This window comes from Streptomyces sp. NPDC031474, assembly GCF_055581185.1.
This window is the reverse complement of sequence record NZ_JBVIJX010000015.1, coordinates 167,113-222,974: the sequence shown is the minus strand read 5'-3', so window position 1 is coordinate 222,974 and position 55,862 is coordinate 167,113. Positions and strand designations below refer to the sequence as shown.

The window sequence follows — 55,862 nt, the reverse complement described above, 5'->3', positions numbered from 1 at the left end:
CGCGTCGGGGCCGAGCTCCGACGTCGCGATCAGCTTCGGCGCGTTGGCGCCGGCCGCGATGGCCGCGTAGGCGAGCAGCGCCTCCTGCTCCAGCGCCTGGCGCAGCGACTGCAGGCTGCTGCGGGTGGCGAAGCCGCGCAGGGTCAGATTGCGCCACGCCCGGTAGAAGAACCCCTGGGCCTGCTGTTCCCGGTCGACGACCGTGACGTCCAGCGGCGGACCGTCCTCCAGGGTGACGAAATAGCGGCGGCCGCGGTCGCCCTCCGCCGCGTCCGGGCTGTCCTCGCGGGCCGCGCTCACCGGGCGGAAGCCGACATGCCGCAGACCCGCCATCAGCGTCCGCCCTGTGGGGCGCACGTTCGGCGAGCCGACCGCGTACAGCGTGCCGTAGGCCACGGTCCAGCCGATCAGCACGGTGAGGATGATCGAGAACGGTGTCGTGTAGCCGGTGACGAGCATCGAGAAGGCGTCGAGGAGCAGCACGATCCACAGCACCGAGCGCCAGCGCGGCCGACGGGACATGCCGACGGCCGTCATGTACGCGATAACGGGCGCGAGGTAGCCGTGCACCGGGTCGGTGAGGGCGTGGATGTCACCGGGGGAGGGCTGGGTGAGCGCTTCCTGGATCGAGTCCGGCGCGGCCTTCGCGACCCATAGATCGGTGGCGAGGGTCACACCGTGGGCGAGGACCGCGGCGAGCACACCGTCGGCGATGCGCAGTCCGTCCCGTTTGATCAGCCGTTCGATCGCGAACGCGACCGGCACCAGCAGGATCGCGATGCTGGACGCCAGACCGGCGATCTTGATGAGGAGGTCGGGGGCCTGCCCGGTGCCCTTGTTGATGTCCTGTTCGAGCCCGGAGGTGGTTCCGTGTGCGAACGCGGCGATGGCCAGGAGCAGGATGACGGCGAGCACGCCGACCAGCAGCCGCATCAGGTCGGAAGGGCGGTGCACGCGCGCGGGGAGCAGCGGTTCGTCGCCCTCGACCTCGTCGATGTGCACCTCTTCCGGTGTCTGTTCTTCCCGTGCTTCCGGGCCTTGCGGTTGTTCGGCGATGCCAGGGCGCGACGCGGCCTCGGAGGCGTCCTCCGCGCCCTCAGGCTGCACACCCTGCTGCTTCATCGTCTCTTCTTGATCTCGTATCACCGGTCACCGCTCGCACGATGGTGGCATGCCCCACCGACACACGGGGGCATCAGGGTGCAAATGCGGGGGCGCACAGTCTGCCCGAAGCGCCGCCCGGGGGCGAGGGTCACCCGGGGGCGCGGGCTCGTCGCATTGTCGGTGGGGTGGGGCAGGATGGGGCGGATGAGCGAGCAGAGCCTTCCGGACGACGCCCGCCCGGAGTACACGGACGCGCTGCCGGAGTACGCCGAGCGGGTCCTCGAGGTCACGGAGCTGATCCCGCCCGGGCGGGTCATGACGTACGGGGACGTCGCCGAATGGCTCGAGGAAGGCGGCCCCCGACAGGTCGGACGTGTGATGGCCCTCTACGGGGGCGCCGTCCCGTGGTGGCGCGTCGTGCGCGCGGACGGGGTGCTCCTGCCCGGGCACGAACTGCGGGCGCTGGACCACTACCGCGCCGAGGGCACGCCCCTGAAGCAGGCGAGCAGGGCCGCCGAGGGCCATGTGCCGCGCCTCGACATGAGGCGGGCGCGGTGGGAGGGCGGCGAACGCACGGAAGGTCACACCTGACAGCTTCCGCCATCGGAGGTGCCTGAGGGGAGCCTTGGGCCCGTACGAGGGAAACCGGCGAAATCGGGCACGTCGGTGGCATGACGTACGTTCGAGGGGCGCGGGGCGGAGAAGGCGGCCCCCGGCCAACCAGCACACCCACCAGGACCGGCGAACCACGTGAGCTCCTCTTCCTCCACCAGGCGCCTGTCGCACCCCCAGGGGCGACAGGGGAACCGTGGCGCTTACCGACTGGTGCATACCCCGCCGACCCGGGTGGGTCCCCCTCGTCTGGACGCCGCCCAGCGCTCCGTGGTTGACCACGGGTCCGGTCCGCTGCTCGTTCTCGCAGGTCCGGGCACCGGAAAGACGACCACACTCGTCGAGTCCGTGGCGGCTCGGACAGCTCGTGGCGCAGATCCCGCGCGCGTGCTGGTCCTCACGTTCAGCCGCAAGGCGGCCGTCGAGCTGCGGGACCGGATGGCACTTCGCATGGGCGCCGCCCGCGCGCCCCAGGCGACCACCTTCCACTCCTACTGCTACGCCCTGATCCGCGCCCACCAGGACACGGACCTGTTCGTGGAACCCCTGCGGCTGCTGTCCGGCCCCGAGCAGGACGTGGCCGTCCGCGAGCTGCTCGCCGGTCAGCTCGACCTGCAACGGCTCGGCCTCGCGCATGTGCGCTGGCCGGACGAGCTGCGCGCCTGCCTCACCACCCGCGGCTTCGCCGACGAGGTCCGCGCGGTCCTGGCCCGCAGCCGCGAACTGGGCCTCGACCCCGCGGCCCTGGACGCCTTCGCCCACCGCATCGGCCGCCCCGACTGGCGTGCCGCGGCCGCCTTCCTCGCCGAGTACCTCGACGTGCTCGACCTGCACGGCGTGATCGACTACGCGGAACTCGTGCACCGCGCGGTCCTCCTCGCCCACCGCCCCGAGGCCGCCGAGCGGCTCGCCGCCCAGTACGACGCCGTGTTCGTCGACGAGTACCAGGACACCGACCCGGCCCAGGTGCGCCTGCTGCACGCCCTGGCCGGCGGCGGCCGCACCCTGGTCGCCTTCGGCGACCCCGACCAGTCGATCTACACCTTCCGGGGCGCCGATGTGAACGGCATCCTGGACTTCCCACAGGCCTTCCCCCGCCCCGACGGCCGTCCGGCTCCCGTCGAGGTCCTGCGCACCTCCCGCCGCTCAGGCGCCGCCCTGCTGGCCGCCACCCGGCTGCTGACCCAGCGGATGCCCCTGACCCGCCTGCCGGCCGAGAAGGTCCGCGCCCACCGCGAACTGGCCGCCGCACGCGACGGAGGCCGCGTCGAGGTCTACACCTACCCGACGCCCGGCACCGAGCTGGACAACGTCGCCGACATCCTGCGCCGCGCACACCTCGAGGACGGCGTGCCCTGGGGCGAGATGGCCGTCCTGGTGCGCGCGGGCTCCCGCACGATCCCGACGGTCCGCCGCGCCCTCACCGCCGCGGGCGTCCCCCTCGACATTGACGGCGACGACCTTCCTCTGCGCCACGAACCGGCGGTGGCCCCCCTGCTGACGGCCCTGCGGGCGGTCGCGGAGGCGTCCGTACGGCCGCAGGAGGACTCCGACGACGCCCGGGCCGACGCTCCGGGCCTGCTGGACACCGAAACCGCCCTCACGCTCCTCACCTCACCCCTCGCCGGCATGGACGCCGCCGATCTGCGCCGCCTCGGACGCGCCCTGCGCGAGGAGGAGCGCGCCGCGGGCAACCCGTTGCCGCCGCCCTCCGACGAACTGCTCGCACGCGCCCTGGCCGAGCCCGAGCGGCTGGTCGCCCACGACCCGACGTACGCGCGCGGCGCCCAGCGCCTGGGCACGCTGCTGGCGACGGCCCGTGAGCGCCTCGCGCGCGGCGGCACTGCCGAGGAGGCCCTGTGGGACCTCTGGGACGGCACACCCTGGCCTGCGCGCCTGGAACGGGCGGCCAGGCGCGGCGGCGCGGCCGGCCGCAACGCCGACCGGGACCTGGACGCCGTGTGCGCGCTGTTCGCCACCGCCGCGCGCGCGGAGGAGCGCACCGGCGGCCGGGGCGCCCTGAACTTCCTGGCCGAGATCGAGGCCGAGGACATCGCCGCCGACACCCTCACCCGGCGTGCCGTGCGCCCCGACGCCGTACGCCTGATGACCGCCCACCGCGCCAAGGGCCTGGAGTGGAGCCTGGTCGTCGTGGCAGGCGTCCAGGAGGGCCTGTGGCCGGACCTGCGGCGTCGCGGCTCCCTCCTGGAGGCCGACCGCATCGGCCGCGACGGACTCGCCGAGCCGCTGACCCCGGGCGCGCTGCTCGCCGAGGAACGCCGCCTGTTCTACGTCGCCGCCACACGCGCGCGGGAGCGGCTCGTCGTCACCGCCGTCAAGGCGCCCGCCGACGACGGTGACCAGCCCTCCCGTTTCCTGACCGAACTCGGCGTCGAACCCAAGGACGTCACGGGCCGTCCGCGCCGCCCCCTGTCGGTCGCCGCGCTGGTCGCCGAACTGCGCGCGACGACGGTCGACCCGCGCGCCTCCGCCACCCTCAGGGAGGCCGCCGCCCGCCGCCTGGCCCGGCTGGCCGCGCTCGCCGACGAGGACGGCAGGCCCCTGGTGCCGTCCGCCCACCCCTACCGCTGGTGGGGCATGTTCGAGCCGACCGAGAGCAAGGTTCCGCTGCGCAACCGCGACCAGCCCGTCGTGCTGTCCGGCAGCGCCCTCGACCAGCTCGCCAACACCTGTGCCCTGCAGTGGTTCCTGGGCCGCGAGGTGAAGGCCGACGCCCCGGCCACCGCCGCCCAGGGCTTCGGCAACGTGGTGCACGTCCTCGCCGACGAGGTCGCCTCCGGGCACACCCCCGCCGACCTCGACGTCCTCATGGAGCGCCTCGACTCCGTGTGGAACGCCCTCGCCTTCGACGCCCCGTGGAAGTCCACGCAGGAGAAGGCACACGCGCGTGCGGCACTCGAACGCTTCCTGAAGTGGCATGTGATGGACCGCACGGGCCGCACCCCGGTCGCCAGCGAGCACGACTTCGACGTCACCCTCGAAGCGGGCGACTACGAGGTGCGCATCCGCGGCCAGATGGACCGCGTCGAGGCGGACGGCGAGGGCCGCGCCTACGTCGTCGACTTCAAGACCGGCAAGCAGGCGCCGACCGCCCGCGAGGTGGAACGCCACCCCCAGCTCGCTGTCTACCAGCTCGCCGTCCGCGAGGGCGCCGTCGACGAGGCCTTCGACGGCGTACGGCCCGCACCGGGCGGCGCCGAACTCGTCCAGCTGCGCCAGGGCGCCGCCAAGCGCGACGGGGGCGAGAGCCTGCCCAAGGTGCAGGCGCAGGAAGCCCTTGAGGGCGCGGCGGGGGAGTGGGTCGGCGACCTGCTCGCCACGGCGGCCGGCAAGGTCCTCGACGAACGGTTCACGCCGACCGCCGGCCAGCAGTGCACCCACTGCGCCTTCCGCGCCTCGTGCAGCGCCCGGCCCGAGGGACGGCACGTCGTGGAGTGACCGCCGGGTCCTCGACTGTCAGTGCTCGCGGTTAGCCTCTCCCCATGCCCGCCCGTATCAGCGATCCCGAGCAGCTCAAGGAGCTCCTCGGGATCCCCTTCACCCCGGAGCAGACGGCCTGCATCACCGCGCCGCCCGCCCCGCAGGTGATCGTGGCCGGCGCCGGATCGGGCAAGACGACGGTGATGGCCGCCCGCGTGGTGTGGCTGGTCGGCACCGGCCAGGTCGCCCCCGAACAGGTCCTCGGCCTGACCTTCACCAACAAGGCCGCCGGAGAACTCGCCGAACGCGTCCGCAAGGCCCTGCTCAAGGCGGGTGTCACCGACCCCGACGTCATCGACCCCGACAACCCGCCCGGCGAGCCGGTGATCTCCACCTACCACGCCTTCGCGGGCCGCCTCCTGAGCGACCACGGCCTGCGCATCGGCCTGGAGCCCACCTCCCGCCTGCTCGCCGACGCCACCCGCTACCAGCTCGCCGCGCGCGTGCTGCGCGAAGCCCCCGGCCCCTACCCCTCGCTCACCCGCTCCTTCGCCGACCTGATCAGCGACCTCCTCGCGCTCGACGCCGAACTCGCCGAACACCTCGTCCGGCCCGAGGACCTGCGCGCGTGGGACGCAGGGCTGCTGCGCACCCTGGAGGGCGCCAAGCTCACCAACGCCGACCTGCGCAAGGTGCCCGAGACCGCCGCCGCGCGGCGCGAGCTGGCCGACCTGGTGCTGCGCTACCGGGCCGCCAAGCGCGAGCGCGACCTGCTCGACTTCGGCGACCAGATCGCCATGGCGGCCCGGCTCGGCCAGGTCCCCGAAGTGGGCCCGATCCTGCGCGACGAGTTCCGCGTCGTCCTCCTCGACGAGTACCAGGACACCTCCGTCGCCCAGCGCATCCTCCTGGCCGGCCTGTTCGGCGGCGGCACCGGCCACCCCGTGACGGCCGTCGGCGACCCCTGCCAGGCCATCTACGGCTGGCGCGGAGCCTCCGTGGCCAACCTCGACGACTTCCCCGAGCACTTCGCACACACCGACGGAAGCAGGGCGCGGCGCCACTCGCTCAGCGAGAACCGCCGCAGCGGCGGCCGCCTCCTGGACCTCGCCAACGGCATGGCCGAGCCGCTGCGCGCCCTGCACGCGGGCGTGGAGGCGCTGCGGCCGGCCCCCGGCGCCGAACGCGACGGAGTGGTCCGCTGCGCCCTCCTGGCCACCCACGCCGAGGAGATGGACTGGATCGCCGACTCCGTTGCCCATCTCGTGCGCACCGGCACGCCGCCCGGTGAGATCGCCGTCCTGTGCCGCACGGCCACCGACTTCGCGCAGATCCAGGGCGCGCTGGTGGCCCGGGACGTCCCCGTCGAGGTCGTGGGCCTGTCCGGGCTGCTGCACCTGCCCGAGGTCGCCGACCTCGTCGCCGTCTGCGAAGTGCTGCAGGATCCCGGCGCCAACGCATCCCTGGTGCGGCTGCTGACCGGCCCCCGCTGGCGCATCGGCCCCCGCGACCTCGCCCTCCTGGGCCGACGGGCCCGACTTCTCGTCAGCCACGCGCGCGGGGACGACGACGACCCGGACCGCCGCCTCGCCGAGGCCGTCGAGGGAGTCGACCCGTCCGAGGTGATATCGCTCGCGGACGCCCTCGACACGTTCCTGGAGTCGCCCCTGTACGGCGCAGACGGAGCGGGGGAGGACGACGGCCTGCCCTTCTCGCCGGACGCGCGCGTGCGGTTCGCCCGGCTCGCCACCGAACTGCGCGACCTGCGCCGCTCCCTGGCCGACCCCCTGATGGACGTCCTGCACCGCGTCCTCGCCGTCACCGGCCTCGAGGTCGAACTGTCGGCGTCCCCGCACGCCCTGGCCGCCCGCCGCCGCGAGACCCTGTCCAACTTCCTCGACATCGCCGCCTCCTTCGCCGCAGGCGAGAACGAGGCGAGCCTGCTCGCCTTCCTCGGCTTCCTGCGCACCGCCGCCCAGTACGAGAAGGGCCTCGACAACGCCCTCCCCGGCGGCGAGAACACCGTCAAAGTGCTCACCGCGCACAAGTCCAAGGGCCTGGAGTGGGACGTCGTCGCCGTACCCGGCCTGGTCAGCGGCACCTTCCCCAGCGGTCAGGGCCGAGAGAAGTGGACCGCGCAGGCCAAGGTGCTGCCGCACGAACTGCGCGGCGACGCCGACACCCTCCCCGACCTCGACTCCTGGGACGCACGGGGCATGAAGGCCTTCCACGAGGCCATGAAGGACCACCAGCACACCGAGGAACTCCGCCTCGGCTACGTCACGTTCACCCGCCCCCGCTCCCTGCTGCTCGGCTCCGGCCACTGGTGGGGCCCCACCCAGAAGAAACCCCGCGGCCCCTCCGACTTCCTCCAGGCCCTCCACGACCACTGCGCGGCCGGACACGGCGAGATCGAGGCCTGGGCGGACGAGCCGGAGGAGGGCGAGGAGAATCCCACCCTGCACCGCGCGAGCGCCGACCAGGTCTGGCCGCTCCCCCTGGACGACGCCGCCCTGGCCCGCCGCCGCGCCGCCGCCGAGACCGTCCTCGCCCACCTGCAGGACCTCGCCTCGCCCGACGACGGCCCCGCCGCCACCCACGACCCCGACACCTACGACGACCCGGACTGGCCCGCACCACCGGACGAGGACGAGCTCGCCCACGGCGACGAGCCGCCCTACGACGAGGCCGCACCCTTCGAGGACGACCTCTTCGAAGGCGACGCCGGCGACTGGGACGAGTGGACCGCAGACCGCCCCGCCGTCCCGCACCAGGCCACGGCCCCGGAACCCCTCGTCGCGCGCCCCCGCCCGGCCCACTCGCGCCGGACCTCCCTCACCCCCGAGGAAGCCCGCACCGTCGGCTCCTGGGACCGCGACCTCGACGCGCTCGCCGGCGAGCTTCTGCGGGCCCGCCGGAGCGTCACGGACGTCCCCCTGCCGACGACCCTGACCGCCTCGCAGGTGATGCGCCTGGCCGCCGACCCGGACGGTCTTGCGCAGGAACTTGCGCGCCCCATGCCGCGCCCCCCGCAACCGGCCGCGCGCCGGGGCACCCGGTTCCACGCTTGGGTGGAGGCCCGCTTCGAGGCGTTGACGCTCCCCTTGCTGGAACCGGACGAGCTGCCCGGCGGCGACGCCGAGATCGCCGACGAACGGGACCTGGAAGCCCTCAAGGAAGCGTTCGAACGCACCGAGTACGCCCACCGCACGCCCTACCGCGTCGAGACCCCCTTCCAGCTCGCCCTCGCCGGCCGTGTCGTGAGAGGCCGGATCGACGCCGTCTACAAGGAGGGCGACGGCGATGCGGCGACGTACGACATCGTCGACTGGAAGACGCACCGAACCCGCACCGCCGACCCTCTCCAGCTCGCCCTCTACCGGCTCGCCTGGGCCGAGCAGCAGGGGGTGCCCGTGGAATCCGTCACAGCGGCGTTCCTGTACGTGCGCACCGGCGACGTCGTACGACCGGAGGGTCTGCCCGATCGTGCCGCGCTGGAGCGCCTGTTGACGGGGGAAGAGGGCGGCGACGGCGACCCCGGGGGACCGGCCGGGCAGGTAAACCCTGCGCAAGGGCCCGGCGAGGATGTCGGTGCGGGCCGATAGGCTCGTGACCATGAGCCATCCCGTTGACAGTGCCGTCAGCGCCGTACGCACGTACATCGAGCAGCACCGCGCCGCCTTCCTCGACGACCTCGCCGAGTGGCTGCGCATCCCGTCGGTGTCGGCGCAGCCCGACCACGCGCCCGACGTACGGCGCAGCGCGGACTGGCTCGCCGCCAAGCTCAAGGAGACCGGCTTCCCGACCGTCGAGGTCTGGCAGACGCCGGGCGCCCCGGCCGTCTACGCCGAGTGGCCCTCCGGCGATCCGCAGGCCCCCACCGTCCTGGTCTACGGCCACCACGATGTGCAGCCCGCCGCCCGCGAGGACGGCTGGGACACCGACCCCTTCGAGCCCGTCGTCCGCGAAAACCGCCTCCACGCGCGCGGAGCGGCTGACGACAAGGGCCAGGTCTTCTTCCACACCCTGGGCGTGCGCGCCCACCTCGCCGCCACCGGCCGGACCGCCCCGGCCGTCCACCTCAAGCTGCTGATCGAGGGCGAGGAGGAGTCCAGCTCCCCGAACTTCCGAGCGCTGGTCGAGGAGCGGGCGGGACAGCTCGCAGCGGACGCCGTGATCGTCTCCGACACCGGCATGTGGTCCGAGGACACCCCCACGGTGTGCACGGGCATGCGCGGCCTCGCCGAGTGCGAGATCCGCCTCTTCGGGCCCGACCAGGACATCCACTCGGGCTCCTTCGGCGGCGCCGTGCCCAACCCGGCCACCGCGGCGGCCCGCCTTGTGGCCGCCCTGCACGACACACACGCGCGCGTGGCCGTCCCCGGCTTCTACGACGGCATCGTCGAGCTCACCGATCGTGAGCGCGAGCTCTTCGCCGAGCTGCCCTTCGACGAGGACGAGTGGCTGCGCACCGCCAGGTCGCACGCCACCCACGGCGAGGCCGGACACACCACCCTGGAGCGCATCTGGGCCCGCCCCACCGCCGAGGTCAACGGCATCGGCGGCGGCTACCAGGGCCCCGGCAGCAAGACGATCATCCCGTCCTCGGCGTTCGTGAAGCTGTCGTTCCGGCTGGTCGCCGGCCAGGACCCCGACCACATCGAGAAGGCCGTCCGCGCCTGGGCCGACGAGCAGGTGCCCGCCGGGATCCGGCACGAGATCGCGTTCAGCCCGGCCACACGCCCGTGCCTGACCCCACTGGACCACCCGGCCCTGAAGTCCGTGGTCCGCGCCATGGGCCGCGCCTTCGAAGGGCCCGTCCGCTTCACCCGCGAGGGCGGCTCCGGACCCGCCGCCGACCTGCAGGAAGTCCTCGGCGCCCCGGTCCTCTTCCTCGGCGTCTCCGTGCCCTCGGACGGCTGGCACGCGCCGAACGAGAAGGTCGAGCTGGACCTCCTCCTCAAGGGCGTCGAGACCACCGCGTACCTGTGGGGCGACCTCGCCGAGAACTGGCGTCATGCGCCCTGACGCCCGCGCTCGGTCCGGAGGGGACGCGCGCGCGGGGCACACTGGACAGACCGGCCCGCACCGCGAGACCCCACCGCCACCGGTCGTCCCATGCCGTACGTCCCGCTGAACCGCCCGCCGAAACAACCGTTCCACCGGGGGAGTTGGAAGTACCCGTGACCACTTGGACCGACCAGAACGCCGATCGACCCGTTTCGCTCACCGCGCCCAGCGGCATCGACCGGGCCGCCCACCACCGGCTCGACGAGGCCTGGCTCGCCGCGGCGTGGAGCCACCCCACCACGCGTTGCTTTGTCGTCTCGGGCGGCCAGGTCCTCATCGACGAGACGCCCGACGGCCGCACCGAACTCGTCATGACCCCGTCGTTCGAGGCGCCCCTCACCGAGGCGCACCGCTACTTCCTGGGAACCGACGAGGACGGCGTCAGCTACTTCGCCCTCCAGAAGGACGCCCTGCCCGGCCGCATCGACCAGTCCGCGCGCCCGGCCGGACTGCGCGAGGCCGGCCTGCTGCTGTCGCCGCGCGAGACGGGCCTGATGGTGCACGCGGTCGGCCTGGAGAACTGGCAGCGCACCCACCGCTTCTGCTCCCGCTGCGGCGAGCGCACGGTGATCGCCGCCGCCGGCCACATCCGTCGCTGCCCCGCCTGCGGCGCCGAGCACTACCCGCGCACCGACCCCGCGGTGATCATGGCCGTCACGGACGAGGAGGACCGCATCCTCCTCGGCCGCCAGGTCCACTGGCCCGAGGGCCGTTTCTCCACCCTCGCCGGCTTCGTGGAGCCCGGCGAGTCCATCGAGCAGTCCGTGCGCCGTGAGGTGTTCGAGGAGGCCGGCATCACCGTCGGCGAGGTCGAGTACATCGCCAGCCAGCCCTGGCCCTTCCCGTCCAGCCTCATGCTGGGCTTCATGGCCCGCGCCACCTCCACCGACATCAACGTCGACGGAGACGAGATCCACGAGGCCCGCTGGTTCTCCCGCGACGAGCTCGGCGTCGCCTTCGAGTCCGGCGAGGTGCTGCCCCCGTACGGCATCTCCATCGCGGCCCGGCTGATCGAGCTCTGGTACGGCAAGCCGCTGCCGACCCGCAGTTTCATCTGAGAACGACGTGGGGGTGGCCGTCCCGGCCCGGGACGGCCGCCCCCAGGTGCCCGCGGCGCTCCTACTGCGGTCGCATCAGGTGCAAGTCCTCACCCCATGCGTCCAGTACAGCGCCGTGCCCGGCCCTTCGGGCCACTGCCTCGACCTGGGCGAAGAGATGACGCTGTGTGGACACGTCGCCCGTTCCCGAGACGCGGTCCACGGCGGCGAGCAGCATGCCGGTGTCCCAGCCGGGCAGGGGGAATCGGGCGAGCTCCCATTCCAGGTACTTGTTGTAGGGGCGGGGACGGCGGTCGAGAGCGAAGAGTGACTCCAGTAGAAACCGGACGCTGTCGGCGGCGTCCAGACGGGCCGCGAGCGTCTGCCCGTCGCGGTCGTTCTTGACCGAGCGGTAGAGGGAGTTGGCGTAGGCGTCGAGCCATCCGCCCGCCTCCTCGAAGGCTTCATCGGCGTCGAGCCGTGCCTTGCCGGCCAGGATCTGGGCGATGCCTCCGTCGAGCCGGTCGAGCACGATCCGGGCGCGGGCGAGGGCGTACCGGTCGAAGCCGGGCATTCCGGCGGCGCGGAACTCGCTGAGGGAGAGGACGACGAGGTCGAGTTCCGGGGTGCGGTGCCCCGTGAACCGGGTGAGGGCCGTCGTCGCACCATCGGCGAGGACGACGTACAGGTCGTGGTCGGAGTGCTCGGTGATCATGCCCTCGTGGGCCCGGGAGCCCTTGAGGACAAGGCCGACGACAGCTGGATCGGCGGCGGCGAGTTCGACGAACGCCTCGTAGGCGAGGGGCTGCTGAGCAGTCATTGCGTGATCTCCGGTGGAGTGATGACGGGCATGCCGACCGGGCGGCCCCGAAGTCATCGGGGGCACCCGCACCGTCTGCGGCGACGCTCGGCCGCCGCCCGGAAGATCAACGCACGTGCGGACTCTACCGCCGGGCCGGCCGAGAGGTCTCGCGTTCGGCCGCCTCCAGCACGCACGTACGCCCAGGGAGCATGAAACCCCCGATCAGCACCAGGCCGGTCGGGGGTTTCGCGTCGTAGGGGGTCAGGCGCCGAGCGCTTGCTTCACCTGGGCAAGGCTCGGGTTGGTCATCACGACTTCGGTCCCACCGTTGGCGGGGACCACCTGAACTGTTGGAACCGTCTGGTTTCCGCCATTCGCCTTCTCCACGAACGCCGCGGACGCCGGGTCGTGCTCGATGTTGATCTCGGTGTATCCGATGCCCTCGCGGTCGAGCTGCTTCTTCAGCCGCTGGCAGTAGCCGCACCACGTGGTGCTGTACATCGTCACAGTGCCCAGCATGTCTCTTGTGCTCCTTCGGCGGGTCGGGGGTACAGGCGGTCGCAGAGAGGAGAACGTACGCCGAAGGGCCACCATTCCCGAGAGGCGTTGTGCGGCGCGAAGGCCGAAGGTGACGCTCGCCGCATTAGTACGACTGCGGGGCCCCGCCTGTGGACAACGGGCCCGTCCGTCTCCGCCGACCTGGCAGCATGGCCATGTGACAGCAGCAACGCACTCCACCCTTTTCCCGCAGGTACCGGACTCGGCCGACGCGGTGCTCGAAGGGCTCGACCCCGAGCAGCGCGAGGTGGCGACCGCCCTGCGCGGCCCGGTGTGCGTGCTGGCGGGAGCCGGCACGGGCAAGACGCGGGCCATCACGCACCGCATCGCCTACGGGGTGCGGGCCGGCATGCTGCACCCCTCCAGTGTGCTCGCCGTCACCTTCACCAACCGGGCCGCCGGGGAGATGCGCGGCCGGCTCCGCCAGCTCGGCGCCCAGGGCGTCCAGGCCCGCACCTTCCACTCCGCGGCCCTGCGCCAGTTGCAGTACTTCTGGCCGAAAGCGATCGGTGGCTCCCTGCCCCGGCTCATCGACCGGAAGATCCAACTCGTCGCCGACGCGGCCGCCGCCTGCCGCATCCGTCTCGACCGGGGTGAGCTGCGGGACGTCACCGCGGAGATCGAGTGGTCCAAGGTCACCCAGACCGTCCCCGCCGACTACGCCCTGGCCGCCGCCAAGGCGGGCCGCGCGATCCCCCGGGACCCCGCCGAGATCGCCCAGCTCTACGCCGCCTACGAGAACCTCAAGCGGGAGCGCACCGTCATCGACTTCGAGGACGTCCTGCTGCTGACCGTCGCCGTCCTCCAGGACCGGCACGACATCGCCGAACAGGTCCGCGCCCAGTACCAGCACTTCGTGGTCGACGAGTACCAGGACGTCAGCCCCCTCCAGCAGCGCCTGTTGGAGCTGTGGCTCGGCGATCGGGACGACCTGTGCGTGGTCGGCGACGCCAGCCAGACGATCTACTCCTTCACCGGAGCCACCCCCGACCACCTCCTCGACTTCCGCACTCGCCACCCCGGCGCCACGGTCGTCAAGCTCGTCCGCGACTACCGCTCCACCCCGCAGGTCGTCCACCTCGCCAACGGCCTGCTCTCCCAGGCCCGGGGCCGCGCCGCCGACCACCGCCTGGAGCTGGTCTCCAAGCGCGACCCGGGACCCGACCCCGGCTACACCGAGTACACCGACGAGCCCGCCGAGGCCGAGGGCGCGGCCCGCCGCATCCGCGAGCTCCTCGACGCCGGTGTCCCGGCCGCCGAGATCGCCATCCTGTTCCGCACCAACGCGCAGTCGGAGACCTACGAACAGGCACTGGCCGACCTCGGTATCCCCTACCAGCTGCGCGGTGCCGAGCGCTTCTTCGACCGCCCGGAGGTGCGCAAGGCCGGTGTCGCCCTGCGCGGCGCGGCCCGCTTCGGCGGCAACGACACCCTCCTCGAGGACGCCGTCGACCTGCCCTCCCAGGTGCGGGCCGTTCTCTCGGGCGAGGGCTGGACGTCCCAGCCGCCGGCCGGTTCCGGAGCCGTCAGAGAACGCTGGGAGTCACTGGCCGCGCTGGTGAACCTGGCCCATGACTTCTCCGCCGCCCAGCCCGCCGCCACGCTCGCCGATTTGGTCGCCGAGCTCGACGAACGGGCCGGCGCCCAGCACGCCCCGACCGTCCAGGGCGTCACCCTGGCCTCGCTGCACTCGGCCAAGGGCCTGGAGTGGGACGTCGTGTTCCTGGTCGGTGTCGCCGAGGGCATGATGCCGATCACCTACGCCAGAACCGACGAGCAGATCGAGGAGGAGCGCCGGCTCCTCTACGTCGGAGTCACCCGCGCCCGTGAGCGCCTGCACGTCTCCTGGGCGCTGTCCCGCTCACCCGGCGGCCGCCCGAGCCGCCGCCCCAGCCGCTTCCTCGACGGCCTGCGACCCGGTTCGGGCGCCGCCGTCGGCCGCGGTGGCGCCCGTGGCGCCGGAGGCATCGAGCGCGGCTTCACCGGGACCGCCGTGGGGGCCCCCGTCGTGCCGCGCCGGACCCAGCGCACCCCCGCCCGCTGCCGGGTCTGCGGACGCACCCTGACGGACGCCGGAGAGATGAAACTGATGCGCTGCGAGGACTGCCCGTCCGACATGGACGAGGGGCTCTACGAGCGGCTGCGGGACTGGCGCGCGGCCCAGGCGCAGCGCGGCGGCCAGCCGGCGTTCTGCGTCTTCACCGACAAGACGCTGATGGCGATCGCCGAGGCGGTCCCCGACGAGGAGGGCGAGCTCGCGCGGATTCCGGGGGTCGGCATACGCAAGCTCAACCGCTACGGAGCCGACGTCCTGGCCATCTGCGCAGGCCAAGACGTCGCAGGAGACGAAGACAGCGGCTGAGGAACAGTGCACGGGGGACGGACGGAGGGCGGACGCGGAACTGATCCGAACTCGTCGGAAAAATAGTTTGCGCATGCCCCGGCAATCCCCATAGGTTCTAAGCCACGGGGACGGCGGCCTTCTCGAAGGCCCTGATTCCGTGCTGTACTTGCATATCCGTCGGACTGGGTTCACCCCGGTCCCCCGAGACGCCGAGAGGAGGCGATTCCAGTGATCATCATCAACAGCAGCTCCACCGCCAAACTGAACGATTGCTCTGTCGTCTCCACGTGCATGCTCGGCACCTCGGTCCTGGGCACCGGTCTGTCCGGCATTCGTGCCGACCGGCTGGCGTCCTCCTCCGTTGCCCCCGCGGGTCTTCCCGTCCGCGAGCGCAATGAGCGACCGACCAAGGCACTGGAAGCAGTAGGGGCACAGGCGCATGCCTATGCCTTTGCGGCAGCCGGTGCCGGATCCCGGAAGCAGACGACGCAGCACCACCTGATGTGGGCCTTCCGTGGGCCAGAACCCTGGAGTGATCCAGCCTGATCGACAATCAGGCCGGCGCCTTCAGGGCCGCGGAACCCCACCCGGGATCCGCGGCCCTTCTGTTTGTCCTCCCACGGGGACGACGGAGCGAAGGGGCCTCGGGACAAGAAAAGAACCCGGTACCAGCCGCCACTCGGCCCCACAGGGCCGGACCGACAGACGAGGAAGACGAACCGTGCAACTCGAAGCGCACGCCCCGTCCGTACCGCCTTCCGAAACGATCCCCCCGCCCGGCCTCACGGAGGACTCCACCTTGACCCCGCTCACGGCGCTCACCGCGCTCGACGACGCCATCGAGAACCTCGGCGTACCCGTCCCCTGCCGCTCCTACGACCCGGAGGTCTTCTTCGCCGAGTCGCCGGCGGACGTCGAGTACGCCAAGTCCCTCTGCCGCACCTGCCCGCTGATCGAGGCCTGCCTCGCCGGCGCCAAGGAGCGGCGCGAGCCCTGGGGCGTCTGGGGTGGCGAGCTGTTCGTCCAGGGTGTCGTCGTCGCCCGGAAGCGGCCCCGTGGTCGCCCGCGCAAGAACCCGGTTACGGCATGAACACCGCAGGAACGATCGACCGCCCCCTCACGCAAGACCCCAAGAAGCAGGCCCCGATGAAGCCGTTCACCAGCGAGCCCGCAGGCTCCGCGATCGAAGACATCAGCACCACCGGCGCGTACGACTCGCGTCAGAACAGGACCCGCGAGATGCAACTCATCCCAGAAGCCCTGGCTCGTGCGCATATGCACGACCGACTGCACGAGGCCGAGCGGGAACGCCGGGCCCTGAGCCTGGCGACCGCTCGCCGGATGCAGGCTCGGGCCGAGCGCGCCTCGCTGCGCGCCCGCCGGGCGCTCGCCATGGCCGTGATGCAGTAACCACGCACACCTGAAGCGGTGGCCTCCCGACAGAGGGAGGCGAAGCTCTCCCCGCAGGGGTCGGTCCGTCCGAACGGACCGACCCCCGCGGTGCGTTGTACGACCGATCCACCGCCGCAGCGCTATCGTCCCGAAGGTGACGAGTCTTTCCGGAGACAGTGACCGAGGCGGTTCCCCGACGGAGCCCGGCCCTCTTGTGTGCGCCCGCTGCGGCACGCGGGCGGAGCAGCCGCCGCCCGTCCCGTGGACCTGCTCCGTGGAGAACGGCGTCCGGCGCTATTTCTGCGAGGCCTGCGCCCGCGAGAACCTCAGGGCGATCGAAGGGCGACTGGACTCCGCCTGGTGGTGAGGTGCGTCACAGACGGGTGCCTCAGGCCTGACGGGTGCCTCAGGCCTCCGCCACCGACCCCTCCGCATCCAAGGCTTCCAGTGCTTCCAGGACCTCCTCCGCAAGGAACCCGGGCAGCCACTCCTCCAGCTCCTCGCGCAGCCGCACCGTGGCGCCGAGCTGACACAGCACGCCGATCGTGCTGAGCGTCACCCGGTGTATCAGCAGGTAGGCCGGGGGGAGGTTGAGCTGCTTGCCCAGCTGGTGGGCGGGGGAGCGGGGGTCGGCGATCCGGGCCGCCTGGCTGCGCATCCAGCCGCGGGTGAACGTGAACTCCTCCACTCCGGCCGGCTCGATGATCGGCAGGAGGTAGTCGAGGACCGCGTCGGGATCCAGCTCGATGGTTTCCTTGACGAAACCCTCCGTGCGGAGGAGTTCGTAGACCTCCTCTGCCGCACCGTCCAGGGTCATGCGCAGGGACCGGCCGATGGGATCCGGCAGGCCGCCGGGGAGCCGGTCCACGGTTCCGAAGTCCAGGACGCCCAGCCGCCAGTCGTCCTCGCCGTCCGGTCCGCCGGGCAGAAGGCGGAAGTTGCCGGGGTGCGGGTCGGCGTGCAGCAGACCGGTGCGGGCCGGACCGGAGAACAGGAAACGTGACAGCAGCTGGCCGGCGCGGTCGCGCTGCTCAGGAGTGCCGTCGGCGATCACCTCGGACATGGGCACGCCGTCGATCCACTCGGTGACCAGTACCTGGTCGCACTGGTGGACCACCGCCGGGACCACCACGTCGGGATCGTCGCGGAACTCCTCCGCATGGGCCTGTTGGGCCTGCGCCTCCAGGCTGTAGTCGAGCTCCTCGGAGACCCGGTCCCGGAGTTCGGAGATCAGCGGTTTGACGTCCATGCCCGGGATGAGGGGGCCCAACAGGCGAGCGAAGCGGCTGAGTTGGTTCAGGTCCGACAGCAGCGCCTCACCGGCCCCGGGGTACTGGACCTTGACCGCGACCTCCCGGCCGTCGCGCCACACCGCTCGATGCACCTGACCGATCGAGGCCGCCGCGGCCGGCTTGTCGTCGAACTCCAGGAACAGCTCGCGCCAGTCTGCTCCGAGCCGGTCCGTGAGTACGGAGTGCACCGTGCGGGTCGGCATCGGCGGCGCCGCGTCCTGGAGCTTGGTGAGGGCCGCGCGGTAGGGGCCGGCGACCTCCTCGGGAAGCGCCGACTCGAAGACGGACAGGGCCTGCCCGAACTTCATCGCACCCCCCTTCAGCTCGCCCAGCACCTTGAAGAGCTGCTCGGCGGTGCGCTGCTGCAGCTCGCGGCCGACGATCTCCGCGGACTCGCCCACGATCCGCTTGCCCAGACCCCAGGTCGCCCGCCCGGCGAAGCCGAGCGGGAGCGCGGCGAGCTTGGCGGTTCGGGTAACCGCCTTCCGGGGAAGATCAGACATGCGCCCTCCAGGTCCCAGCCAGCCGCGCCGCGTCCGTCGTACGGCGTAACTCCGTCGATTGCCGTTGCTCTGCCATTGTCGCGTGCGATGGCTCATCCTCGGAGGTGTGTTCCCGCTTACCTTTCTCCGCGGCCCCGCACGGACAGTCCAAGTGGGGCCATACCGGACGCGCGTGCCATTGGAGGGTGGGTACGGCAACTTCCCAGCGGGCGCCCGCGCTCGACGGGGTCCGGCCGTCGAGAAAGGTGAGCGCGTGGGCGGCCGCCAGCCCGGCCACGGTCGTGGCCAGCGTCACATCACAGGCGTGCGCCGCGGGTTTCCTCCCGGAGTGCCACTGGGCGACCAGTCGAGGCCATGCCGGGTCCCGGTCGGTGCGCGCCTGCTGCAGGCACCCGGCGCAGCCCGTCTCACCCGGCAGAACGAGCGGCCCGACAACGCCCGTTCCCTCCACGACCCCCGTATAGAGGTGCGGTGTCCCGGAAGCGATGAGGGGCTCCGCCGCCGAGGGATCGGGCGCGTGCACGGACACGTCGTCCCGTGGGGCGAAGATCACCAGGGAAAAGCCGGGGGTGTCCGGCTCGGCTGGTGACCTTGTGCTTCTGCGGGGCGGGCGGTCCGGGGCGGCCCGGCGCACGGCGCGGCGGGCCGCCTCGTCCCGACGCTCGCCGACCGCCTCGGCGGGCAGGCCGCCCGGCGCGACGTCCTCCGGCTCCACCCGGCCGCCGTCACGCACGTCCACCTCGCCGATCCCCGCACCCGACAGCAGCGCTGCCAGTACCACGCCGACCCGGCCCGCTCCGCGTACCTGGACCCGCAGCCGGCGTCGGGCGGTCAGCTGCTCGATCGCGTCTCCCGGATCGGAGGTGATGAGGGACAGCGCGGCCAGGTCGGGGCGCAGCCGGTCCAGGACCGCCGTCTTCTCCCGCAGGGCCGCGGCTTCCGGCCCGCCGCCGCGCGCGTCGTCGAGCAGCCCCGCCCGCGCCAACCGCTCCACGAGCCGGTCGACATGCCCGTCGGGCAGGTCCATGCGGCGGCCCTCCTCGCGCAGCAGTGCGAGCCCGCGGGTGCCGTCCAGCAGGTCGAGGAAACTGCCCGTCGCCGTGTCCACCGGGCCGAGCGTCAGTGCGTGCGCCGGAGTCATTCCGAACTGCACCGTGTTGAGGTCACGCCAGCCGCGCCGCAGCGCGGGCTTCACCATCGGATGCATCAAAGGCCCCCGTATCCCAGGAAACTCCCCGTCACGTCGGCGGAACGAGGGGCGTGGGGTCGATCTCGCTCCGCCGACGAGTGCCAGCATGCCCGGACCCGTCCGAGCGCGCCGAAAGTTGTCCACAGGCAGGGACGTTCATCGTACAAATCCGTCGTATGAGGCAAACGCGGTGGGAGAGATCGGAACCGAACCGCCCCGGAGTCGGGACTTCCCCCGTGTGCAGCGGGTAACGTCGGGGCGTGCCCGCCGACCCACTGCACCGCGCCGGAACGCCACAGCGGAAGCCGACGAGCCAACCGCCGAGCGGCTCCGGGGTGAGCGCGATCGAGGTCCGCAGGAGTCCCCGTCGACGTCGGACGGTCTCCGCGTACCGCGAGGGCGATCGCACCATCGTGCTCATCCCCGCCCGGATGTCTGAGGCCGAGGAACAACGCTGGGTGAGCGTCATGCTCGACAAGCTCGCCGCCCAGGAGAGCCGGCGGGTGCCCGGCGACGCCGAGTTGACCGAGCGCGCCGAGCGGCTGTCGGCCCAGTGCTTCGACGGCCGGGCCCGGCCCACCTCGGTGCGTTGGGTGACCAACCAGAACACCCGCTGGGGCTCGTGCACCCCGGCCGAGGGCAGCATCCGCCTGTCGCACCGCCTCAAGGGCATGCCCGAGTACGTCATCGACTACGTCCTCGCCCACGAGCTCGCGCATCTGCTCGTACCCGGCCACGGCCCCGACTTCTGGCGACTGCTGGAGGCGTACCCGCGCACCGAGCGCGCCCGTGGCTACCTGGAGGGCGTCGTCGCGGCCGAACGGCTGCCCCACCTGCCCGGCGCACGCGACGAGTGACCTGCACCGCGCGCAGCGAACGCGTCCGATACCACGTGACGCGGGTTGTGTACCGGGTCTGTACCGACATCGTGCGTTGTCGGACTTTGCCGTTAGCCTGACGCGACGCACTCGCAATCGGGATGGGGGACGGTCGTTACGCATGCCCAGGGAATTCCAACGCGGCCACAAGGCCAGGATCAGTGACCTCACCGCGGGCACCGATCTGTACGTAGGCGTGCAGATCGCCGGTCCCGGTCTGACCTTCGACATCAGCTGCTTCGGCCTCGACGCCGACGAACGGCTCTCGGACGACCGGTACTTCGTCTTCTTCAACCAGCCGAAGTCTCCCGAGGAGTCCATCCAGCTCCTGGGCGCCCAGGCCGGCGACACGGAATCCTTCCGCATCACGCTGGACCGGATCCCGCCGCAGATCCAGAAGCTGTCCTTCACGGCGACCCTCGACGGCGCCGGACAGATGTCACAGATCGGCCCCGGCTACCTCCGCATCGTCGCAGGCGGCGAGGAAGTGGCCCGCTACGCGTTCAACGGCTCGGAGTTCACCACCGAGCGTGCCGTGATGCTGGGCGACTTCTATCTGAAGGACGTGTGGCGGTTCGCGGCCGTCGGACAGGGCTTCGACGGCGGACTGGAGGCGCTGCTGAAGAACTTCGGCGGCGAGGTCGCCGAGGAGGAGGCCCCCGCCGCCCCGCAGCAGCCGCAGGCCGCTGCCGCCGCGCCGGGCTTCGCCCCGCCCGCCTTCGGCGCACCCGCAGCCCCCGCCCCCGCCCCGGCACCCGTCCCGCAGCCCGCCGCCCAGGGCTTCGCGCCGCCGCCCGGCGCGTCCTCGCCGCACGCCCCGGCGCCCGCGCCCTCGATGCACGCCGCGCCGACCATCGTCGCGCCCATGACCCCGCCCGGCGGCGGCCAGGTCCCGCCCCCCGCTCCGGCCCCCGCGCCCTACGGACAGCCGCCCCAGCAGCAGCCGTACGGTCAGCCCGCCGCGCCGGCCGCGCCCATGCCGCCCGGCTACGGCCAGCAGCCCCACGCCCCGCAGGCCCCGCCCGGCTACGGCCAGCCGACCCCACCGCCCGGCTACGGCCAACAGCCGCCGTTCGGGCAGGTCCCGGGCCAGCAGGGGGCGTACGGCGTCCCGCAGGGCGCGCCCCAGGGCGGCGCCGGTGTGACCGCCGCGCTCCAGCAGTTCAAGGAGACGCCCACCGGACAGCGCTGGACGCAGCAGAACAAGAAGCTGATCCGCGTCGACCTCGGCGTCGGCGGCCAACCCGTGCTCGCCCGGCAGGGCAGCATGGTCCTCTACCAGGGCAAGGTCGACTTCAGCTACAAGGGCGCCGGGTTCGCCGGCCGGATCGTGGGCAACGCGACCGGCCAGGAACTGCAGCTGATGCGCTGCACCGGCCAGGGTCAGGTCTTCCTCGCCGAGAACTCCACCCACCTCCACCCCGTCGAACTCCAGGGCGACGCCCTCTGCGTCTCGGCGGAGAACGTCCTCGCCTTCGACGAAAGCCTCCAGTACGAGGTCCGCCGCATCGAGGGCCACGGCATCCCCGGGGGCGCGCTGTTCACCATGCAGTTCCAGGGCACCGGCACGATCGTCGTGAAGACGCACGGCACGCCCGTCGTCCTGCCGGTCACGCCCACCACGTTCGCCGACTGCAACGCCGTCGTCGCCTGGTCGGCCGCCTCCCAGGTGGTCGTCTCCAGCCAGGTGCGGATGCGCCGCAACGCCTATCCCGGCGACACCGGCGAGAGCGTGAATCTCCAGTTCCGGGGCGCTCCCGGCAACTTCATCGTCGTCCAGCCGTACGAGGTCTGAGGGAGCCCGTCATGAACCAGCCGCTCGCGGGCTACGCCCCCGCACCCGTCACCGCGCGCATGGAGAACCACGGCAACCACATGCTGAAGGTCGCCATGCAGACCGGGAACGACCTCTTCGCGCGCGTGGGCTCGATGGTCGCCTACGAGGGCTTCGTCCAGTACGAGCCCAACCCGCCGGCCGTGCGCCAGATCGCACGCGACTGGATGACCGGCGAGGGCGCGCCTCTGATGAAGTGCACCGGTGACGGTCTGCTCTACCTCGCCGACTACGGGGCGAACGTCGTCGTCATCAACCTCAACGGCGACGGCATCTCCGTCAACGCCACCAATCTGCTCGCCTTCGACGCACACCTCACCTGGGGCGTCGAACGCGTCAAGGGGCTTGCGAAGTTCGCCGGACAGGGCCTGTGGAACACCAAGATCTCCGGGCAGGGCTGGGTCGCACTGACCTCCCGGGGCGAGCCGATCGTCGTCGACTGCGGAGGCGGCGAGGACGAGACGTACGTCGACCCCGACGCGCTCGTCGCCTGGTCGCCGAACCTCAAGGTGAAGGGCAAGCGCAGCTTCAAGGCGCAGTCGCTCATCGGCCGGGGCAGCGGCGAGGCCTACCAGATGGCCTTCTCCGGCCAGGGCATCGTCGTCGTCCAGCCCAGCGAGGACAGCACGGACCGCCTTCGGGTCCGGGGCTGAGGGGGAGCCAGAAACGCCATGCAGAGCCCACTTTTCGCGCACAACGACTCGCAGACCCAGGAACGCTGGAGTCTGCAGAACAAGCAGATGCTCCGCGTCACCCTGGAGGGCCACGACGACATCCTCGCCCGCAAGGGCACGATGGTCGCCTACCAGGGCCTGATGGAGTTCGACGCCGAGTACCAGAGCAACCAGCAGGGACGCGCGCGTGCGTACACCGGCGAGGGCCTGGACCTCATGCGCTGCCACGGGCAGGGCACGGTCTACCTCGCCAACCTCGCCCAGCACATCCACCTGATGGATGTGGAGCAGGACGGGCTGACCGTCGACGGCAGCTATGTGCTGGCCATGGACTCCTCGCTGCACTACGACGTCATCGCCGTGGACAGCCAGTACGGCATCTCCGGGTCCGGGAAGTACCAGCTCAACATCACCGGCCGCGGCCGGGTCGCCCTGATGACCTCGGGCGCGCCCCTGATGATGCAGGTCACGCCCGACAAGTACGTCAACTGCGATGCCGACGCGATCGTCGCCTGGTCGACCGGGCTGCGGGTGCAGATGCAGGCCCAGACGCACTCCTCCGGGGTGTGGCGCCGGCGTGGCAACACCGGTGAGGGCTGGGAGCTCAGCTTCATGGGCACCGGCTACGCGCTCGTCCAGCCCAGCGAGCTGCTGCCGCCGCAGAACGCGGCGATCGGCTCCGGTCTGGCCGCCCAGTACGGCATGGGACAGCAGGGGGCGCGCGGTCAGAACCAGGGCAACGTCTGGAGCTGAGCGCTCCGCCGGTAGCGCCGCGATGGGCCCGTCGATCGGCCGCGGGCCCGTCGTGGCCGCCGCGCAGTTCCCCGCGCCCCTTTGGGGCGCTGCCGAACCGTCCGGAAAGCAAACGTAAGGGGCGGCCACCCGGAAGGTCGCCCCTTACCCGTGCCGGCTCACAGCCGTGCGAGGGTGGCTTCCAGCAGTCGGACGACCGACTCGTCGGCGACCTCGGCCACCTCGGCGTAGGGGAACCAGCGCAGGTCGATCGACTCGTCGCTGATGGCCTCCACGGCCCCCGCCGGAGCGAGCGCCGCGTACTGGACGTCGAAGTGCCAGGCGCACGGCGTGAGATGCCGGTCCAGGCGCACTGGGCCGCCGGGCAGCAGAGCCAGCCCAGCGACGCCCGACTCCTCGGTGCCCTCCCGCAGGGCCGCGGCTGCCAGCGTCGCGTCGACCGGCTCGCAGTGGCCGCCCATCTGCAGCCACTTGCGCAGCTTCTTGTGGAGCGTGAGCAGCACCCGCCCGTGCTCCGGGTCGATCACCAGCGCGCTCGCCGTGATGTGCCCGTCCCCGCAGGCCTTCCACATGCCGTCCGGATGCGTCCCGAGATGGTCCAGGTAGGTCTGGCGCAGCTCTTCCTGGCCCTCGTACTCCTTCAGGACGAGGGCCGCGTCGTCGTACAGGCTCACTCGGTGTCGTCACCCTTGGAGTCGTGTCCGGAGTCGTGCTCGCCGTCGTCCTTCTTCAGGTTCGGCTTCTCGCCCGGGCCGCCGCTCGCCGCCTCGCCGAGCATCTTGTCCCACTCGGAGAAGTCCATGTGCTCGCGGTGCACGAAGCCGTCCGGGTCGTCCAGGTCGGAGGCCGTGGGCAGCATGTCAGGGTGGGCCCACAGGGCGTCCCGGCCGTCCACCCCGCGCGCGTCCGTCAGCGAGGCCCACAGACGGGAGGCGTCCCGCAGGCGGCGCGGGCGCAGCTCCAGACCGATCAGCGTCGCGAACGTCTGTTCCGCGGGACCGCCCGTCGCGCGCCGGCGGCGCAGCGTCTCACGCAGGGCGTCGGCGGACGTCAGGCGCGGCTTGGCGGCGGCGTGCACCACCGCGTCCACCCAGCCCTCGACGAGCGCCAGGGCCGTCTCCAGACGGGCCAGGGCGGCCTTCTGCTCCGGGGTGTCCTCCGGCTGGAACATGCCCTGCTGCAGCGCCTCCTGCAACTGCTCGGGGTTCTGCGGGTCGAACTGACCGACCACGTCCTCCAGCTTGGCCGTGTCGACCTTGATCCCGCGCGCGTAGCCCTCGACCGCGCCGAACAGGTGCGAGCGCAGCCACGGCACGTGCGCGAACAGACGCTGGTGGGCGGCCTCACGCAGCGCGAGGTACAGCCGCACCTCGTCCTTCGCCACGCCCAGGTCCTTGCCGAACGCCTCGATGTTCACCGGCAGCAGCGCGGCACGCCCGGCCGGGCCGAGCGGCAGACCGATGTCGGTCGAACCGACGACCTCGCCCGCGAGGACGCCCACGGCCTGCCCGATCTGCGAACCGAACATCGCGCCGCCCATGGAGCGCATCATGCCGATCAGCGGGCCGGCCATGGCCTGCATCTCCTCCGGCAGGACATCGCCCATGGCCGCGCCGACGCGCTCGGCGACCGGGTCGACGAGCTCCTTCCACGCGGGCAGGGTCGCCTCGACCCACTCCGCGCGCGACCACGCCACCGCCGAGGCCGCGCCGGACGGCAGGGACGTCGCGTCGTCCAGCCACAGATCGGCCAGACGGACGGCCTCCTGGACCGCGGTGCGCTCGGAGGGGCCGACGCTCGCGTCCTTCACACCGTCGGAGGTGCCCTGGGAGACCGTCTGGCGGGCGATCTGCTTGGCCATGTCCCAGTTCACCGGGCCGCCCTCGTAGGAGAGCATCTGGCCCAGCTGCTGGAACGCGGCCCCCAGGTCGTTGGGGTTCAGTGAGCCGAACATCGCGGCGAGCGGATTGTCGGCGCCCGGACCGCCCGGGCCGCCGAAGCCTCCGGCGCCGGGCAACCCGCCGAAACCGAACGGGTTGGCCGGTCCCTGACCACCGCCGCTCTGCGAGTCCTTCTTCTTGCCCTCGTCGCCGTCTTCCGGCTCCTCCGGCGGAAGGCCGAATCCGAATGGGGTGTCACTCACGGGGTTCCTCGGCTGGTAAGGCCACCGGTTTCTCGGCCGGCGGCGACTGCCCTGCAACACCACCCAGCGTAGACACCCCGGCTCGATCGGGCCTCGGTGCTTCGCCGACTCCTTGCCTGCGGCAGGATGGATGCCACTGGTACGTACGCGTCACTCGCGCCCGTATGCCAAGACAACCGCTGGAGACACCTGGTGAGTTCCCCAGATCCGCAGGTTCGCGCAGCGCGAAACCGATCGACCCCGGGCGGTGCGCGCGGACCCGTAGTCGCCGTGACCGGCGCCGCGACCGGGGTCGGCGCGCTGCTCACCGAGCGGCTCGCCGCGTCCGAGGAGGTCAAGCAGGTCGTCGCCATCGACGAGCGGCGAGGCGAGTGCGACGCGGCACAGTGGCACATCCTCGACGTCCGCGACCCTGCGATCGCCGAAAAGCTCCGCGGAGCGGACGTGGTGGTCCACCTCGCGCTCGACCTCGACCTGGGGAGTGACGCCGCCGCCCGGACGGCCTACAACGTGCGCGGTACGCAGACCGTGCTGACGGCCGCCGCGGCGGCCGGGGTGCATCGCGTCGTGCTGTGCACCTCCGCGATGGTCTACGGAGCGCTGGAGGACAACGAGCTGCCGCTCTCGGAGGACGCGGAGCTGCGGGCGACGGCCGAGGCCACCGGCGTCGGCGACCTCCTGGAAATCGAACGGCTCGCCCGGCGTGCGCCCCGGGCGCATCCGGGGCTCAACGTGACCGTGGTGCGTCCCGCGGTGCTCGTCGGAGGCACCGACACGGCGCTGACGCGGTACTTCGAGTCGCCGCGGCTGCTGGTCGTCGCCGGGTCGCGGCCGGCCTGGCAGTTCTGCCACGTCGAGGACCTGGTGGGCGCTCTGGAGTACGCCGTCCTGGAGAAGGTCGACGGCGAACTGGCCGTGGGCTGTGACGGGTGGCTGGAGCAGGAGGAGGTCGAGGAGCTCAGCGGGATCCGGCGGATGGAGCTCCCGTCCGCGGTCGCGCTGGGCGCCGCGGCCCGGCTGCACCGGATCGGGCTGACGCCGTCTCCGGCGGGCGACCTGGCGTACACGATGTACCCCTGGGTGGTGAGCGGGAGCCGGCTGCACGACGCGGGGTGGCGGCCGCAGTGGACCAACGAGGAGGTGCTCGCGGAGCTGCTGGAGGAGGTGTCCGGGCGGCACACGGTCGTCGGGCGGCGGCTGGGGCGCAAGGACGCGACGGCTGCGGGGGCCGCGGGGGCGACGGTCGCTCTGCTGGGTGCGGCCGCCGTGGTGCGGCGGGCCCGGAAGGCCCGGCGGCGGTGAGCGCGGGGGGCGGGCGGGCCGTTGTTCGCCCCCGCCGCCCTTACCCGTCCCGGCCCCCGGGGGCTCTGCCGCCCCCGGACCCCCGCTGCGGACGGGCGGAGAGTCGTAGGACGCTCCGAAGGGGCACGCGTGTGTGCCCGGCGATCTCGCTGTTTCGCCTGCTTCCCGCGGTGCGGCACGATGGGGGTATGGCAGCCATCGACGACCATCCCGGCGAGCAGACAGCGCAGGATCCCATCAAGCTGATCGCCGTTCGTGACACCGCGCTCTCCCTGGACGAGGTCTTCAGGGCCGTCGGGGACGACGCGGCCGGTGGGACGGCCCTGTTCGTGGGCACCGTGCGCAACCACGACGGGGGCGTCGACGTCGACGCGCTCGGGTACTCGTGCCATCCCAGCGCCGAGGCGGAGATACGGCGCGTCGCGGAGAAGGTCGTCGCCGAGTACCCGGTGCGGGCGCTGGCCGCAGTGCACCGGATCGGGGACCTCCGCGTCGGTGATCTCGCCGTCGTCGTCGCCGTGTCGTGTCCGCACCGCGGGGAGGCCTTCGAGGCCTGCCGGAAGCTGATCGACGACCTCAAGCACGAGGTGCCCATCTGGAAGCACCAGAAGTTCTCGGACGGTACCGAGGAGTGGGTGGGGGCCTGCTGAGCCCCGCCACGGTTTGCGACCGCGACCGTCCAGTTGCGTAACCGGCCCCCTGCCGTGAGCGTTGTCAGTGCGGATGGTTAATCTGCTGATCAGTCAGTTGTGGTGGCACATCGGGGTTGGGAGGTCCGCATGGCTGCGCTCGCCTGGTTGCTGATTCCGCTTGTCGCCGCGATCGGCGCCGGCCTGTGGGGAAGCTGGGCCAACCGGACCCGGAAGGCCCGCAGCGACGGCCCTGAACTGGACGGATACGCCCGCTTCCGCGCGGCCATGGAGAAGCCCCACTCGCGTACGTGACCCGGGTGGCAGCCCTGACGGTGCGCTGACAGACGCGTCACGTACTGTCGAGGCATGCCACGCCGCACCGCGACGATGCTCGCCTCCACCCTGATGCTGATCGCGCTTCTGTGCGCGGGCGTACTCATCCCCGTGCCGTACGCGGAGATGTCCCCGGGGCCGACGGTGAACACGCTCGGCGATCACGGCGGCGAGCCGGTACTGCAGATCGCCGGGCGCAAGACGTACGCGACCAGCGGCCACCTGAACATGACCACGGTGCGGGTCACCAGCGCCGACTACCGCATGAACCTCGTCGAGGCCGTCTACGGCTGGCTCGCGCACGACAACAAGGTCGTGCCGCACGACACGCTGTACCCGGACGGCAAGACCGAGGAGCAGTCGACCCAGGAGAACGCCGAGGAGTTCAGCCAGTCCCAGGAGAGCGCCAAGGTCGCCGCCCTGAAGGAGCTGAACATCCCGGTGACGTCCTGGGTGATCGTCTCCACCGTCGTGAAGGGCTCCCCGGCGGAGGGCAGACTGCACGCCGGTGACGTGATCAAGGCAGTGGACGGCACCGCGGTGAAGGAGCCCGGTGACGTCGCGAAGCTGGTCACCAAGCACAAGCCGGGGGAGAAGGTCGTCTTCCGGATCGTCCCGGCGAAGGAGCAGGCGGCCGCCGAGAAGGCGAACAGGGCGGCGACCAAGACCCAGGACGTCACCATCACCACCGCGACCTCCGACGACACCGGCACGAAGCGGGCCATCGTCGGGATCTCGGCCGGGACCGACCACACCTTCCCGTTCACCATCGACATCAAGCTCGCCGACGTCGGCGGGCCCAGCGCCGGTCTGATGTTCGCGCTCGGCATCTACGACAAGCTCACCCCCGGCAGCCTCACCGGCGGCAAGTTCGTCGCCGGCACCGGGACCATCGACGACGCCGGCAAGGTCGGCCCGATCGGCGGCATCGAGATGAAGACCGTCGGCGCGCGCAGTCAGGGCGCCCAGTACTTCCTGACGCCCGCGGAGAACTGCGCGGCCGCCGCCAAGGACACCCCCTCGGGGCTCAGGCTCGTCAAGGTGAACACCATCGACGACGCTCTCACCGCCCTGAAGGACATCCGCGGCGGCGACACCGCCGACCTGCCCAAGTGCACGACGAAGTAGGCGAAGTGGCCGGGTAGGCCGACCGACGCGCGGGCTACTCCGCGAACGTCGCCGACAGCGCCTCCGCCAGGCCCGGCACCAGGCCCGCGCCCGTGAGGACCTCCGTCGGGGCGTCCTTCTCGCGCAGGCGCAGGGCCGAGTCACGGGTGCCGTCGCGCAGGACGCCGACCGTCATCCGGACCTCATGGCGGTCGGGGTGCTCCGCGACCCACTTCGTGAGCTTCGCGTCGCTCAGGCCCTTCGGGACCTGCGCCTCGGCGGACGGGGGCAGCATCAGACGCTCCACGGTGAGGGCACAGCCGACGACCGCGTCGGGCCACGCGATCGTGGCGAGGAACTCGTCGAGCGGCTTGTCCGTTGGCACTTCGTCCTGCTCGATCGGGGTGAGACCGGTGGTCTCGGGCTCGTCCTGGAGGCCGAGCTGGGCGGCGAGCGACGGTTCCTGGGCTCGCAGCCGAGCGGTGTCTACGAGGGCGAAAAGGCGGGCGGGCTGGTCCCAGCCGAGGCCGGAGGCGTACTCGTCGATCTCGAGTACGGCCCGGGTGAGCGGGCTCGCCGCCATGGGAGTGTTGGACATGGTCACAATCCTCTCTCGTTCCTGGCCGGAATCGGGAACCGAGTAAACGGTGAGTAAGTTGCATAGGTGTGGGCCCGCGATCACGGGGGGCCACGAACGGTCCACGAACACGCGGGCCTGACGGATCAACTGCGACTTTCGAGGTGCGCACCTTGGCTTTCCAGATGCCGGACCGCGGCGGAGGCCCCACGGGGCCGCGGATCAGAGTGGGCCGCCCGTCCCGGCGCGTCCGGACGCTGCTCATGACACTCGGCGTCCTTGCCGTCCTCGGCATGGCGTTCACCATGTTCGCCGGGTTCTGGACGGACTGGCTCTGGTACCGCTCGGTGCACTACTCGTCGGTGTTCACGACCACGCTCTGGACCAAGATCGGGCTGTTCTTCGTCTTCGGCCTGCTGATGGCCCTCGCGGTCGGCTTCAACATCTGGCTGGCCCACCGGATGCGGCCGCCGCTGAGCGCGATGTCGGTCGAGCAGCAGAGTCTCGACCGCTACCGCATGGGCATCGCGCCGTACAAGACGTGGCTGCTGCTGGGCATCACCGCCCTGGTCGGCCTCATCGCCGGCGCCTCCGCGGCGGGTCAGTGGCGGACCTGGCTGATGTGGGTCAACGGGGTGTCCTTCGGCCAGAAGGACCCGCAGTTCCACCTCGACGTCTCGTTCTTCGCCTTCGACCTGCCCTGGTACCGGTTCCTGCTCGGCTTCGGCTTCGCCGCCACGATCCTCTCCCTGATCGCCGCCGCGCTCACCCACTACCTCTACGGCGGGCTGCGCGTCACCAGCCCGGGCGCGCGCGCCACCGCCGCGGCCACCGGCCACCTGTCGGTGCTGCTGGGCGTCTTCGTCGCGCTGAAGGCCGTCGCGTACTGGCTCGACCGGTACGGCCTGGCGGTGAAGTCCAGCGACTTCAAGGCCACGGACAACTGGACGGGCCTGCGCTACGTCGACGCCAACGCCTACCTTCCGGCCAAGACGATCCTGTTCTGCATCGCCGTCATCTGCGCGCTGCTGTTCTTCGCCACCCTGTGGCGGCGCACCTGGCAGCTGCCCGTGATCGGCTTCGGCCTGATGGTCCTCTCGGCGATCCTCATCGGCGGGCTGTACCCGGCGATCGTCCAGAAGTTCCAGGTCCAGCCGAACGAGCAGGCCAAGGAAGCCCCGTACGTCGAGAAGAACCTCAAGGCGACGCGCGAGGCGTACGGCATCGACGGCGCTCAGGTCACCGAGTACTCGGGTACGAGCACCACCAAGGACAAGACGACGCTGCGCGACGACGCCGACGCCGCCGCCAGCATTCGCGTCCTGGACCCGAACATCGTCTCCCCGACGTACCAGCAGCTCCAGCAGATGCGGAAGTACTACGCGTTCCCGACCAACCTGGACGTGGACCGCTACAACGTGAAGGGGTCCGACGAGGACACCGTCATCGGTCTGCGCGAGCTGAACCTCGCGGGCGTCGACAAGCAGAACTGGATCAACAACCACTTCCGCTACACCCACGGTTACGGCGTGGTCGCCGCCAAGGGCACCACCTCCGACGCCGAGGGCCGCCCGGTCTTCACCGAGTCCAACCTGCCCTCCGAGGGCGAGCTCGGCACCTACGAGCAGCGGGTGTACTACGGGGAGAAGACGACCACGTACTCGATCGTCGGCGGTCCCCAGAAGGAGATCGACTACTCCGACGACGCGGGTGAGAAGACCACCAGTTACACCGGCAAGAGCGGGGTCAACCTCTCCAACCCGGTCAACCGGGCCGCGTACGCGGTGGCGTTCGGCGAGCCGCAGATCCTGTACTCCGGCGCCATCGGCGAGGGTTCGCGGATCCTGTACAACCGCACGCCGAAGGAGCGCGTCGAGGCGGTCGCCCCATGGCTGACCATCGACGGCGACGCCTACCCGGCGGTGGTGAACCACAAGATCCAGTGGATCGTCGACGCGTACACCACGACCAACGGATACCCGTACGCCTCCCGTACGACCCTCGGCGACACGACGGCCGACTCGCTGACCGCGACCAACGACAACCGCGCGGTGGTGGCCCAGCAGAACCAGGTCAACTACATCCGCAACTCGGTGAAGGCGACCGTCGACGCGTACACCGGCGAGGTCAAGCTCTACCAGTGGGACACCGAGGACCCGGTCCTGAAGACCTGGATGAAGGCGTTCCCCGGCACGGTGAAGTCCAAGTCGTCCATCTCGGCCGACCTGATGGCCCATCTCCGGTACCCGCAGGACCTGTTCAAGGTCCAGCGCGAACTGCTCAGCCGCTACCACGTGAAGGACGCGACGACGTTCCTCAGCGGCAGCGAGGTGTGGCAGGTTCCGGACGACCCGAGCAACAAGTCGGGCGACGCGGTGCCGCCGTACTACCTGAGCATGAAGATGCCCGACCAGAAGTCGCAGGCGTTCTCGCTGACGACGACGTTCACGCCCAACGGCCGGGACAACCTCAGCGCGTTCATGGCGGTCGACTCCGAGGCGGGCACGCCCGACTACGGCAAGATCAGAGTCCTGAAACTGCCGACGAGCACGACGGTCGACGGACCCAAACAGGTCCAGAGCCAGTTCAACTCCGAACAGGACATCGCCGAGTCCATCAGACTCCTGAAGGGCGGCGACTCCGACATCGAGTACGGCAACCTGCTCACGGTGCCCCTGGACGGCGGCCTGTTGTACGTGGAGCCGGTCTACGTGCGCGGTGGCGGGCTCAAGTACCCGCTGCTGAAGAAGGTGTTGGTGACCTACGGCGGCAACACCGCCTTCGAGGACACCCTGGACGAGGCCCTCAACAAGGTGTTCGGCGCGGAGAGTGCGACCCCGCCGCCGACGGACGAGGGCACCGGCACCACCCCACCGCCGACGTCGAGCAACCCGACGGTCCGGGAGGCGCTGGCCGACGCCCAGAAGGCGTTCCAGGCCGGCCAGGAAGCGCTGAAGAAGCCCGACTGGGACGCGTACGCCAAGGCGCAGAAGGATCTTGAGGCCGCGCTGAAGCGGGCCGAGGACGCGCAGGCGGAGGCCGACAAGGGCGCCAAGGCGAGCGGCAGCCCGAGTCCGAAGGCTTCGGCGAGCCCGAGCGGCGGGTCGGGCAGCGGGGCCGGCAGCGGCTCCGGGAGTAAGGCCAGTCCGAGCCCGAGTCCCAGTCCAACCAGCGGCTGATCATGTTCGCCCCGCGTCGTGGTACGGTTGTGGAACACGACGCGGGGTGGAGCAGCTCGGTAGCTCGCTGGGCTCATAACCCAGAGGTCGCAGGTTCAAATCCTGTCCCCGCTACTGAAAACGAAGGCCCGGATCCGGAAACGGATCCGGGCCTTCGTGGTGTGCGAACGCATGTGCCGGGGAGAGTGATGGCCGCGCCGCTGTGGGGAGTTGGGCGATCTGTGTTTGACTTGTCTCTCTGTGGGCATGTCGACAAAACGCTGAAGTGACCTTACGGGCCGCGGTATACCAGGTGTACCCGGGTTGCAGGTGGTGCGACGATGGACGTTATGGGGGACAAGGCAACTCTGTTCGAGACAGGGCGATTTGTGCAGCCTTCCGGTGAGGAAGCGACCCCGGACGAGAGCCGGGACGAGACGGCGGACGCCGTCGAGACGGGGGAGGCCGTCGAGGAGATGCGCCTGCGGCTCGCGGCGAAAGCCGGCGACGCCGAGGCCATGAGCGTCCTCGGGGCCATGCTGCTGCGCCGTGGCGACCTCGACGGAGCCGAGCCCCATCTGCGTACCGCCACCGCGGAGGGCGACCGGGCCGCCGCCAACAACCTGGGTGTCCTCCTCCACCAGCGCGGCTACCCCGACGAGGCCGCCGGCTGGTGGCGGGTCGCCGCCGTCGCCGGCTCCGCCGCGGCCGCGCACGCCCTGGGCCGCCACCGTCGTGAGTGCGGGGACGAGCCGGCCGCCGAGTACTGGCTGCGCCAGTCCGCCGAGCAGGGCCATGCGCTGGGCGCCTACGCCCTCGCCGACCTGCTGGAACACCGTGGGGACCCCGGCGCCGAGCAGTGGATGCGGGCCGCCGCCGAGCGCGGCCACCGGGAAGCCGCGTACCGGCTGGCCCGCGCCCTTGATCACCGGGACCACGAGGAGCGCGAGGACCCCAAGGAGCACAGCGTGCGGGCGGACGCCGAGCAGTGGTACCGCCAGGCTGCCGCGCGCGGGCACCGGCGGGCCGCGCTGCACCTCGGGACGATCCTGGAGAAGCGGGGCGAGCTGAAGGAGGCCGGGCGCTGGTATCTGACGTCCGCCAAGGACGGCGAGGCGCGGGCCGCCTGCGCGCTCGGGTTCCTGCTGCGCGACGCCGGCGACACCGAGAACGCCGCCATCTGGTGGCTGCGCGCCGCCCAGGACGGCGACGGCAACGCGGCGAACGCCCTGGGCGCGCTGCACGCCGAGCGCGGCCAGACCCAGACCGCCGAACGCTGGTACCGGGCCGCGATGGACGCCGGGGACGACAACGGCGCCTACAACCTCGCCCTGCTCTGCGCCGAGCAGGGCCGCACCGCGCAGGCCGAGCAGTGGTACCGGCGCGCCGCCTACGCCGGGCACCGGGAGGCGGCCAACGCGCTCGCCATCCTGCTGCTCCAGGTCGGCGACACCGCCGGGGCCGAGCCATGGTTCTCCAAGGCGGCGGAGGCCGGCAGCGTCGACGCCGCCTTCAACCTCGGGATCCTCTTCGCCGGGCGCGGCGAGGAGAGCGTCGCGCTGCGCTGGTACGAGCGGGCGGCGGCCGCCGGGCACACCGAGGCGGCGCTGCAGGTCGGCATCGCGCGACTGCGGGACGGCGACGAGCAGGAAGCCGAACGGCATCTGCGGTGCGCCGCCGGCGGGGGCAGCGCGGAGGCCGCGTACCGGCTGGCGGCCGTGCTCGACGCGCGGCGGCCGCAGCAGCCGGCGCACGAGCTCGGGGAGATCGTGCACGAGAAGACCGAGTGCGAGGAGTGGTACGAGCGGGCCGCGACGCAGGGACACCGGCGGGCGCAGGTGCGGGTCGGCATGCTGGCCGCCGCCCGCGGTGACGTGGTGGAGGCGGCCCGGTGGTACCGCACGGCCGCCGAGGCCGGGTCGCGCAACGGGGCCTTCAACCTCGGGCTGCTGCTCGCGCGGGAGGGGAGTGAGCCCGAGGCCGCCGTGTGGTGGACGCGGGCGGCCGACGCCGGGCATGGGCGGGCGGCGTTGCGGCTCGCCCTGGTCTACGCGCGTCGCGGTGAGCTGGCCGAAGGGCAGCGGTGGGCGGACCGGGCGGTGTCGCTCGGGCCGGGGGAGGTGGCCGAGCGGGCGGCACGGCTGCGGGACGCGCTGCGGGAAGAGCTGTCTGCGTGACGCTGCGCTGTGCGGGGGCGGTGCCTTGTGCTGGGCCGGTGTGAGCGGAACCCGGTGCGGTCCCGTGCCCTGGGGTCGTCGCCCCCAGACCCCCGCCGTCGGCCCTGAAGGGGCCTCGTCCTCAAACGCCGGACGGGCTGGAAGGGCCGGCCGGCCTGTGAAAAGTAGGTGCGGGTGGGGGTCCGGCTTATTGATTTGCCTTTGTGGGTTGGCTTCACGTAACGTTGCATTCATCGACGCGGGGTGGAGCAGCTCGGTAGCTCGCTGGGCTCATAACCCAGAGGTCGCAGGTTCAAATCCTGTCCCCGCTACTGAAGGCCGAGGGCCGGAATCCGAAAGGGTTCCGGCCCTCAGTCGTGTGCGTGGCCCACGGCCTCCTCGTACGGTCTGCGGTCCACCGTTCTCGACTCGGGGAGAACGGGCGTGGAGCGGATCTCCCAGTCCATGCGGAGTGCAGGGGTGGATCTGAGCCAGGCAGAGTCGACGCCGCCGCCATGCCGCTGCGGCGCCTTCTCCATGGGGTACGCGATCACCGAGCCTTGCCGATCATCGTGCCGAGCCGTCGGTCGGACATCTTGACGTCCGCCGCCGTCTCGCCGTCCTTCAGCCGCACCCACAGGCCGCTCTTGGAGTGGGAGGAAGGGGAGAAGCTTCCCGCCACCCAGCGGATGTCGAAGGCCAGCAGTGGCAGGGCCTCGGGGGTGGGCAGCATCTTGAGGGTGACGTCCAGGCTCTCCCGTTCGAACTCGCCCTTGTCGGGCGCGACCTGTAGCGGGGCCGGGGCCCTGTACTTCGCGCTCAGCGTGCCGGTGCTCGGGCGCGGCAGGCCCGCCGCGATGCGCAGCAAGGTGGACTTGCCGCAGCCCGAGGGGCCGACGACGCAGGTGAACTCGCGGGGGGCGACGGTCAGTTCGAGAGGGCCGAGGGCGTCCACCGCGCCGGGGTCCGGGCCGAAGGTTCGGGTCGGATCTAGTGCGCTGCGTTTGGGGAACCCGTCGCGTCGAACCCCGCGAACGCGAGAGGGTGCGCGGGAGGGTGTTACGCCGCGGCGCAGGCCGGGCAGATGCCGCGGTACGTCACCTCGACGTCCGAGACCCTGAACCCGAAGCGTTCCGAGTCGGGGAGGTCGGCCAGCGGGTTGCCGCTCGGGTGCACGTCCTTGATCGCGCCGCACTGGGCGCACACCAGGTGGTGGTGTGGGCGGTGTGCGTTCGGGTCGTAGCGCTTGGCTCGTTTGTCGGTGGCGACCTCGAGCACCTCGCCGAGGGAGACCAGCTCGCCGAGTGTGTTGTAGACGGTCGCCCGGGAGATCTCGGGCAACCGGACGACGGCCCTGGCGTGCACTTCCTCGGCGGTCAGGTGGACGTGTTCGCCATCGAGCACCTCGGCCACGACGCGCCGCTGCGCGGTCATACGCCATCCGCGCCCGCGCAGCCGTTCCAGAAGGTCACTCATGATTCCAGCCTAGCAGCCAGCCGGACCAGGTCCCGAATGGGTGTGACTTTAGAGCTCATCCTGAATTGGACTGAGTCTAGATTGCTCCAGAATTGGCTCCAGGGTTGGATCCAGAGCCGCTCTCGTGGCTGGGCGGGCGGTGGGTGGCCGGGTGCTCGGGGTGTGCTCAGGCCGGTACCTGCTGGCGGGCGGGCGCCCAGCAGCGGATGATGTCGCGGACCGAGACGATGCCGGCCGGGCCGTCGCGGTCGAGGACGATCAGATGGCGGAAGCCGCCGTGGGTCATGGCCCGGGCCGCCTCCTCCAGGGTCCAGGTCGGGGCGGCGAAGACGACGTCGTTGGTGGTGTGGGCGTCGGTGCGTTCGGCGTCCGGATCCTGCCCCAGGCCGACGGAGTTGAGGATGTCCCGTTCGGTGAGGATGCCGATGCCGCCGGCGTCCGGGTCCAGGACGATGGCCGCGCCGACGCGACGGGCGGACATCAGGGCGGCGGCCTGACGGAGTGTGTGTGCGGGGCCGATGGTGAGGACCACCGTGCTCATGGCGTCGCGGACGAGCATGGGTTCGGAGTCACCTCCTACGAATCCCTGGCAGTTCGAGCCTGGCGCCGGAGGCGCCTCTCGGGGACTGCACAAGTTCACAAATGAGGGTGAGCTCAGAGTTGCAGGTAAAGCGCGGGTCAACAAGAGGGCGCGCGTGTCCAATTGAGGGCGCACGCGCTCATCTGTGGTTCTCCGGTCCGATGTTCACACGAGTGAGGTTCAGTGCCGCTCGTTGAGATAGCCCAGCAGTTCGTCGTGGAGCAGGCCGTTCGAGGCGGCTGCGTTGCCGCTGTGCGGTCCCGGGCGGCCGTCGAGGCCCGTGAAGGCGCCGCCGGCCTCCGTCACGACGATCGCCGTGGCCGCCATGTCCCAGAGGGAGAGCTCGGGTTCCGCGCACAGGTCGACCGAGCCCTCGGCGACCATCATGTACGGCCAGAAGTCGCCGTACGCGCGCGTGCGCCACACCTCGCGGGTCAGGTCGAGGAAGCCGTTCAGGTGTCCGCGCTCCTCCCAGCCGGTGAGCGAGGAGTACGCGAAGGAGGCGTCGGAGAGCTTCGAGACGCGGGAGACGTGCAGGCGGCTCGCGGCGGCGAGGCTGCGGCCGCTGAAGGCGCCGTACTCCTTCGCGGCCCACCAGCGCCGGCCCAGCGCGGGCGCGGAGACCACGCCGACGACGGGCTGGAAGCCGTCCTCGCCCGCCTCCATCAGCGAGATGAGCGTGGCCCAGACGGGCACGCCCCGTACGTAGTTCTTCGTGCCGTCGATCGGGTCGATCACCCAGCGGCGGGGGCCGGTGCCCTCGATGCCGTACTCCTCGCCCAGGATCGCGTCCCGCGGACGGGCCCGCTGGAGCTGGCCGCGGATCAGTTCCTCGGCGGCCTTGTCGGCCTCGCTCACCGGGGTCATGTCCGGTTTCGTCTCGACCTTGAGGTCGAGGGCCTTGAAACGGGCCATGGTCGCGGCGTCGGCGGCGTCCGCGAGGACGTGCGCGAGACGGAGGTCGTCGAGGTAGTCCGGCATGGGACGAACCGTATCCGGCGGGGAAGGCCGGGGCCACACCCGGCCGGAGTGCGGACAGGCGCCTTGGGCCCCGCGAACCCTTGACAGTGCCCCCGTGCGCGTCAAACTTGGGCACCAAGCCGCTCGCCCCAGGGAGGCGATGATGCCTGCAGCGCGGGAATCCCTACTGGACGCCGCCTTCAAGGCGCTTGAGCAACGGCCGTGGCCCGCGGTGCGGATGGTGGACGTCGCCGCCGCGGCCGGGGTGTCCCGGCAGACGCTGTACAACGAGTTCGGAAGCAAGGAAGGCCTGGCCAGAGCCCTTGTCCGCCGCGAGGCCGACGGGTACCTCGCCGGTGTCGAGCGGGCGCTGGCCGTGCACGGCGACGCCCGGGAACGGCTCACCGCGACCGCCGAGTGGACCACCTCCGCCGCCCGCGAGAACGACCTCGTGCGGGCCGTCCTCACCGGCTTCTGGAGCGAGCGCCTGCCCGCGCCGACGCTCTCGGCGGTGCCCTCCTCCTCCGCCGTGCCGGCGCAGCGGCGGGCGGACGGGCCGCTGCCCTCTCCCGGCGACCTCGTGGGCGCCGTCCGCGACCGGGCCGTGGCGGTGCTCTCCGGTCCCGGCGCCGTCCGGGCCGACGCCGCCGACCTGGCCCGCTCCTGCGAACTCGCCGTCCGCCTCGCCCTGTCCTGCCTGTCCGCGCCGCCGCCGGGAGAGGACGGGGTCGCGGAACTGGTGCGGGGGGCGCTGCACCGGCAGTTCAAGGCGTAGCGCCTGGTGTCCTGGCTAGTGAGCGGAGCCCGACAGCTGTAGGCCGATCACCCCCATGATCACCAGGCTGATCGAGACGATCTTCAGGACCGACACCAGGTCGCCGAGGAACACCATGCCGTAGATCGCGGTGCCCGCCGCGCCGATGCCCGTCCACACGGCGTAGGCCGGCCCCACGTCGAGCTTCTTCAGGGAGAGCGTCAGCAGGCCGAAGCTGCCCAGGGCGAACGCGCAGAAGGCGATGGTCGGCCAGAGCCTGGTGAAGCCGTGGGACAGCTTGAGACAGACGGCGAAACCGGTCTCGAGCAATCCGGCCACGACGACCAGCAGCCACGCCATGTGCTGTCCCTCCGTTGGTCCGGCCCGGTCCGGCTCGGTGCGATTATGCACTTACCGGGCTCGGGCCCACGCAAACAACGCGGTGGTCAGTCGCCTTCCGTGCGCTCACGCGTGGAGAGCAGCCGGCGCAGGGAGTACAGCCGTGCCGGGTCGGCGTGGCCGTCGGCCACCCACGCGTCCAGCGCGCAGTCCGGCTCGTCGTGACTGCACGCGCGCGGGCAGCCCTCGGTGCCCGGCTCCAGATCGGGGAAGGCGTGGATCACCCGGGACGGGTCGACGTGGTGCAGGCCGAAGGACCGGATGCCCGGGGTGTCGATCACCCAGTCGTCCGTGCCCGCCAAAGGCAGCGCCAGCGCCGAGGTCGTGGTGTGGCGGCCGCGGCCGGTCACCGCGTTCACATGGCCGGTCACCCGCCGCCGCTCCTGCGGCACCAGCGCGTTGACCAGGGTCGTCTTGCCGACGCCGGAATGCCCGACGAACGCCGTGATCCGCCCGGCCAGCTGCTCGCGCACCCGCTCCGCCGCGTCGCCGTTCTCCAGCTCCTCACGGCTGGTGACGACGTACGGGATGTCGAGGTGGCCGTACAGCTCCAGCAGTTTGTCCGGCGACGCCAGGTCCGACTTCGTCATCACCAGCAGTGGGGTCAGACCGCCGTCGAAGGCCGCCACCAGGCAGCGGTCGATCAGACGGGGGCGGGGCTCCGGGTCGGCCAGGGCGGTGACGACGGCGAGCTGGTCGGCGTTGGCGACGACGACCCGCTCGTAGGGGTCGTCGTCGTCCGCGGTGCGGCGGAGCACCGAGGTGCGCTCCGCGATGCGGACGATGCGGGCGAGGGTGTCCTTCTTGCCGGACAGGTCGCCGACGATGTCGACCCGGTCACCCACGACCGCGGCCTTGCGGCCCAGTTCGCGAGCCTTCATCGCCAGGACGACCCGGTCCTCGACGAGGCAGGTCAGCCGGCCCCGGTCGACCGTGAGGACCATGCCCTCGACGGAGTCCTCGTGCTTGGGCCGGATATGCGTACGAGGCCGGTTGCCCTTGCGGTTGGGGCGGCTGCGGATGTCGTCCTCGTCGGTGTGCTTGCCGTAGCGGCGCATGGCGAAAGTCCCTATACCCCGGACGCCCCGAGCATCCCGGTCCACAGGTCGGGGAAGTCCGGCAGGGTCTTCGCCGTCGTCGCCACGTTCTCGATCCGCACCCCCGCCACGGCCAGGCCGATGATCGCACCGGCCGTCGCCATGCGGTGGTCGTCGTAGGTGTGGAAGACACCGCCGTGCAGCGGGCGCGGGCGGATGTGCAGGCCGTCGGCGGTCTCGGTGACGTCGCCGCCGAGCTCGTTGATCTCCTTGGTGAGCGCGGCCAGCCGGTCCGTCTCGTGCAGGCGCAGATGGGACACGCCCCGCAGGGTGGACGGGGAGTCCGCGAGGGCGGCGACCGCCGCGATGCCCGGCGTCAGCTCGCCGACGTCGCTCAGGTCGACGTCGATGCCGTGGATCGAACCCGAGCCGGTGAAGACCAGGCCGTAGTCGGCCAGCTCGCAGGAACCGCCCATCTCGGTGAAGATCTCGCGCAGCCGGTCACCCGGCTGGGTGGTGCGCGCCGGCCAGTCCGGGATCAGCACCCGGCCGCCCGTCACCAGCGCCGCCGCCAGGAACGGCTGGGCGTTGGACAGGTCCGGCTCGATCGTCAGGTCCCGGCCGAGCAGGGCGCCCGGCGTGACCCGCCAGACGTTCGGCTCGCCGCCCGACTCGGGGGTGTCCACCTGGGCGCCGACCGCGCGCAGCATGTCCACGGTCATCCGGATGTGCGGCATGGAGGGCAGCGAGGAGCCGATGTGACGGACCTCGACGCCCTGGTTGAAGCGGGGGGCGGACAGCAGCAGCGCCGACACGAACTGGGACGACGAGGAGGCGTCGATCTCCACCGGTCCGCCGTCCAGCGCGCCCGAGCCGTGCACGGTCAGCGGCAGCGCGCCACGGTCGTCGTCGTCGATCCGGGCGCCGAGGACGCGCAGCGCGTCGATGACGCCGTTCAGCGGGCGCTCGTAGGAGCGCGGGTCGCCGTCGAAGCGGACGGGGCCGTCGGCGAGGGCGGCCACCGGCGGCAGGAAGCGCATCACCGTGCCGGCGTTGCCGACGTCCACCGTGGCCGGTCCGTGCAGCCCCGCGGGGAGGACGCGCCAGGCCTCACCGGTGCCGTCGGGGCTGCCCGCGCCGGAGGAACTGGACGACACGGTCTCCTCGATGCCGACGCCCATCTCGCGCAGGGCGGCCGCCATCAGCAGGGTGTCGCGGGAGCGCAGGGGGCGGCGCAGCCAGCCGGGCTCGGAGGCGAGGGCGGCGAGGACGAGGGCGCGGTTGGTGACGGACTTCGACCCCGGCACGTGGACCGTCGCGTCGACGGCCTCGCTCGCGTGCGGGGCGGGCCAGAGGGCGGTGTGTGCGGGGTTCACGGGCATGCGCCCACTTTAGTCTCCGGCCGACATCCGAGTGCGGCGCCGCTGACGTCACAGGGCCAGCAGCCACCTGCCGCCGCCCATCAGGGCGCACAGGCTCACCGCGTGGAAGAGGAACAGCCACAGGCCCGCCGGCACATGGGTCAGACGGGACAGCTGGTCGGCGTCCGAGTCGCCCGCCCCGCCGCGCGAGCGCTTCGCCTGGAGTTCGAAGGCCGGGCGGACTCCGCCGAGCAGCAGGAACCACACCACCGCGTACGCGAAGGCCGCCTGCACCTGGGGGCCGGCCAGCCAGGACACCAGCAGGAACGTGCCGCCGGTGAGGAGGACCGTCAGGGCGCCGTAGGCGTTGCGGATCATCACCAGCATCACCACCAGGAGGGCCGTCGCCACCCACAGCAGGAGGGTGATGCGGCCGGCGCCGAGGAGGGCGGCGCCGCCCAGGCCGAGCAGCGGCGGAGCGGTGTAGCCGGCGGCCGCCGTGAGGATCATGCCGAGGCCGTGCGGCTTGCCGCGGCTGACGGTCAGGCCGCTGGTGTCGGAGTGCAGGCGTATCCCGGTGAGCCGGCGGCCGGTCAGCAGCGCGACCAGGCCGTGGCCGCCCTCGTGGGCGATGGTGATGGCGTTGCGCGAGATGCGCCAGAGGCTGTGCGGGACGACGACCGCGAGAGCCGCGACCGCGGTGGCGATCACCACCCACAGGTCCGGGTCGGACTGGGTGCCGACGAGACGGTCCCACAGGTCGGGCAGCGCGAGGGCGGCGGTGCTCTCCATGGTGTGCTGTGGCTCCCTCTGGTCGGATCGAAAGGGGTCGCGGGTAGCGCCGTCGTCGGGGGGTGGTGGTCGGGTGACGGGTGGGCCTGGCAGTGTGGCACGTATGTGCGGACGGTATGCAGCGAGTCGCAGGCCCGAGGATCTCGCGGGAGTCTTTGAGATCGACAAGTGGGAGCCCGAGGAGACCTTGGAGCCCGACTACAACGTGGCGCCGACCAAGGAGGTCTACGCCGTCCTCGACCGTCCCTTGAAGGACGCCGACGACCAGCGTCCGGTTCGCCAGCTGCGCAAGCTGAAGTGGGGGCTGGTGCCCTCCTGGGCGAAGACGCCCGAGGGCGGCGCCCGGATGATCAACGCGCGCGCGGAGACCGTCCACGAGAAGCCCTCCTACCGCCGTGCCTTCGCCGCCCGGCGCTGCATCCTGCCCGCCGACGGCTACTACGAGTGGGTCACGGCCAAGGACGAGCGGGAGCTCGAGGTCGAGGGGAAGAAGAAGCGGCCGCGCAAGCAGCCCTACTTCGTGCTTCCGGCCGACGGCTCGGTCTTCGCGATGGCCGGGCTGTACGAGTTCTGGCGCGACGGCACCCTGCCCGACGACCATCCGCGGTCCTGGTGGGTGACGTGCTCGGTGATCACGACCGAGGCGGAGACCTCCCCGCTCGCCGTGGCCCCCGCCGACGGGCCGCACGCCCTCGCCGACATCCACCCCCGCATGCCGCTGATGCTCACCCCGGACCGCTGGGACGCCTGGCTGGACCCGGCGCGCACCGACGTCGAGGACCTGCGCCCGCTCCTCGAACCCCAGCCGGCCGGCCTGATGCGCGCCTACCCGGTGTCCACGGCCGTCAGCAACGTCCGCAACAACGGCCCGGAGCTGCTGAAGGAGCTGGAGGGGCCGGAAGAGGGCACACTCTTCTAGCGTGACCACTGAGATCATCGGCACGGACGCGGGAGACGCCCGCATCACCTGGCGCCCCGCCGAGAAGCCGAAGCTCGTCCTCGCCGTCAGTCACGGCGCGGGCGGCGGCATCGAGGCCCGCGACCTTCAGGCCCTCGCCGCGGTGCTGCCGGGGCACGGGGTGAGCGTCGCCCTCGTGGAGCAGCCCTGGCGGGTGGCCGGCAAGAAGGTCGCCACCGCGCCGAAGACCCTCGACGTCGGCTGGCGCGGGATCTGGCCGGCCGTCGCCCGGCCCGGCCTGCCGGTGATCTCCGGCGGGCGCTCGGCGGGCGCGCGGGTCGCCTGCCGGACCGCGACCGAGCTCGGGGCGCACGCCGTGCTCGCGCTCGGCTTCCCGCTCCACCCGCCGGGCAAACCGGAGAAGTCCCGCGCCGGCGAACTGCTCGGCGCCGGGGCGCCCACCCTCGTCGTCCAGGGCGGCAACGACGCCTTCGGCAAGCCGGGGGAGTTCCCCGAGGGCGCGTACGAGCTCGTCGAAGTGCCCTACGGCGATCACGGGTTCGCCGTGCCCAAGCGGGCCTCGATCACCCAGGAGCAGGCGCTGGAGGTCGTCACCGCCTCGGTCGTCGAGTGGATTGCGTCACTGGGTTAGGGCCTGCCCCAGGGCCGGGGAATGGGGAAGGGCGGCTCGATGTTGAGGCGGACAGAAGTGCTGAACATCCGGCACCGACATCAGTGGGAGAGGAAGTCCGCCGCATGGGTTCGACCATCTGCCCGACCGCCAGCAGCCGCGCCGACCTGGACTGGACGGTGCTCCACGCGGCCAAGACCGCTCCTATTCGAGCGGCGGCGGGCACGGGTAGTCGTCTATCCTCCGATTCGAGTGGGATCGGTTTCGGTCCTGCCCGCGATCTTGAGGAGGTGGGTCCGGTCACCGGTACCGACGCAGGGACCGACAACGGCCAGGCGGAGCTGCCCGAGGGCCAGGGCGTGAGCGGTGGGACGGGCATGGAGTCCACCGCCGAGCGCAGTGCGCGCTTCGAGCGGGACGCGCTCGAATTCCTCGACCAGATGTACTCGGCCGCCCTGCGCATGACGCGCAACCCGGCGGACGCCGAGGACCTGGTGCAGGAGACGTACGCGAAGGCGTACGCGTCCTTCCACCAGTTCCGTGAGGGCACCAACCTCAAGGCCTGGCTGTACCGGATCCTCACCAACACCTTCATCAACTCGTACCGCAAGAAGCAGCGCGAACCCCAGCGCTCCGCGGCCGAGGAGATCGAGGACTGGCAGCTGGCGCGCGCCGAGTCGCACATGTCCACAGGTCTGCGCTCCGCCGAGTCGCAGGCGCTGGACCACCTGCCCGACTCGGACGTGAAGGAAGCACTGCAGGCGATCCCCGAGGAGTTCCGCATCGCCGTCTATCTCGCCGATGTCGAGGGCTTTGCGTACAAGGAGATCGCGGACATCATGGGGACACCCATCGGCACGGTGATGTCCCGGCTACACCGGGGCCGTCGTCAACTGCGCGGCATGCTCGAGGACTACGCCCGTGAGCGCGGACTGGTCCCGGCCGGCGCCGGAGAGTCGAACGAAGCGAAAGGTTCGGGCTCATGAGCTGCGGAGATCCGCACGAGACGGACTGCAGTGAGGTCCTCGACCACCTGTACGAGTATCTCGACAGCGAGATGCCTCCTCTCGACCGGGACAAGTTCCAGCACCACTTCGAGGAGTGCTCCCCCTGCCTGGAGAAGTACGGGCTGGAGGAGGCCGTGAAGAAGCTGGTCAAGCGGTGCTGCGGGCATGACGACGTGCCGAGCGACCTGCGCGCCAAGGTCATGGGCCGGCTCGACCTGATCCGCTCCGGCCAGGCCGTCCCCGACCACGACGTGACCGCCACGCCACAGGAGTCCTGACCTCAGGACCCGTGATCGCGTCGGCGTCACCCGAATGTGCTAATCCGCGGGTGATACGCCCGCGGACCCGCCCCCGGCCGTCCTAGGCTCCTGAGCCCGGACAGGCACGGCTGGGGAGGCGTCATGGAGGGCATTCCGGCGCGGGCGCGCGGTTACGTCGCCTGCGCCGCCCTCGGCGCCCTGCTCTGCACGGTGGTGCCGCTGCACTCCGTACGGACCCCCTGGTGGGCCGTCGCCCTGCTCGCCGCCCTGTACGCCGGGGGCGATCAGTTCGCCCGGCGCAGGTTCGCCGGCGCCCTGCACCCCGTGCTGCTCGCCGGGGCCTTTCTGCTCGCGCCGCCCGCGGCCGCCCTCGTCCCGCTGCCCGGGGCGCTGTTCTCGCACGTCGAGCAGCGCCCCTTTCTGCTGCGCCGCCTCTGGCGGGCCGCCCAGTCCTCACTCGCCGTGTGGGCCGCGGCCCAGGTGCACGGAGCACTCGGCGGGCGGGACGCCGTGGTCGGCTCCGACTTTCCCTGCGTACTGCTGCCGGCGGGCGCGGCCGTGCTGGTGTTCTGCGCCGCGCTCGCCCTCCTCGACGGCGGGATGCTCGCGCTCGCCGAGGGGCTGCCGCTGCGGCGGTGCTGCCGGGAGCTGTTCCTGCGCTCCCTGGCGCCGCTCGCGGTGCACGGGCTCGCCGGGCTGATGATGGCCGTGCTGTGGCGCAGCCCGTTCGGGCCCGTCGCCGCGCTGCTCGTGCTGTTCCCGATGGCCGTGTCGTGGTGGGTGTTCGCGCAGTACCACCGGGAGCGCGCGGCCCACCAGGCGACGATCCGCGCGCTGGTGCAGGCCGTCGACATCAAGGACGGCTACACCCGCGGGCACAGCGAACGCGTCGGACAGGCCTCGATGATGATCGGGCGCGAACTGGGCATGGCCGAGAGCCGGATCGAGATGCTCCGCTTCGCCGGGATCCTGCACGACGTCGGCAAACTCGGCGTCCCCACCCGGCTGTTGCGCAAGGACGGCCCGCTGACGCCCCAGGAGCGGCGGGTGATCGAACTGCACCCCGAGTACGGGCACGAGATCACCCGGGGCATCTCCTTCCTCGGCGAGGCCCGCTCGGCGATCCTCCACCACCACGAACGCATCGACGGCAGCGGCTACCCGTACGGCCTGGTGGGCGCTCAGATCCCGGAGTCCGCACGCGTGGTCGCCGTCGCGGACGCCTTCGACGCGATGACGTCGACCCGGTCGTACAGCAGGGCCCGGCCGGTGGAGGTGGCACTGGAGGAGCTGCGGCGGTGCGCGGGCACCCAGTTCGACCCCCGGATGGTCACGGCGCTGACCCGGGTCGTCGGGCGCGACGGCTGGCACCCGGCCGTGACCGCCGAGGAGACCCGGCCCGCGGTGCCCTCGCCCGCCCAGGCCCCCGACGACCGGTCCGAGGCACGCCGATGACCTTCTGCCGCTCCCTCCTCGCCCTCTACACCGCCGCCGCCCTCCTCGTCGCCGGCTGCCTCCTCGTCACGTTCACGACATGCATCGAGGAACGCGTCGTCGCGCTCGCCTTCGGGATCCTCGTCGCCACGGGCGAGCTGATCCGGTGGAGCGGGCCCGGGCTGCGCGAGGCCGCGCCGCTGGGCGCCGCCGGATCACTGGCCTACGCGCTCGTCGGGGAACACGCCGGGCACCCCACCCATCACGGGGTCGCGCAGGTCGTGTCGGTGGTCGTCGCCGCCTCCCTGCTGGGCAGCGTGCCGCACCTGGCCCGCGGGCAGGGGCCCGTCCTCGACCACCTGGTCCGCCGGGTCCTGGCCGTCGGGTTCGCCGCCGTCTGCTTCCAGCCCCTCTACAACCACGGGGTCTTCGACGGCTGGAGCGGCCCCGCCTACGCGCTGCTGCTGCTCGCGCTGCTCGTCCTGACCGTCCTGTGCGACGCCGTGGTCGCCGCGGTGCTCGCCCACTCCCGCACCGGCTGGCCGTTCGCCCCGCTGCTGCGCGACGAACTGCGCGCCGTGCCCGGGATCGGGTCGGCGGTGTGTGCGACGGGCGCGGTGATGGCGCTCGCGGTGGCCGTCGTCGGACTGTGGGCGCTGCCCGTGTTCTCCGTGCCGCTGCTGCTCACCCAGCTGTCCCTGCGCCGCTACGCGGCCGTCCGGGCCACCTACCGGCAGACCATCGCCTCCCTGGCCCGCGCCACCGAGATCGCCGGGTACACCCCGGCCGGGCACGCCCGCCGGGTCGCCGCCCTCAGCCAGGCCGTGGGCCGGGACCTCGGGCTGCCGGAGGCGGAGCGCACCGTCCTGGAGTACGCCGCGCTCATGCACGACATCGGCCAGCTCAGCCTCGTCGACCCGGTCCCCGCCGGGGCCACGGCGGACCTGCCGACGGCGGAGCAGCGGCGGATCGCGCTGCTCGGCGGCGCCGTCGTCCGGCAGACGGGGGCGGGCGCCGAGGTCGCGACGGTCGTCGAGCGGCAGGCCGACCCCTACCCGGAGCAACCGGTGGCCGCCCGCATAGTCAGGGTGGTCAACGCGTACGAGGAGAAGGTGCAGGGTACTGGTCCCGGCGGGCCCCTCACCGCCCTGGAGGAGCTGCGTCTGGGCACCGGTGGGGAGTACGCGCCCGACGTGGTGGAGGCGCTGGCCAGAGTGCTGTCGAGGAGCTGTCTGACCTTGCCCGAGGGTGGGTAACCCATGGGTAATGAGCGGCCCTCCGGCCACACGTGGTTGGATGCGAGGGAGAGAGTGTCCGGGGGCACTGGCCAGCCCACAGAACGGAACTGGCAGGCGGGAATCGTGAGGATCTTCGGCAAGGGACGGCACCGGCCCTCCGCCTCCTGGCGGCAGGCCACAGACCGCGCGTTCACGCTGATCGGCGACGGGCGGTACGAGGACGCGGGCGCGCTGCTGACACGTGCCGCCGACCTGGAACCCTGGCTGTCCGAGTCCTGGTTCAACCTCGCCCTGCTGCACAAGTTCCGGCATGACTGGGAGCAGGCCCGCACCGCCGGTCTGCGCGCCGTCGCGCTGCTCGACCGCGAGGCCGGGGCGCCCGACTGGTGGAACGTCGGCATCGCCGCGACCGCCCTGCAGGACTGGCCGCTGGCCCGCCGCGCCTGGCAGGCCTACGGGCTGCACGTGCCGGGCGCCGCCACCGGCGCGGGCGAGCCCGTCGGCATGGAGCTGGGCAGCGCGGCCGTGCGGCTGTCGCCCGAGGGCGAGGCCGAGGTGGTGTGGGGGCGGCGGCTGGACCCCGCCCGCATGGAGGTGCTGTCGATCCCGCTGCCCTCCTCCGGGCGGCGCTGGGGCGAGGTCGTGCTGCACGACGGAGTGCCCCACGGGGAGCGGACCACGTCCGCCGGGCACTCCTACCCGGTCTTCGACGAGATCGAGCTGTGGGCGCCGTCGCCCGTGCCGACCTGGGTGGTTCTCCTGGAGGCGGCCAGCGAGGCCGACCGGGACGCGCTGGAGCAGCTGGCCGCCGACGCGGGGTTCGCGGCGGAGGACTGGTCGTCGTCGGTGCGGTTGCTGTGCCGGATGTGCTCGGAGTCGCGGATGCCGTCGGACGAGGGGGACGGCGAGCATCTGGATCCGCACGATCACAGTGAGCCGGGGCACCCTGGCCCGCTCGGTCACCGGACCGACGGGCAGCTGTGGATGCCGGAGCGGGAGTGCGGGGTGGCTGCGCCGGCTTCGCTGGTGAGGGGGTTGTTGGACGGGTGGGTTGCGGACAGCCCTGATTCCCGGGACTGGCGGGATCTTGAAGAGGTTTGCTAGTGCCGCATCAGGCGAACGTCGCCTGATGCGGCCCTAGGGCCGGTTTTCGGCTGCGGGTCCGTCGGGGCTGGTCGCGCAGTTCCCCGCGCCCCTTGAAGGCGTGCTGCCCGTACCCTGTATCCGCAAGTTCACCCATGGTTTCAGGAAGGCATCGTCGGTCATGGCGCAGCAGGACACCGATCAGCAGCACGCGGGCGTGCTCCCCGTGGACGACGAGGGCTTCGTCATCGACACCGAGGAGACGGAGGCGCGCGAGCTGGCCTGGCGTGAGGCCGGTACCTCGCGGCCGATCACCGTCGTCGGGAACCCGGTGCTGCACAAGGAGTGCAAGGACGTCACCGAGTTCGGTGAGGAGCTGCGCCGGCTGGTCGCGGACATGTTCGCCTCGCAGCACACCGCCGAGGGTGTGGGCCTGGCCGCCAACCAGATCGGCGTCGACCTGAAGGTCTTCGTCTACGACTGCCCCGACGACGAGGGCGCCCGGCACACCGGCGTCGTCTGCAACCCCAAGCTCGTCGAACTCCCCGCGGACCGGCGCCGGCTGGACGACAGCAACGAGGGCTGCCTGTCGGTGCCGACCGCGTACGCGCCGCTCGCCCGCCCCGACTACGCCGAGGTGACCGGGCAGGACGAGCAGGGCAACCCGATCAAGGTGCGCGGCACCGGTTACTTCGCCCGGTGTCTGCAGCACGAGACCGACCATCTGTACGGGTACCTCTACATCGACCGGCTGTCCAAGCGCGAACGCAAGGACGCCCTGCGGCAGATGGCCGAGAACGAGCCCCGCTACCCCGTGGTCGCCAACGACTGAGGGCCGCGGAACGTGCGCCGGTAGGCGTTGGGGGTCGTTCCCAGCGCCTGCACGAACTGGTGGCGCAGGGCGCCCGCCGTGCCGAAGCCGGCCCGCCAGGCGATCGCGTCCATCGTCTCGTCCGTCGCCTCCAGCAACTGCTGGGCCAGCAGCACCCGTTGACGCAGCAGCCAGCGGTAGGGCGTGGTGCCCGTCTCCTGCTGGAAACGGCGGGCGAAGGTACGCGGGGACATATGGGCGCGTTCGGCGAGCTGCTCGACGGTGACCTCCTGGTCGAGGTGCTGCTCCATCCACGCGAGCACGTCGCCGACGGTGTCGCACCGTGAGCGGGGAAGCGGCCGTTCGATGTACTGGGCCTGGCCGCCGTCCCGGTGCGGCGGCACCACCATCCGCCGGGCGATGCGGTTGGCGACCTCGGGGCCCTGTTCCTTGCGGACCAGGTGCAGACAGGCGTCGATGCCGGCGGCCGTGCCGGCCGAGGTGATCACCGGGTCCTCGTCGACGTAGAGCACGTCGGGTTCGACGACGGTGTGCGGGTACTGCCGGGCCAGTTGCTCGGCGTGCCGCCAGTGCACCGCGCACCGGCGCCCGTCCAGCAGTCCGGCCGCACCCAGCACGAACACCCCGGAGCAGACGCTGAGCACGCGCGTCCCCCGGTCCACGGCCCGGCGCAGCGCGTCGAGCAGCTCCGGCGGGAAGTCCCGCCTGCCGTACGTCTCCCCGGCGGGGACGGCGATCAGGTCGGCGCTCTCCAGCCGTTCGAGCCCGTGCTCCGTGCTCAGGGTGAAGCCCGCGTGGGTGCTCAGCGTCGGCCCCTCCGCCGAGGCGACGGCGAAGTCGTAGACCGGCAGCCCCTCGTCACTGCGGTCGATCCCGAAGACCTCGCAGACGACGCCCAGTTCGAATGGGTGCACACCGTCCAGGAGGATCGCGGCCACGTTCGTCAGCATGCTGCCAGTGTGCCGTAGGAGTGGCAGTAATTTGAAGGTGTACGGCAGTCCTGCCACTGTCAGGAGTGTCCGGCGAGGACGACGATTACCTCATGAACGAACTCACCGGATACCTGACCGCCCTGGCCGTCTTCCTCCTCCTCACGGCTCCGGCGCTCGTGGGACTGCTCCACGAGCGCCGGATCGACCGTCAGCTGAAGGCCGCGAAGACCCCTCGGCCGCAGCCTCAGAAGTCCTCGTCCAGGTCGACGGTGCCCTCCACCGCGACCTGGTACGCCGACGGGCGGCGCTCGAAGAAGTTGGTCAGCTCCTGAACACCCTGCAGCTCCATGAAGGAGAAGGGGTTCTCGGAGCCGTAGACCGGGGCGAAGCCGAGCCGCTGCAGACGCTGGTCGGCGACGCACTCCAGGTACTGCCGCATCGAGTCGGTGTTCATGCCCGGCAGGCCGTCACCGCACAGGTCGCGCGCGAACTGCAGCTCGGCCTCGACGGCCTCCCGGAGCATGTCGGTGACCTGCTCCTGGAGCTTGTCGTCGAAGAGCTCTGGCTCCTCCTTGCGGACCGTGTCGACGACGTCGAAGGCGAAGCTCATGTGCATCGTCTCGTCGCGGAACACCCAGTTGGTGCCGGTGGCCAGGCCGTGCAGCAGACCCCGGCTGCGGAACCAGTACACATACGCGAAGGCGCCGTAGAAGAACAGACCCTCGATGCATGCGGCGAAGCAGATCAGGTTGAGGAGGAAGCGGCGGCGGTCGGCCTGGGTCTCCAGGCGGTCCAGCTTCTCGACCTCGTTGATCCAGCGGAAGCAGAACTCGGCCTTCTCGCGGATGGAGGGGATGTTCTCCACGGCGTCGAAGGCGGCCGCGCGGTCCTCCGGGTCGGGAAGGTAGGTGTCCAGGAGCGTCAGATAGAACTGGACGTGCACGGCCTCCTCGAACAGCTGCCGCGACAGATACAGCCGCGCCTCGGGGGAGTTGATGTGCTTGTACAGCGTCAGCACCAGGTTGTTCGCCACGATCGAGTCGCCCGTCGCGAAGAACGCCACCAGCCGGCCGATCATGTGCTGCTCGCCCTCGGACAGCTTCGCGAGGTCCGCGACGTCCGAGTGGAGGTCGACCTCCTCCACGGTCCAGGTGTTCTTGATGGCGTCCCGGTAGCGTTCGTAGAAGTCCGGGTAGCGCATCGGGCGCAGAGTCAGCTCGAAGCCCGGGTCGAGCAGGTTCGTGTTACGGCTGGTCATTACTGGCAGGCCTCGCAGGACTCGGGGTTTTCCAGGGAGCAGGCGACGGCCTCTTCGGGCGCCGGCTGCTGAACGGGGACGGTGGCCCGGGCGGCCCGGGCGATGCGGGTCGCCGGGCGCGAGCGCAGGTAGTACGTGGTCTTCAGGCCCGACTTCCACGCGTACGCGTACATCGAGGAGAGCTTGCCGATGGTCGGCGTCTCCAGGAACAGGTTCAGGGACTGCGCCTGGTCCAGGTACGGGGTGCGGGCGGCGGCCATGTCGATCAGGCCGCGCTGCGGGATCTCCCACGCCGTGCGGTACAGGGCGCGCACGTCCGCCGGGATCCAGGCGAAGTCCTGCACCGAGCCGTTGGCGTCGCGCAGCGCCTCACGGGTGCGGGCGTCCCAGACGCCGAGCTCCTTGAGGTCGTTCACCAGATACGAGTTGACCTGGAGGAACTCGCCGGACAGCGTCTCGCGCTTGAACAGGTTGGACACCTGCGGCTCGATGCACTCGTACACGCCCGCGATGGAGGCGATGGTGGCGGTGGGCGCGATCGCCAGCAGCAGCGAGTTGCGCATGCCGGTCGCCGCGATCCGCTCGCGCAGCGCCGCCCAGCGCTCCGGCCAGGTGAACTCGACGCCGTAGTGGTCGGGGTGCAGCACACCCCGGGCGGTCCGGGTCTTCTCCCAGGCGGGCAGCGGGCCGCTGCGCTCGGCGAGATCGGCGGACGCCTCGTACGCGGCGAGCATGATGCGCTCGGCGATCCGGGTGGACAGCGCCTTCGCCTCGGCCGAGTCGAAAGGCAGCCGCAGCTTGAAGAAGACGTCCTGCAGACCCATCGCGCCGAGGCCGACCGGCCGCCAGCGCGCGTTGGAGCGGCCCGCCTGCTCGGTCGGGTAGAAGTTGATGTCGACGACCCGGTCGAGGAAGGTGACGGCCGTGCGGACGGTCTCGTCCAGCCGCTCCCAGTCGATGTCCCCGGCTGTGGCGTCGACGAACGCGCCGAGGTTCACCGAGCCCAGGTTGCACACGGCCGTCTCGCCGTCGTCCGTGACCTCCAGGATCTCCGTGCACAGGTTGGAGGAGTGCACGACATGACCCGGCTCGGCCGTCTGGTTGGCGGTGCGGTTGGCGGCGTCCTTGAAGGTCATCCAGCCGTTGCCGGTCTGCGCGAGGGTACGCATCATGCGGCCGTACAGGTCACGGGCCGGGATGGTCTTCTTCGCGAGGCCGTCCGCCTCCGCCTTGCGGTAGGCGGCGTCGAAGTCCTCGCCCCACAGGTCGACCAGCTCGGGCACGTCGGAGGGGGAGAACAGCGACCAGTCGGCGTCGGCGTTGACCCGGCGCATGAACTCGTCCGGGATCCAGTGCGCGAGGTTCAGGTTGTGCGTACGGCGGGCGTCCTCACCGGTGTTGTCCCGCAGCTCCAGGAACTCCTCGATGTCGGAGTGCCAGGTCTCCAGGTAGACGGCTGCCGCGCCCTTGCGCCGGCCACCCTGGTTCACGGCGGCGACGGAGGCGTCCAGGGTCTTCAGGAACGGGACGATGCCGTTGGAGTGCCCGTTGGTGCCGCGGATCAGCGAACCGCGGCTGCGGATGCGGGAGTACGACAGTCCGATGCCGCCGGCGTGCTTCGACAACCGGGCCACCTGGTGGTAGCGGTCGTAGATGGAGTCCAGCTCGTCGATCGGGGAGTCGAGGAGGTAGCAGGACGACATCTGGGGGTGCCGCGTACCGGAGTTGAAGAGGGTGGGGGAGGACGGCAGATAGTCGAGCCGGCTCATCAGCCGGTAGAGCGCGGCGACCTCGTCCACGGACCGGGCGCTGTCGTCCTCGGCGAGACCGGAGGCGACGCGCAGCAGGAAGTGCTGGGGTGTCTCGACGACCTTGCGGGTGATCGGGTGCCGCAGCAGGTAGCGGCTGTGCAGGGTGCGCAGGCCGAAGTAGCCGAAACGGTCGTCGGCGTCGGCGTCGATCAGCGCGTCGAGGCGGGCCGCGTGGACGCGCGCGAACTCGGCGGTGCGGTCCGCGATCAGGCCCTCGCGGTGGCCGACGGCGACCGACGTGGTGAACGACGTGACGCCCTGCGAGGCGGCCTCCGCGGCGATGCCGACGGTCAGCAGCCGGGCGGCCAGTTTCGAGTAGGCGGGGTCCTCGGAGATCAGGCCGGCGGCCGCCTCCGTGGCCAGCTCGCGCAGCTCCGCCTCGTCGGCCCGGGCGGACCGGCCGCGCAGGGCCGCGGCGGCGACCCGGCCGGGGTCGGCGTCGGGCAGGTCGGCGGTCAGCTCGGTCAGGGTACGCAGCAACGCGGTACCGGGACCGTCGGTCTCCAGCTCGGTCACTGAAGCCGGTTCGGCTGGCGCGATGGTCACGTGAGGCTCTCCCTCGCTCGGCGGTGGGCCTGGCGGAGGGCAGGGGGCAGCACACGAGCGCACGGGGCGTCGCGTCCACCGGCCCACTCCACGAGGCCCGGACGTCAGGGCACCCGGACCTGATGGGCCGGGCACGCTGTCGGCAGGTCCTCGGACTGACGCTCGTGCGCGGCTGCTTTGAATACAGATGTGCACAAGTACACCGTTGCGGGACAGTTCCGGATTCGCACCGGATTCCCCTGCGGCGACAGCGAGCATGAGCATACATCTTGTGCTCGCCTGTCACGCCACCCCCAGATGTTGTGTCGGGGTGGATTCAGAGCGTCAACTTATAGGTGAGGAGAGTGAAGTCGCTCAGCTCCGGCACGGGGTTCCAGTCCCGCTCGGGTGTACGGACGAAGCCGAGACGTCCGTAGATGCGGTGGGCGGCGTACATGGTGCTCTGGGTCGACAGGACGACGGTGGTGCAGCCCTCGACGGCTCGCGCGCGCTCGACGCAGGCCCGCACCAGAGCCTCGCCCGCGCCCCGGCCACGAGCGCTACGCCCGACCGCGAGCATACGGATCTCGGTCTCGCCGGGGCCCGCGATGTCCGTCATGAGGTTGCCCGGGCCCGGGACGAAGGTGACTCCGCCGAGGAGGACGCCGCCCTCGACGGCCACCAGGACCTCGGCGGCCGACGCCCGCTCCGCGACGTTCCTGAGCTTGTGGAGGTACGGGTCGCTCTCCCCGAAGTCGAGGAGGCCGTCGTCCAGATAGGCGCGGGCGGTCAGCTCGCCGAGCGCCTCGAACTCGCCGCTCTCCACCCGCCGTATCACGATGTCCATGGGCCCGAGTCTGCCGCACGCCCGCGCCCGGGGGCTTTATGGCCACAGTCTGTGGATTCCGCCCTCGGTGGGCTGGAACACCCTCGATCCGCGCGCCCGACGTCTCGCCGCCGACGTAGGCACGTCCACCCCGCCCGCGCCGGGCTCGACCTCTCTGCCCGACTGCGAGTTCCAGCTCTGCCCGTGACCTCCCCGGGGCTCGGTGCCCCGGGGAGAGATCCGCGAGCCGTTCTGCCGGCAGCAACGGGCCCTGCTGCCCACACGCCCTAGTGGGCGCTGCCCGCCGTCGCCGGAGGCAGGTCGACCTGGACCCCCGCGTCCCCCGCGTCCGCCGTGTAGTCCTCCGGCTTGGTCTCGTCGATGCCCTCCGGGGCCTTGGCCGCCTTCAGGACGAAGGTGAGGACCACGGTGACGACGACGTTGAGGACGAACGCCGTCAGGCCGATGTAGCCGATCTCGCCGATGCCCGGGATCTCCTTCGCCGAGCCGCCGAAGTGCTTCTGCGTCGGGGAGGCGACGCCGTACGCGGCGAAGGTGCCGTAGACCATGCCGACCGCCCAGCCGGCGAGCAGCGCCCAGCGGTGGAACCAGCGGGTGAAGAGGCCGCCGACCAGGGCCGGGAAGGTCTGCAGGATCCAGATGCCGCCCAGCAGCTGGAAGTTGATGGCGACCGTCTTGTCCATGGTGAGGACGAACACCAGGGCCCCCACCTTCACCAGCAGCGAGACCAGCTTGGAGACCTTCGTCTCCTGGGCGGGCGTCGCGTCCGGCTTGATGAAGTCCTTGTAGATGTTGCGGGTGAAGAGATTCGCGGCCGCGATCGACATGATGGCGGCCGGCACGAGCGCGCCGATGC

51 protein-coding genes, 2 tRNA genes, 1 pseudogene and 1 riboswitch (2 of these 55 only partly in view) are annotated in these 55,862 nt (G+C 71.6%); of the genes and pseudogenes, 32 read left to right on the top strand and 22 right to left on the bottom strand.

What is annotated here, in order from left to right; all coding sequences use genetic code 11:
- Window positions 1–1,122, bottom strand: partial view of a lysylphosphatidylglycerol synthase domain-containing protein gene (locus tag ACZ5SK_RS31100; RefSeq protein WP_334577399.1) — the start only. It extends 1,596 nt beyond the left edge of the window; only the first 1,122 of its 2,718 coding nucleotides appear in the window; the start codon lies at window positions 1,120–1,122; the stop codon falls past the left edge of the window.
- A 186-nt stretch (window positions 1,123–1,308) separates the two neighbouring features.
- On the opposite strand from ACZ5SK_RS31100, the gene ACZ5SK_RS31095 reads away from it, so the two are divergent.
- The 5 genes from ACZ5SK_RS31095 (at window position 1,309) to nudC (ending at window position 11,285) form a co-directional block, all read left to right on the top strand.
- A complete protein-coding gene (locus tag ACZ5SK_RS31095; RefSeq protein ID WP_334577398.1) occupies window positions 1,309–1,695 on the top strand; it encodes an MGMT family protein in 387 nt (128 codons plus the stop codon).
- A gap of 159 nt (window positions 1,696–1,854) precedes the next feature.
- The gene (locus ACZ5SK_RS31090) at window positions 1,855–5,175 is read left to right on the top strand and encodes an ATP-dependent helicase (RefSeq protein WP_468416156.1); all 3,321 of its coding nucleotides are present in this window, start codon (window positions 1,855–1,857) and stop codon (window positions 5,173–5,175) included.
- Between the two features lie 44 nt (window positions 5,176–5,219).
- The gene (locus ACZ5SK_RS31085; protein ID WP_468576743.1) at window positions 5,220–8,762 is read left to right on the top strand and encodes a UvrD-helicase domain-containing protein; all 3,543 of its coding nucleotides are present in this window, start codon (window positions 5,220–5,222) and stop codon (window positions 8,760–8,762) included.
- Between the two features lie 10 nt (window positions 8,763–8,772).
- On the top strand, window positions 8,773–10,185 hold the full coding sequence (locus ACZ5SK_RS31080; RefSeq protein ID WP_468576742.1) for a dipeptidase: 1,413 nt from the start codon (window positions 8,773–8,775) through the stop codon (window positions 10,183–10,185).
- 155 nt (window positions 10,186–10,340) lie between these two features.
- A complete protein-coding gene (nudC, locus tag ACZ5SK_RS31075) occupies window positions 10,341–11,285 on the top strand; it encodes an NAD(+) diphosphatase (protein ID WP_334577394.1) in 945 nt (314 codons plus the stop codon).
- A 61-nt stretch (window positions 11,286–11,346) separates the two neighbouring features.
- Here the strand turns inward: nudC and ACZ5SK_RS31070 are convergent, their stop codons facing one another.
- The gene (locus tag ACZ5SK_RS31070; protein ID WP_468576741.1) at window positions 11,347–12,084 is read right to left on the bottom strand and encodes a hypothetical protein; all 738 of its coding nucleotides are present in this window, start codon (window positions 12,082–12,084) and stop codon (window positions 11,347–11,349) included.
- A gap of 243 nt (window positions 12,085–12,327) precedes the next feature.
- A complete protein-coding gene (locus ACZ5SK_RS31065) occupies window positions 12,328–12,585 on the bottom strand; it encodes a mycoredoxin (protein ID WP_334577392.1) in 258 nt (85 codons plus the stop codon).
- 196 nt (window positions 12,586–12,781) lie between these two features.
- On the opposite strand from ACZ5SK_RS31065, the gene ACZ5SK_RS31060 reads away from it, so the two are divergent.
- From ACZ5SK_RS31060 to ACZ5SK_RS31040, 5 genes are all read left to right on the top strand, one after another.
- Window positions 12,782–14,986 carry an ATP-dependent DNA helicase UvrD2 gene (locus tag ACZ5SK_RS31060; RefSeq protein ID WP_361701412.1) on the top strand — a complete coding sequence of 735 codons (2,205 nt, stop codon included), beginning with the start codon at window positions 12,782–12,784 and terminating at the stop codon, window positions 14,984–14,986.
- A 210-nt stretch (window positions 14,987–15,196) separates the two neighbouring features.
- Window positions 15,197–15,514, top strand: a complete 318-nt coding sequence (locus ACZ5SK_RS31055; RefSeq protein WP_334577390.1) for a hypothetical protein — start codon at window positions 15,197–15,199, stop codon at window positions 15,512–15,514.
- Between the two features lie 175 nt (window positions 15,515–15,689).
- Window positions 15,690–16,058 (top strand): WhiB family transcriptional regulator, encoded by a 369-nt coding sequence (locus ACZ5SK_RS31050; RefSeq protein WP_019072119.1) that lies wholly within the window; start codon window positions 15,690–15,692, stop codon window positions 16,056–16,058.
- Window positions 16,055–16,378 (top strand): hypothetical protein, encoded by a 324-nt coding sequence (locus ACZ5SK_RS31045; RefSeq protein ID WP_334577389.1) that lies wholly within the window; start codon window positions 16,055–16,057, stop codon window positions 16,376–16,378. Before ACZ5SK_RS31050 ends, ACZ5SK_RS31045 begins: the two co-directional genes overlap by 4 nt.
- Before the next feature lie 136 nt (window positions 16,379–16,514).
- Window positions 16,515–16,727: a hypothetical protein gene (locus tag ACZ5SK_RS31040; RefSeq protein ID WP_468576740.1), complete on the top strand. Its 213-nt coding sequence runs from the start codon at window positions 16,515–16,517 to the stop codon at window positions 16,725–16,727.
- A gap of 39 nt (window positions 16,728–16,766) precedes the next feature.
- On the opposite strand, the gene ACZ5SK_RS31035 is transcribed toward ACZ5SK_RS31040, so the two are convergent.
- Window positions 16,767–18,155, bottom strand: a complete 1,389-nt coding sequence (locus tag ACZ5SK_RS31035; protein ID WP_361701414.1) for an ABC1 kinase family protein — start codon at window positions 18,153–18,155, stop codon at window positions 16,767–16,769.
- Entirely contained in the window at window positions 18,148–19,362 is a 1,215-nt protein-coding gene (locus ACZ5SK_RS31030; protein ID WP_468157608.1) for a TOMM precursor leader peptide-binding protein, read from the bottom strand. Before ACZ5SK_RS31030 ends, ACZ5SK_RS31035 begins: the two co-directional genes overlap by 8 nt.
- Before the next feature lie 242 nt (window positions 19,363–19,604).
- On the opposite strand from ACZ5SK_RS31030, the gene ACZ5SK_RS31025 reads away from it, so the two are divergent.
- From ACZ5SK_RS31025 to ACZ5SK_RS31010, 4 genes are all read left to right on the top strand, one after another.
- Entirely contained in the window at window positions 19,605–20,201 is a 597-nt protein-coding gene (locus tag ACZ5SK_RS31025; RefSeq protein ID WP_361701417.1) for a M48 metallopeptidase family protein, read from the top strand.
- 142 nt (window positions 20,202–20,343) lie between these two features.
- Window positions 20,344–22,017 carry a TerD family protein gene (locus ACZ5SK_RS31020; RefSeq protein WP_334577385.1) on the top strand — a complete coding sequence of 558 codons (1,674 nt, stop codon included), beginning with the start codon at window positions 20,344–20,346 and terminating at the stop codon, window positions 22,015–22,017.
- A gap of 11 nt (window positions 22,018–22,028) precedes the next feature.
- The gene (locus ACZ5SK_RS31015; RefSeq protein ID WP_334577384.1) at window positions 22,029–22,709 is read left to right on the top strand and encodes an AIM24 family protein; all 681 of its coding nucleotides are present in this window, start codon (window positions 22,029–22,031) and stop codon (window positions 22,707–22,709) included.
- Window positions 22,710–22,727: 18 nt separating this feature from the next.
- Window positions 22,728–23,483, top strand: a complete 756-nt coding sequence (locus tag ACZ5SK_RS31010) for an AIM24 family protein (protein WP_319677092.1) — start codon at window positions 22,728–22,730, stop codon at window positions 23,481–23,483.
- A gap of 158 nt (window positions 23,484–23,641) precedes the next feature.
- On the opposite strand, the gene ACZ5SK_RS31005 is transcribed toward ACZ5SK_RS31010, so the two are convergent.
- Together ACZ5SK_RS31005 and ACZ5SK_RS31000 are read right to left on the bottom strand one after the other, a co-directional pair.
- Window positions 23,642–24,157 carry an NUDIX hydrolase gene (locus ACZ5SK_RS31005; RefSeq protein WP_468416146.1) on the bottom strand — a complete coding sequence of 172 codons (516 nt, stop codon included), beginning with the start codon at window positions 24,155–24,157 and terminating at the stop codon, window positions 23,642–23,644.
- Window positions 24,154–25,626 (bottom strand): zinc-dependent metalloprotease, encoded by a 1,473-nt coding sequence (locus tag ACZ5SK_RS31000; RefSeq protein ID WP_334577382.1) that lies wholly within the window; start codon window positions 25,624–25,626, stop codon window positions 24,154–24,156. The genes ACZ5SK_RS31005 and ACZ5SK_RS31000 overlap by 4 nt, the downstream gene beginning before the upstream one ends.
- 192 nt (window positions 25,627–25,818) lie before the next feature.
- Between ACZ5SK_RS31000 and ACZ5SK_RS30995 the strand changes: the two genes are divergently transcribed.
- The 4 genes from ACZ5SK_RS30995 to ACZ5SK_RS30980 all read left to right on the top strand — a co-directional run bounded on the left by ACZ5SK_RS30995 (window position 25,819) and on the right by ACZ5SK_RS30980 (window position 29,021).
- Window positions 25,819–26,928 (top strand): SDR family oxidoreductase, encoded by a 1,110-nt coding sequence (locus ACZ5SK_RS30995; protein ID WP_079659791.1) that lies wholly within the window; start codon window positions 25,819–25,821, stop codon window positions 26,926–26,928.
- A 188-nt stretch (window positions 26,929–27,116) separates the two neighbouring features.
- Complete coding sequence (locus ACZ5SK_RS30990; RefSeq protein ID WP_334577381.1) at window positions 27,117–27,578, top strand: molybdenum cofactor biosynthesis protein MoaE; 462 nt, start codon at window positions 27,117–27,119, stop codon at window positions 27,576–27,578.
- 129 nt (window positions 27,579–27,707) lie between these two features.
- On the top strand, window positions 27,708–27,872 hold the full coding sequence (locus ACZ5SK_RS30985) for a hypothetical protein (RefSeq protein WP_173877681.1): 165 nt from the start codon (window positions 27,708–27,710) through the stop codon (window positions 27,870–27,872).
- A gap of 54 nt (window positions 27,873–27,926) precedes the next feature.
- The gene (locus ACZ5SK_RS30980; protein ID WP_334577380.1) at window positions 27,927–29,021 is read left to right on the top strand and encodes a YlbL family protein; all 1,095 of its coding nucleotides are present in this window, start codon (window positions 27,927–27,929) and stop codon (window positions 29,019–29,021) included.
- Between the two features lie 34 nt (window positions 29,022–29,055).
- Here ACZ5SK_RS30980 and ACZ5SK_RS30975 read toward each other — a convergent pair whose 3' ends face one another.
- A complete protein-coding gene (locus tag ACZ5SK_RS30975) occupies window positions 29,056–29,598 on the bottom strand; it encodes a PPA1309 family protein (RefSeq protein ID WP_269460214.1) in 543 nt (180 codons plus the stop codon).
- A gap of 164 nt (window positions 29,599–29,762) precedes the next feature.
- On the opposite strand from ACZ5SK_RS30975, the gene ACZ5SK_RS30970 reads away from it, so the two are divergent.
- From ACZ5SK_RS30970 to ACZ5SK_RS30955, 4 genes are all read left to right on the top strand, one after another.
- Complete coding sequence (locus tag ACZ5SK_RS30970; protein ID WP_334581176.1) at window positions 29,763–32,756, top strand: UPF0182 family membrane protein; 2,994 nt, start codon at window positions 29,763–29,765, stop codon at window positions 32,754–32,756.
- 40 nt (window positions 32,757–32,796) lie between these two features.
- Window positions 32,797–32,870, top strand: a tRNA-Met gene (locus ACZ5SK_RS30965).
- A gap of 206 nt (window positions 32,871–33,076) precedes the next feature.
- On the top strand, window positions 33,077–34,912 hold the full coding sequence (locus ACZ5SK_RS30960) for a tetratricopeptide repeat protein (protein ID WP_361701422.1): 1,836 nt from the start codon (window positions 33,077–33,079) through the stop codon (window positions 34,910–34,912).
- Between the two features lie 237 nt (window positions 34,913–35,149).
- Window positions 35,150–35,223: transfer RNA gene (locus ACZ5SK_RS30955), tRNA-Met, on the top strand.
- A gap of 39 nt (window positions 35,224–35,262) precedes the next feature.
- Here the strand turns inward: ACZ5SK_RS30955 and ACZ5SK_RS30950 are convergent.
- From ACZ5SK_RS30950 to hisN, 5 genes and pseudogenes are all read right to left on the bottom strand, one after another.
- Entirely contained in the window at window positions 35,263–35,430 is a 168-nt protein-coding gene (locus tag ACZ5SK_RS30950; RefSeq protein ID WP_334577378.1) for a hypothetical protein, read from the bottom strand.
- Window positions 35,431–35,707: 277 nt separating this feature from the next.
- Window positions 35,708–35,966 (bottom strand): annotated as a pseudogene (locus ACZ5SK_RS30945) (ATP-binding cassette domain-containing protein); the annotation flags it as partial.
- Complete coding sequence (locus tag ACZ5SK_RS30940) at window positions 35,951–36,367, bottom strand: Fur family transcriptional regulator (RefSeq protein WP_334577377.1); 417 nt, start codon at window positions 36,365–36,367, stop codon at window positions 35,951–35,953. The pseudogene ACZ5SK_RS30945 and the gene ACZ5SK_RS30940, both read right to left, overlap by 16 nt.
- Window positions 36,368–36,533: 166 nt before the next feature.
- Window positions 36,534–36,926, bottom strand: coding sequence for a CBS domain-containing protein (locus ACZ5SK_RS30935; protein ID WP_334577376.1), 393 nt, complete (start codon window positions 36,924–36,926; stop codon window positions 36,534–36,536).
- Window positions 36,927–37,127: 201 nt separating this feature from the next.
- A complete protein-coding gene (gene hisN / locus ACZ5SK_RS30930) occupies window positions 37,128–37,928 on the bottom strand; it encodes a histidinol-phosphatase (RefSeq protein ID WP_334577375.1) in 801 nt (266 codons plus the stop codon).
- A gap of 139 nt (window positions 37,929–38,067) precedes the next feature.
- On the opposite strand from hisN, the gene ACZ5SK_RS30925 reads away from it, so the two are divergent.
- Window positions 38,068–38,682, top strand: a complete 615-nt coding sequence (locus ACZ5SK_RS30925) for a TetR/AcrR family transcriptional regulator (RefSeq protein WP_334577374.1) — start codon at window positions 38,068–38,070, stop codon at window positions 38,680–38,682.
- A gap of 15 nt (window positions 38,683–38,697) precedes the next feature.
- Here ACZ5SK_RS30925 and ACZ5SK_RS30920 read toward each other — a convergent pair whose 3' ends face one another.
- The 4 genes from ACZ5SK_RS30920 to ACZ5SK_RS30905 form a co-directional block, all read right to left on the bottom strand.
- Window positions 38,698–39,021, bottom strand: a complete 324-nt coding sequence (locus ACZ5SK_RS30920; protein WP_079659776.1) for a DMT family transporter — start codon at window positions 39,019–39,021, stop codon at window positions 38,698–38,700.
- Between the two features lie 86 nt (window positions 39,022–39,107).
- Window positions 39,108–40,118: a ribosome small subunit-dependent GTPase A gene (rsgA, locus tag ACZ5SK_RS30915; protein WP_334577373.1), complete on the bottom strand. Its 1,011-nt coding sequence runs from the start codon at window positions 40,116–40,118 to the stop codon at window positions 39,108–39,110.
- Window positions 40,119–40,129: 11 nt separating this feature from the next.
- Window positions 40,130–41,479, bottom strand: coding sequence for a 3-phosphoshikimate 1-carboxyvinyltransferase (gene aroA, locus ACZ5SK_RS30910; RefSeq protein ID WP_334577372.1), 1,350 nt, complete (start codon window positions 41,477–41,479; stop codon window positions 40,130–40,132).
- Window positions 41,480–41,527: 48 nt separating this feature from the next.
- Complete coding sequence (locus tag ACZ5SK_RS30905; RefSeq protein WP_334577371.1) at window positions 41,528–42,250, bottom strand: M50 family metallopeptidase; 723 nt, start codon at window positions 42,248–42,250, stop codon at window positions 41,528–41,530.
- A 103-nt stretch (window positions 42,251–42,353) separates the two neighbouring features.
- On the opposite strand from ACZ5SK_RS30905, the gene ACZ5SK_RS30900 reads away from it, so the two are divergent.
- The 8 genes from ACZ5SK_RS30900 to def all read left to right on the top strand — a co-directional run bounded on the left by ACZ5SK_RS30900 (window position 42,354) and on the right by def (window position 49,633).
- On the top strand, window positions 42,354–43,169 hold the full coding sequence (locus ACZ5SK_RS30900) for an SOS response-associated peptidase (protein ID WP_334577370.1): 816 nt from the start codon (window positions 42,354–42,356) through the stop codon (window positions 43,167–43,169).
- A gap of 1 nt (window position 43,170) precedes the next feature.
- Window positions 43,171–43,800, top strand: coding sequence for an alpha/beta hydrolase family protein (locus ACZ5SK_RS30895; protein ID WP_334577369.1), 630 nt, complete (start codon window positions 43,171–43,173; stop codon window positions 43,798–43,800).
- A gap of 269 nt (window positions 43,801–44,069) precedes the next feature.
- Entirely contained in the window at window positions 44,070–44,765 is a 696-nt protein-coding gene (sigR, locus tag ACZ5SK_RS30890) for an RNA polymerase sigma factor SigR (protein WP_334581175.1), read from the top strand.
- On the top strand, window positions 44,762–45,064 hold the full coding sequence (gene rsrA, locus ACZ5SK_RS30885) for a mycothiol system anti-sigma-R factor (RefSeq protein ID WP_079659765.1): 303 nt from the start codon (window positions 44,762–44,764) through the stop codon (window positions 45,062–45,064). Before sigR ends, rsrA begins: the two co-directional genes overlap by 4 nt.
- Window positions 45,065–45,187: 123 nt before the next feature.
- The gene (locus ACZ5SK_RS30880; RefSeq protein WP_334577368.1) at window positions 45,188–46,501 is read left to right on the top strand and encodes an HD-GYP domain-containing protein; all 1,314 of its coding nucleotides are present in this window, start codon (window positions 45,188–45,190) and stop codon (window positions 46,499–46,501) included.
- On the top strand, window positions 46,498–47,736 hold the full coding sequence (locus tag ACZ5SK_RS30875) for an HD-GYP domain-containing protein (RefSeq protein WP_334577367.1): 1,239 nt from the start codon (window positions 46,498–46,500) through the stop codon (window positions 47,734–47,736). The genes ACZ5SK_RS30880 and ACZ5SK_RS30875 overlap by 4 nt, the downstream gene beginning before the upstream one ends.
- A 105-nt stretch (window positions 47,737–47,841) precedes the next feature.
- Window positions 47,842–48,822 carry a tetratricopeptide repeat protein gene (locus tag ACZ5SK_RS30870; protein ID WP_079659762.1) on the top strand — a complete coding sequence of 327 codons (981 nt, stop codon included), beginning with the start codon at window positions 47,842–47,844 and terminating at the stop codon, window positions 48,820–48,822.
- 160 nt (window positions 48,823–48,982) lie between these two features.
- Entirely contained in the window at window positions 48,983–49,633 is a 651-nt protein-coding gene (gene def, locus ACZ5SK_RS30865; protein ID WP_079659761.1) for a peptide deformylase, read from the top strand.
- On the opposite strand, the gene ACZ5SK_RS30860 is transcribed toward def, so the two are convergent.
- The 4 genes from ACZ5SK_RS30860 to ACZ5SK_RS30845 all read right to left on the bottom strand — a co-directional run bounded on the left by ACZ5SK_RS30860 (window position 49,609) and on the right by ACZ5SK_RS30845 (window position 55,006).
- Window positions 49,609–50,583, bottom strand: a complete 975-nt coding sequence (locus ACZ5SK_RS30860; RefSeq protein ID WP_468576739.1) for a GlxA family transcriptional regulator — start codon at window positions 50,581–50,583, stop codon at window positions 49,609–49,611. The two genes, def and ACZ5SK_RS30860, sit on opposite strands and share 25 nt — an antisense overlap.
- 226 nt (window positions 50,584–50,809) lie before the next feature.
- Window positions 50,810–51,823, bottom strand: coding sequence for a ribonucleotide-diphosphate reductase subunit beta (locus ACZ5SK_RS30855; RefSeq protein ID WP_319345807.1), 1,014 nt, complete (start codon window positions 51,821–51,823; stop codon window positions 50,810–50,812).
- Window positions 51,823–54,180 carry a ribonucleoside-diphosphate reductase subunit alpha gene (locus ACZ5SK_RS30850; protein WP_468576738.1) on the bottom strand — a complete coding sequence of 786 codons (2,358 nt, stop codon included), beginning with the start codon at window positions 54,178–54,180 and terminating at the stop codon, window positions 51,823–51,825. The genes ACZ5SK_RS30855 and ACZ5SK_RS30850 overlap by 1 nt, the downstream gene beginning before the upstream one ends.
- 124 nt (window positions 54,181–54,304) lie before the next feature.
- A riboswitch (cobalamin riboswitch) is annotated at window positions 54,305–54,444 on the bottom strand.
- A 52-nt stretch (window positions 54,445–54,496) separates the two neighbouring features.
- A complete protein-coding gene (locus ACZ5SK_RS30845; RefSeq protein WP_361701437.1) occupies window positions 54,497–55,006 on the bottom strand; it encodes a GNAT family N-acetyltransferase in 510 nt (169 codons plus the stop codon).
- Between ACZ5SK_RS30845 and ACZ5SK_RS30840 the strand changes: the two genes are divergently transcribed.
- Window positions 55,005–55,193 (top strand): hypothetical protein, encoded by a 189-nt coding sequence (locus ACZ5SK_RS30840; protein ID WP_334577361.1) that lies wholly within the window; start codon window positions 55,005–55,007, stop codon window positions 55,191–55,193. The genes ACZ5SK_RS30845 and ACZ5SK_RS30840 overlap by 2 nt on opposite strands.
- 79 nt (window positions 55,194–55,272) lie before the next feature.
- Here ACZ5SK_RS30840 and mctP read toward each other — a convergent pair whose 3' ends face one another.
- Window positions 55,273–55,862: the end of a monocarboxylate uptake permease MctP gene (mctP, locus tag ACZ5SK_RS30835; RefSeq protein WP_468157618.1), read on the bottom strand. 1,039 nt of this gene lie beyond the right edge of the window; 590 of the gene's 1,629 nt are visible here — the last part of the coding sequence; its start codon lies beyond the right edge, outside the window; it ends in the stop codon at window positions 55,273–55,275.

What these genes read in the sequence shown, in the direction of transcription:
- ACZ5SK_RS31085 (WP_468576743.1), top strand. Translation starts at nt 5,220, where the DNA reads ATGCCCGCCCGTATCAGCGATCCCGAGCAGCTCAAGGAGCTCCTCGGG.
- ACZ5SK_RS30990 (WP_334577381.1), top strand. Translation starts at nt 27,117, where the DNA reads ATGGCAGCCATCGACGACCATCCCGGCGAGCAGACAGCGCAGGATCCC.
- ACZ5SK_RS30880 (WP_334577368.1), top strand. Translation starts at nt 45,188, where the DNA reads ATGGAGGGCATTCCGGCGCGGGCGCGCGGTTACGTCGCCTGCGCCGCC.
- ACZ5SK_RS31065 (WP_334577392.1), bottom strand. Translation starts at nt 12,585, where the DNA reads ATGCTGGGCACTGTGACGATGTACAGCACCACGTGGTGCGGCTACTGC.
- ACZ5SK_RS30905 (WP_334577371.1), bottom strand. Translation starts at nt 42,250, where the DNA reads ATGGAGAGCACCGCCGCCCTCGCGCTGCCCGACCTGTGGGACCGTCTC.
- ACZ5SK_RS31095 (WP_334577398.1), top strand. Translation starts at nt 1,309, where the DNA reads ATGAGCGAGCAGAGCCTTCCGGACGACGCCCGCCCGGAGTACACGGAC.
- ACZ5SK_RS31030 (WP_468157608.1), bottom strand. Translation starts at nt 19,362, where the DNA reads ATGCATCCGATGGTGAAGCCCGCGCTGCGGCGCGGCTGGCGTGACCTC.
- ACZ5SK_RS30860 (WP_468576739.1), bottom strand. Translation starts at nt 50,583, where the DNA reads ATGCTGACGAACGTGGCCGCGATCCTCCTGGACGGTGTGCACCCATTC.
- ACZ5SK_RS30975 (WP_269460214.1), bottom strand. Translation starts at nt 29,598, where the DNA reads ATGTCCAACACTCCCATGGCGGCGAGCCCGCTCACCCGGGCCGTACTC.
- ACZ5SK_RS30900 (WP_334577370.1), top strand. Translation starts at nt 42,354, where the DNA reads ATGTGCGGACGGTATGCAGCGAGTCGCAGGCCCGAGGATCTCGCGGGA.
- ACZ5SK_RS31020 (WP_334577385.1), top strand. Translation starts at nt 20,344, where the DNA reads ATGCCCAGGGAATTCCAACGCGGCCACAAGGCCAGGATCAGTGACCTC.
- ACZ5SK_RS30950 (WP_334577378.1), bottom strand. Translation starts at nt 35,430, where the DNA reads ATGGAGAAGGCGCCGCAGCGGCATGGCGGCGGCGTCGACTCTGCCTGG.
- ACZ5SK_RS30935 (WP_334577376.1), bottom strand. Translation starts at nt 36,926, where the DNA reads ATGCTCGTCCGCGACGCCATGAGCACGGTGGTCCTCACCATCGGCCCC.
- ACZ5SK_RS30985 (WP_173877681.1), top strand. Translation starts at nt 27,708, where the DNA reads ATGGCTGCGCTCGCCTGGTTGCTGATTCCGCTTGTCGCCGCGATCGGC.
- aroA (WP_334577372.1), bottom strand. Translation starts at nt 41,479, where the DNA reads ATGCCCGTGAACCCCGCACACACCGCCCTCTGGCCCGCCCCGCACGCG.
- ACZ5SK_RS30940 (WP_334577377.1), bottom strand. Translation starts at nt 36,367, where the DNA reads ATGAGTGACCTTCTGGAACGGCTGCGCGGGCGCGGATGGCGTATGACC.
- ACZ5SK_RS30840 (WP_334577361.1), top strand. Translation starts at nt 55,005, where the DNA reads ATGGGCCCGAGTCTGCCGCACGCCCGCGCCCGGGGGCTTTATGGCCAC.
- ACZ5SK_RS31045 (WP_334577389.1), top strand. Translation starts at nt 16,055, where the DNA reads ATGAACACCGCAGGAACGATCGACCGCCCCCTCACGCAAGACCCCAAG.
- hisN (WP_334577375.1), bottom strand. Translation starts at nt 37,928, where the DNA reads ATGCCGGACTACCTCGACGACCTCCGTCTCGCGCACGTCCTCGCGGAC.
- ACZ5SK_RS30855 (WP_319345807.1), bottom strand. Translation starts at nt 51,823, where the DNA reads ATGACCAGCCGTAACACGAACCTGCTCGACCCGGGCTTCGAGCTGACT.
- rsgA (WP_334577373.1), bottom strand. Translation starts at nt 40,118, where the DNA reads ATGCGCCGCTACGGCAAGCACACCGACGAGGACGACATCCGCAGCCGC.
- def (WP_079659761.1), top strand. Translation starts at nt 48,983, where the DNA reads ATGGCGCAGCAGGACACCGATCAGCAGCACGCGGGCGTGCTCCCCGTG.
- ACZ5SK_RS30980 (WP_334577380.1), top strand. Translation starts at nt 27,927, where the DNA reads ATGCCACGCCGCACCGCGACGATGCTCGCCTCCACCCTGATGCTGATC.
- ACZ5SK_RS30925 (WP_334577374.1), top strand. Translation starts at nt 38,068, where the DNA reads ATGATGCCTGCAGCGCGGGAATCCCTACTGGACGCCGCCTTCAAGGCG.
- ACZ5SK_RS30970 (WP_334581176.1), top strand. Translation starts at nt 29,763, where the DNA reads ATGCCGGACCGCGGCGGAGGCCCCACGGGGCCGCGGATCAGAGTGGGC.
- ACZ5SK_RS31035 (WP_361701414.1), bottom strand. Translation starts at nt 18,155, where the DNA reads ATGTCTGATCTTCCCCGGAAGGCGGTTACCCGAACCGCCAAGCTCGCC.
- ACZ5SK_RS31010 (WP_319677092.1), top strand. Translation starts at nt 22,728, where the DNA reads ATGCAGAGCCCACTTTTCGCGCACAACGACTCGCAGACCCAGGAACGC.
- ACZ5SK_RS31015 (WP_334577384.1), top strand. Translation starts at nt 22,029, where the DNA reads ATGAACCAGCCGCTCGCGGGCTACGCCCCCGCACCCGTCACCGCGCGC.
- ACZ5SK_RS30960 (WP_361701422.1), top strand. Translation starts at nt 33,077, where the DNA reads ATGGACGTTATGGGGGACAAGGCAACTCTGTTCGAGACAGGGCGATTT.
- ACZ5SK_RS30875 (WP_334577367.1), top strand. Translation starts at nt 46,498, where the DNA reads ATGACCTTCTGCCGCTCCCTCCTCGCCCTCTACACCGCCGCCGCCCTC.
- ACZ5SK_RS31070 (WP_468576741.1), bottom strand. Translation starts at nt 12,084, where the DNA reads ATGACTGCTCAGCAGCCCCTCGCCTACGAGGCGTTCGTCGAACTCGCC.
- ACZ5SK_RS30920 (WP_079659776.1), bottom strand. Translation starts at nt 39,021, where the DNA reads ATGGCGTGGCTGCTGGTCGTCGTGGCCGGATTGCTCGAGACCGGTTTC.
- rsrA (WP_079659765.1), top strand. Translation starts at nt 44,762, where the DNA reads ATGAGCTGCGGAGATCCGCACGAGACGGACTGCAGTGAGGTCCTCGAC.
- ACZ5SK_RS31080 (WP_468576742.1), top strand. Translation starts at nt 8,773, where the DNA reads ATGAGCCATCCCGTTGACAGTGCCGTCAGCGCCGTACGCACGTACATC.
- ACZ5SK_RS30845 (WP_361701437.1), bottom strand. Translation starts at nt 55,006, where the DNA reads ATGGACATCGTGATACGGCGGGTGGAGAGCGGCGAGTTCGAGGCGCTC.